Origin of the sequence: Sphingomonas sp., assembly GCF_019635455.1 — a bacterium.
In the GTDB taxonomy this organism is placed as follows: domain Bacteria; phylum Pseudomonadota; class Alphaproteobacteria; order Sphingomonadales; family Sphingomonadaceae; genus Sphingomonas.
Genome location: NZ_JAHBZJ010000010.1, coordinates 110,245 through 158,256 on the forward strand (window position 1 = coordinate 110,245; position 48,012 = coordinate 158,256).

The window sequence follows — 48,012 nt, forward strand, 5'->3', positions numbered from 1 at the left end:
GCGGTCCACATCTCCAATCTGCGGGCCAAGCTGGACCGGCCGTTCGCCTATTCGATGATCGAGGGTGCGAAGGGACTCGGCTACCGGCTCAATGCGGTCTAGCCTGTCGCACCGAACGAGCGAGAGGATGACGATGACCGCACAGCGCGTGACCATTGAGGTGGCGGAGGGGGTCGCCCGCGTACGACTCGATCGCGCCGACAAGCTGAATGCGCTCGATCCGGCGATGTTCAGCGGCATTGCCGACGCGATCGAGCAGCTGGCGGCGATGCCGGGGCTGCGCGCGGTGGTGCTCACGGGCGCGGGCCGTGCCTTCTGCGCCGGCCTCGACATGGCGAGCATGGCAGGCGGCGGAAGCGGTCTCGACCTTGGCGCGCGCAGCCATGGCGACGCCAACATCTTTCAGCAGGTCGCATGGGGCTGGCGCACGCTGCCGGTGCCGGTAATCGCCGCCGTCCATGGCCTGGCATTTGGCGGCGGGTTCCAGATCCTGTCCGGCGCGGACATCCGCATCGCCGCGCCGGGAACCCGCTTTTCGATCATGGAGATGAAGTGGGGGATCGTTCCCGACATGGCCGGGTTCGCGCTGTGGCGCACCACCGTGCGGGACGACGTGTTGCGCGAACTCACCTACACCGCCCGCGAATTCGACGCGGCGGAGGCAGCCGCGCTGGGCTTCGTCACGCGCATTGCCGAGGATCCGGAGGCCGACGCGATGGCGCTCGCGCGGTCGATCGCGGGCCGCAACCCCGATGCGATCCGCGCCGCCAAGCGGCTCGCCAATCTGGCCGCCGACGCCGATGGCGCGACGATCCTGCGCGCCGAAAGCGACGAGCAGGCGCGCCTCATGCGGTCACCCAATCAGGTCGAGGCGGTGATGGCCAACATGCAGAAGCGCGCGCCCGTCTTCGCCGACTGATCGCGGCGAAGCGGGTGCGCAATACGCGGGCGCGCCTATTCCCACCACCAGGGCAGGCGCGTTGCCGTACCGGTTTCCACCTCGTTCATCGTCTTCGAATCATAGAGATGTCCGCCCAGCATCACGCGCGAAATCTTGTCGCTGTTGCGGATGTCGGCGGTCGGATCGGCGTCGAGGATGACGAGATCGGCCAGCTTGCCGGCCTCCAGGCTGCCGACGTCCTTCGCATAGCCCAGCGAGCGCGCGGATTCGATCGTGCCGGCGGCAAGCGCCTGGATCGGGGTCATCCCCCCGCGAACGAAGGACCACAATTCCCAGTGCGGGCCGATCCCGGCCTGCTGCCCATGGGCGCCGATCGACACATGCCGCCCAGCCTTTGCGATCTTGATCGCCTCGCGCGCATTGTCGTCATCGACGAACTGGTCCTCCGGCGCGCGGGTGATCCGCATCGTTGCCGCGCGCAGCCGGGCGGGCGGGGTATGGACCAGCAGCGGATTCTTCCACACATCGGTCGCCTGGCGCCAATAGGGGTCACCGGCCAGCCCGCCATAGCTGACGACCAGCGTCGGGGTGTAGTTGGTATCCGACTGGCCGAACATCTCCACGACATCCTTGTAGAAGATATCGACCGGGATATTGTGTTCGAGCGTCGAGTTGCCGTCGGCGATGATGTTCATGTCCATCCCGAACAGCGACCCGCCCTCGGCCACGACCTCCATCCCCTCCGCGCGCGCGGCGGCGACCACCATTTGCCGTTGTTCGCGACGCGGCTGGTTGTAGTTCTTCACCGAATGCGCGCCCTGCGCCTTCAGGCGGCGGACATGCGCGAGGGCATCGTCATAACTGTCGATCTGTGCATAGACGTCGGCCGCCTTCGCCCCATAGATGACCTCTCCGGTCGAAAAGATGCGCGGGGCGAGGATCTTGCCCGCCTGCTGCATCTCGGACGCGACGAAGACATGCGCCGCCTGGCTGGACGGATCGTGCAGCGTGGTGGTGCCAAGCGCGAGGTTCTGGACCAGCGACCAATTTTGCTGCGGGACGAGTTCGTCGGTGCCGTAGGGGCCGTGCGCATGCGCATCGACCAGGCCGGGAATGATCGTCTTTCCGGTCACGTCGATCGTCTTCGTGCCGGCCGGCAACTGGATCGCGGCGGTCGGCGCGACCTGGACGATCCGGTCGCCTTCGATCAGGATCGTCGCGTTGTCGATGATGCCGCCATCGCCCGACGCCATGGTCACGACGCGCGCGCCGGTCAGCGCGACCCGGCCGGTCGCCTTCGCCGCCTTCACCTCCATCGCCATCGACGTGGTGCGCGGCGCGATCGCCGACTTCGCCCCGCCGGGGGCGGTCGCGAAAAAGGCGCTGCGATCCGCCGTCAGCAGCGTCGGGCCAAGGCTCCAGTGCAACCGCGATCCATCGCCCGACCAGTTGATATAGTCTCCGCCATCGGTGCTGACCTTGACCACCGGCAGCGCATCCGCGCGCGGCCCGACGCTCACCTGTTGCCCGCCGGGCATCAACGGCATGGCAAAGACCTGGTAATTCTGGCGGAACGCGACGCTCTTGCCGTCGGGTGAAACGATGAATTCACTGGCGAGATCGCCGGTCGCATGGACCCGCCGCTCGGCACCGTTGAGGTCGGTACTGACCAGCTGGAGCTTGTCGCCGCCATCGATCATGAAGATGCGGTCGTTCGACGCCCCGAACTGTGGCCGCGCCAGATCGCGCGCGACCAGCACCGGCGCGCCGCCCGTCGCCGCGACGCGATAGACGCCGGGATTTTCCGACCAGCCCGGATTGGTCAGGCCGCCGCCATCGCCCTTTTCGAACACGATGGTGCGCCCGTCGGGGGAAAATTGCGGGCGCGCATAATGGCCCGGCTGGCTGGTCACGTCGCGGCCCGCCCCGCCCGTGGCGGACACGGTGCGCAGCTTGCCCAGCCCGCGGTCGCTCCACTGCACATAGGCGATGGTGCGGCCGTCGCGCGACCAGGCGGGGAAGAGTTCGAGGCCCTCGCTCTCCGCCAGGCTGGTCAGGCGGCGTGCCGCGCCGCCGGCGGTCGGCTTGACCCACAATTTGCCCAGGCTTTCGAACACGACGCGTCCGCCATCGGGCGAGACTGCGGCAAAGCGCGGCATCTTCGTCGAAAAGCTGGCCGGCGCGACCGCGATCTGCGGGTGAGGCGCCATCGCGACCGCGCGTGTATCGGCCACGCGGAACGGGATCACCGTCGCATTCGCCCCGTCGGCATCGACGCGGCGGATCTTGCCGCCGGCCCAGAACACCACCGACTTGCTGTCGGGCGTCCAGTCCATATTGGGATAGACGCCGGTCACCGCCCAGGTTTCCTGCACGTCCTGATCGAGCGCGTCGTAAATCTTGCGCTCCTCGCCCGAGACCAGGTCCTTCACATAGAGTTTCGACCGTGCCGCCTCGCGCCGGACGAACGCGATCTTCCTGCCGTCCGGCGACGGGGTCGGACGCACCGAGCCGCCAAGCCCCGCCACCGCCGTCTCGGTCTCGCCGGTTTCGAGGTCGTAGCGTTCGATGTTGAACAGGTTGGTATTGGAATCCTGGGCATATTCGAAAATCGGCCCCGGGGTGATGTTGCGGGTAAAGAACACCGATTTGCCGTCCGCCGCGTAGATCGGCTCGCCCAGCTCCTTCTGGTGGCGTTCGCTGACCCGCTTGACCAGCTGCACCCCCGCACCGCCCGAGATGTGATAGAGCCAAACCTCCCCGGTCCCCAGCGACCGACCGGTGGTGAAATGCTTCTTGGCGACGATATACTGGCCGTCGGTCGACCAGCTTGGCTGGTTCATCAGCCGGAAGTCCTCCTTGGTCAGCTGACGCTTGTCGCTGCCATCGGCATTCATGATCCAGATATTGTCGCCGCCGCCGCGATCGGAGGTGAAGGCGATGCGCCGGCCGTCGGGGGAAAAGCGCGGCTGCACCTCCCAGGCCAGCCCCTCGGCGATGCGCGTCGGGGTGCCGCCGGCGATCGGCATGGTGTAGATGTCACCCAGCAGCGAAAAGGCGATCGTCCGCCCGTCCGGGCTGACATCGACGTCCATCCATGTGCCTTCGTCGGTGTCGATCCGCGCCTGTTTCAGCGTCGCGCCGGCGGGCGCGTTGACGTCCCATTTGGCCGGAGCGGGCGCTGGCGACGGGGCTGCCGGCTGCGCGGTGGCGGAGGGCTGGGCAATCGGCGGGGAGGCCGGCCTGGCGTCGGTCGCCTGATCCTCGGGTGCCTGCGTCTGCGCGACAGGCGGCGGATTTTGCTGCTGTGCCTGCGCCTGGCCCAGAACGAAAAGCGCGGCGAGGACGCCGGCGACCGAATGCTTCATGCGAAGAGGCTCCCTGCAACTCTGTTCTGCGACGAGTGGTAACGACCGAAACCGGCCCCGTCATCAGCGGCGAAGCAGGAATACCGCATGTTCGGCGCGGAAATTAGCCGCCGCCGCGCTGGTGCGCTGATCGCCCGAGAGGAACCACGCCGACTCGACGGTGATGCCCCGCGCCGCGACATAGGCACGAAAATCGTCGATCGTGACGTGGTGGATATTGGGGGTCTCATACCATGCCACCGGCAGCAGCCGCGTCACCGGCATCCGCCCGCCCCACAGCAGCGACAGCCGCACCCGCCAGTGTGCGAAATTGGGGAAGGAGACGAACGCGCGCTCACCGATCCGCAACAGCTGGTCGAGGACGAGGTGCGGGTACATCGTCGTCTGCAACGTCTGGCTGAGGATCGCATAGTCGAAGCTCGCGTCCGGATAATCGCGCAGATCGGTGTCCGCGTCCCCCTGGATCACCGAAAGGCCGCGCGAAACGGCGGTGGCGACATTGGCCGGGTCGATTTCCAGCCCGCGCGCATCGCATCGGCCGGTGTCACGCAGCACGGCCATCAGCGCGCCGTCGCCGCAACCGACGTCCAGCACCCGGCTGCCCGGTGCGACATTGGCGGCGATGATCGCGAGATCGGGGCGCAGGCTCATCGCGAATACACGCCCGGATCCTCACGGACCATCAGCCGATCGGGGTGAGGATAGGGTTTCCAGCCCAGGCTGGCATAGACGGGCTGCATGTCGCGGGTGAACAGCGCCCAGCGGCGCAGGCCCTGAAGGTCGGGATGTGCGTGCAGCGCGGTCAGCATCGCGCGGGCGACACCCCGGCCGCGATGCGCGGGGAGCACGAACACGTCCGCAAGATAGGCAAAGGTCGCGCGATCGGTGACGACGCGCGCGAACCCGATCTGTTCGTCGGCGCCGCGCTCATCCGGCGCATAGGCGCCGACGCACAGCGACCCGCGGATCGCCCGCTCGACCGTGTCGCGCGGAATGCCGACGGACCAGTAGGCGCCGGAGAGAAAGGCATGGATCAGATCGAGATCCAGCTCCTGCGCGTCGAACGAACATCTCATCGCGAGTCTCCCGCGCGCAGAAATCCATCGACCACGCGATTGAGTTCGGGCGCGTCGAGCAGGAACGCGTCATGCCCGAACGGCGAGGACAGCTCGACGAAGCTGACCGCCGCGCCCGCCGCGTTGAGCGCATGGACGATCGCGCGCGATTCGCGGGTGGGGTACAGCCAGTCGGTGTCGAAGCTGACAAGGCAGAAGCGTGTCGCCGTCCCGCGAAATGCCGCGGCGAGCGTGCCGTCATGTTCCTCGGCCAGATCGAAATAGTCCATCGCGCGGGTGATGTAGAGATAGGCGTTGGCGTCGAACCGATCGACGAAGCTCAATCCCTGATGCCGCAGATAGGATTCGACCTGGAAATCGGCGTCGAAGCCAAAGCTCTTTGCGTCGCGCGCCTGCAATCGCCGGCCGAACTTCTCGGTCAGCCCCGCCTCGGACAGATAGGTGATGTGCGCCGCCATGCGCGCGACCGCCAGTCCCGCAGCCGGCGGATCGCCGTCATAATAGGCGCCGCCGTTCCACCGCGGATCGGCCATCACCGCCTGTCGCCCGACCTCGTGAAAGGCGATATTCTGTGCCGAATGCCGCGCGGTCGAGGCGATGACCACCGCCGCCTCGACCCGATCGGGAAAGGTGGCGGGCCAGCTCAGCGCCTGCATGCCGCCCATCGATCCGCCGACCACCGCCTTGAGCCGTGCGACGCCCAGATGGTCGAGCAGCATCGCCTGGGCGCGGACCATGTCGCGAATGGTGATGACCGGAAACGCCATGCCCCATGGCGTGCCGGTGGCGGGATTGACCGTGGCCGGGCCGGAACTGCCCATGCAGCTGCCGAGCACGTTCGCGCAGATGATGAAGTGGCGATCGGGGTCGATCGGCCGGCCGGGACCCACCATCCGCGTCCACCAGCCCGGCTTGCCGGTAATGGGATGCGCCGACGCGACATGCTGGTCGCCGGTCAGCGCGTGACAGATCAGGATCGCATTGCCCGCGTCGTGCGCGAGCGTGCCATAGGTTTCATACGCGATCTCAACCGGGGACAGCAGCGCGCCGCCGTCGAGGCGCAACGGCCCCGGCAAGGTGACGCGGCGGCCTAGGCCAAGGCGCGGATCCTCCGACATGGCCGCGTGCGTATGCGCGCGGACCGATGCGTTCAAGCGGATTGCAGCGGGATCGTCCGTCCCAAAATCGCCTGCGCGGCCAGCCGGCCGGTCTGCGCGCCCCCGTTCATATAGCCGGGAAAGGCGTCGGAGAGGTGTTCGCCGGCAAAGATCACACGGCCAAGTGCCGGCGCGGACTGGGTAGCGGCGCCGTCCGCACCCTCGATCCACAGCAGCCGGCCGAACCGGGTCAGATGACCGGGTGGATAGCTGCCATAGGCACCCTGGATGAACGGATCGCGGTGCCACCGGGTCCGGCGGACGCCACGTCCGTCCCAGGCGCTCGCCATGTCGCCAAGCGCGCCATCGGTCTCGTCGGAATAACGCCGCGCGAGTTCGCCGGGCGATGCGGGATCATCGACCTCGTCGCCGCCCAGATACCAGGTCCAGACCGGATCGCCCGCCGCACCCGCGACGCTGCCGTCCCAGCCGCTCGCGCAGCTGCCGCCGGTCTGCCAGATCTCGCCCCCCGCGCCGATCCGCTCGCGCCAGCGCGGCTGGGCAGCGGCGGCCAGCACCTTTTCGTTCCGGCCAAGGTCCATGGCCGCGATGAAGCCGCGCCATGCCGGCGGCAGCGGGGTCGCGAAATCGATCCGGCGGGTGACCGGCGCCGGCACCGCGACGATCACCGTCGCCGCGCCGACGACACCGCCATCGGTAAAGCCCAGGCGCACGCCGCCGGGCGCACGCTCGACGCGGCGTAGCTGCCGCCCGCGATGGATCGCCCCGGCATGGCGCGCGACCATGGCCGCGATCAGCGCGCCGCTGCCGCCTTCGATCAGATAGCGTTCGTCCGATCCGCCCAGAATGTCGGCGCGCGCGCCATCGACGGTCGGCAGGTTGAAGACGAGCGACAGCGCAGAGGTGGCGTCCGGCTCCGCGCCATATTCGGTGCGCCCGGTCGTCTCCATCAGGCGGCGCACCCACGGCGCCGGCAGCAGGGCGGCGTGCCGGTCGAGATATTGCGCGATCGAGATCGAATCGAGTTCGATCAGCGCCGCGCGGTCGCGATCGATCCGGTCGGCATCGGCGCCGATCTGTGCCGCGATCGGGCGCAACGCGTCGGCCAGTTCGCGGTCGGCGATCACCCGCCCGTCGGCCAGGACGAGCGTGCGGTGTGCATCCCGCTTGCGATCAACCAGCGCGACGCCGAGCGCGCGGGTGAGGGCGTGCATGTCGTCATGGTCGGTATTGACCAGCTGCGCACCCATTTCGAACATCGTGCCATCGGATGCGCGCACGGTATGGATTCGTCCGCCGAGGCGCCGCTGCCCCTCGTAGAGCCGGGCATCGACGCCAGCCTCTCGCAGATAGTGAAGCGCCGTCAGCCCGGCGATGCCGCCGCCGATGATCGCCACGGGACCGGCCGGGGGCCGGGCCGGCGCGGCTGCGGGCATGGTGACGGCGACGCCGGTTGCGGCAAAGCCGCGCAGCAGCGCGCGACGGGTCGCGACCGGGCTCGCCGCATGCGGCTGCGCCTCGCCCGATTCGGCAAGGTTGCGTCGCCGCGCCGCCTCAAGCGCCCGCCACAGGAAATCACCGCCTCGCATGCTCTCGCCATCCATCCCTTCGCCTGCCGCTTTAGGGCCATGACCTTGCTATTGGGTAACCGTTCGGCGAAGGGGGGCGCCATGACCGGACCCTCCCCCAAGCCATGGATCATGGACATCGCCCCCTATGTGCCGGGCAAGTCGAAGACCGACGATGGCCGCAAGGCGATCAAGCTGTCGTCCAACGAAAACCCGCTCGGCACCTCGCCGGCGGCGCGCGCCGCCTTTGCCGGCGCGGCGGCGTGTCTGGAGCGCTATCCGGACGCCAGCGGCACCGAATTGCGCGAGGCGCTGGCGGCAAGGCACGGGCTGGACCCCGCGCGGATCATCTATGGCAACGGATCGGACGAGGTGCTGCACCTTGCCGCCGGGGCGTTCGCCGGTCCGGGGGACGAGGTCATCTACGTCAATTACGGATTTACCGTCTATCCGATCGCGACCAAGCGTGTGGGCGCGACGCCGGTGGTCGCGCCGGACCGGGATTATGCGACCGATGTCGATGCGATCCTGGCCAGCGTCACCGATCGGACGCGGATCGTGTTCGTCGCCAATCCCAACAATCCGACCGGAACGCATGCCAGCCGCGCGGAGATCGCGCGGTTGCATGCCGGATTGCGCGACGACATCCTGCTTGTGCTCGACCACGCCTATGCCGAATATATCGAGGGCGACGTCGATGACGGCGGCATGGAGCTGGCGAAATCGGCGCCCAATGTGCTCGTCACGCGCACCTTTTCGAAGATGTACGGGCTTGCCGCCGAACGGATCGGCTGGGGCTATGCGTCGGCGGCGATCATCGAGGCGATGCACCGCATCCGCCTGCCCTTTTCGATCACCATCGCCGGCACCGCCGCCGCGCTCGCCGCGCTGAAGGACGAGGCGTTCGTGGCCCATTGCCGGGCGGAAAACGCCAAATGGCGGCGCTGGTTCACGGACGAGATCGCAAAGCTCGGCAATGCGGGCCTGCGTGCCGTACCCAGCCAGGCGAATTTCGTGCTGGTGCTGTTCGAGGGCAGGCTGACCGGCGAGGCGGCGTATCACGGGCTGATGGACGCGGGCTATATCGTCCGCTGGCTGCCGGGCCAGGGCCTGCCCCATGGCCTGCGCATCACCATCGGCAGCGAGGCGGAGACGCGCGCCGTCGTCGATATCTTGCAGCGGCTGGTCGCGCAGGCGCGATGAAGCGGTTCGGGATCGTCGGGTTCGGCCGGTTCGGGCAGCTGGCAGCCCAACATCTGTGCGACCATTTCGATGTCGTGGTCCATGACCAGAGCGACATCGCCGCCGCCGCCGAAGGGATCGGGGTGCGCGCGGGAACGCTGGCCGATGTCGCGTCGTGCGACACGGTGATGCTCGCCGTCCCGGTACAGGCGATGGCGGAGACGATCGCGCTGATCGCGCCGATGATCCGTCCCGGCGCGCTGGTCCTGGATGTCGCGTCGGTCAAGATGCTGCCCGCGAAATGGCTGGCCGATGCGTTGCCGCAAAGCGTCGATATCGTCGCCACCCATCCCCTGTTCGGTCCGCAAAGCGCCCGCAACGGCCTGGCCGGACAGCCGCTCGTCCTCTGCCCCGTCCGCGGCGACGCGCATCATCGGGTCGCGGCGTTCGGACGCCGGCTGGGCCTCAAGGTCACGATCACCACGGCCGAGGAGCATGACCGGGAGATGGCCTATGTCCAGGCGCTGACCCATCTGATCGGCCGGGCGCTGGTCAATATCCGGATTCCAGACGAGGCGTTGAAGACCAACAGCTATCAGCATCTGCTGGAGCTGTGCGGACTGATCGGCGACGACAGCAAGGAGCTGTTCTTTGCGATCCAGACCATGAACCCCCATGCCGCCGACGTGACCCGCCGTTTCCTTGCAGAGGCGAACGACCTGCTGGGGGAGAGCCTGGCCGCGCGCTGAGCCTCAGCCGGGCGCGCCCTGCTCGAGCGCGTTGATGCCGGCATGTACCGCCGCCTCCGCCGCGCGCCGGTCCAGCCCGGGGGCGATCGGCGCGCCGAACCGAAAGGTGACGGTCCCCGCCCGCTTGTGTCCCTCGCGCGGCCAGACCTTTCCACTGTCGAGCGCGACCGGCACCACCGGCAGCCCGAGCGCGCGATACAGCCCCGCAAATCCCGAACGCAGGGGCGGCGCCTCGCCCGGCGCAACGCGCGTCCCCTCGGGAAAGATCAGCACCGATCGCCCCTCGCCCCGCGCCGCCGTTGCCTCGCGCATCATCTGCCGCAGCGCGGTTGCGGAGGCGGTGCGATCGACCACGATCACGCCATAGCGCCGCGCCGCCCAGCCCCAGACCGGAATCCGCGCCAGTTCGCGCTTCATCACGATCGCCGGCGCATCCAGCATCCGCGCCAGTGCCAGCGTTTCGTACATCGACTGGTGCTTGGCGGCGTACAGCGCCGGCCCCGCGGCATGCTGCCCTTCGATCCGCTGTCCGATCCCGGCGATATGGCGCGCCGACCACATCGCGAACCCCGCCCAGCCATTGGCATAGGCCCGCAACGCGCGGGTTCCGAACAGACCCGCGATCGGCGCACACAGCACGATCGGCACCGACAGGCCGTAAAAGATCGTTGCAAAGGCCAGGCTGCGCAGCCGGTCAGCCATCGCCGCCGCCGATCAGCAGCACGATCCGCCGCACCAGATATTTGTTATATTCGCGCAACAGCATCGAAAAGCGCGGATTGGTCCGCACTCCGTCCCCCCGGATTTCGACATCGGCGCCCAGTTCGTAGCGCAGCTCCAGCTTCGCGCGCGGCAGGTGCCAGTCGGCGGTGACCAGCCGAACCGACCTGAATCCGTGCCGGCGCACCCATTGCGCGGTTTCGTCGGCGTTGGAGCGGGTATCGACCGCGTCATGGCCCAGGTCGATGCAACAACGGAACAGGCGCGGCGATGCCTTGTACTCGACCGCCAGTTCGATCGGGCGCACGGTCGGATCGGTTCCGGTAATCAGCATCCGCTTCGCCGCCTTGCGGTCGATCAGATAGAGGCCGCGATCGATCCGCCCCGGCCCGCCGGTGGGAACCACGATCCCGTCGGTCTTTACCGAATCGTCGAGCGGCTTGCCGAGCGAAAGCATGAACAGCGCGAACCCCAGCGCCCAGCCAAGCGCCAGCACCGCGCCGACCCGAAGCAGGAACCGGGTCACAGCGTATGGCCCAAAGTGCGCAGCACGCCGCTACGCGCCGCGAACATCGCCATCAGCGCGAACAGCAGCGGCAGCGACCCGAGCATGATCCAGTCGGCCTGTCGCAAAGCGACCCCGGCGAGCAGTTCGGACCCCAGTACCGGCGCCTGCCGCCCCAGCAGCCACACGATCGCCAGCGCCGCCGCCGTGCCGATGACGCCGCCGATCAGCGTGTCGAGCGCGATGCGCCGCTGGAACAGGCGTGCGACCTGCCGGTCGGTCGAACCCAGCATGTGCAGGATGGCGATCGAATCGCGATGGTTGTCAAGGCCGGCACGGGCGGCCAGCAGCACGACCGCCGTGGTCGCGATCGCCATCAGCAGCACCAGCGCCGCGGCGAACCAGGCCAGCATGTTCAGGAAGCCGGCGACCGGCGACAGCCATTGCGCATGGCGATCGACCTGCGCCCCAGGAGACACCCCACGCGCCGCCGCGACGACGCGATCGACCAGCGCCGGTTCGCCCGACGCGAGATCGACGTCGATCATCGCCGGCATCGGCAGTTCGGAGTCATAGCCGGTATCGCCGAGCCAGGGGCGCAGCAGTTCGGCCAGCCGCGCGCGATCCACCTCCTCGACGCGGCGTACCCCCGGTAGCGCGCGCACCCGCCCGGTGATCGCGGTCACGGCGGCGTCGCGACGGGCGGTGTCCGCCTCGACCAGCTGGATCGTCAGCCGCCCGGCCAGTTCGCGGTCGAGCGAGCGGGTGGCGCCGGCCATGCCAAGCCCCAGCGCGGCGGCGAGCGTGGTGAGGAACAGCATGATCGTCATGATCCACAGCATCGAACGCGTGCGCCGGCTTTCGTCGAGCAGGCGGCGTTCGGGGCGGTCGCGATGCAGGGTGAGCTTCATGTATCGGCGCTGACCGGCGGAAAGCGCAGCGCGCCGGTGGGATCGTTGAGCCGCCCCCGCTCGATCCGCATCATGCGCGCGTTGGGGATCCGGTTGAGCAGGTGGAAGTCGTGCGTCGCGACGACCACCGTGGTGCCGAGCCGGTTGAGCGAATCGAACAAATGCAGCAGCCGTTCGGCCATGTCGGGATCGACGTTGCCGGTCGGTTCGTCGGCAACCAGCAGTTCGGGCCGGGTAATCACCGCGCGCGCGATCGCGATCCGCTGCTGCTCACCGCCCGACAGGGTCGGCGGCTTTGCCCGCCCGCGATCGTTGAGCCCGACCCAGGCCAGCATCTCGCGCACCGGCGCCTCGATCTCGTTCTCCGGCATGCCCGCGACGCGCAGCGGCAGCGCGATATTGTCATAGGCGGACAGGTGCGGGAGCAGGCGGAAATCCTGAAAGACGACGCCGATCCGTCGCCGGAATCCGGGCAGGCGCTTTCGCGGCAGCGCGCCGGCATCCTCACCGAACAGGCGGACGATTCCGCGTGTCGGCCGCTGGGCAAGGTACAGCAGCTTGAGCAGCGACGTCTTGCCCGCACCCGACGCGCCGGTGAGGAAATAAAAGGCGCCGGCCGCCAGCGTGAACGACAGGTCGCTCAGCGTCTCCGCCCCGGTGCCGTAGCGCAGGCCGACATTTTCGAACTGGACGATATTGGCCATGTGCGCCGGCCTGGCCGCTCCCGAAATCAACTGCCCCCGATTTCCCGAGCCATCGCACAGGCGCGGAGCAGGCTCAAGCATGGCGGCATGTACCGGCAACGGGGGGTTGCCATTCCGAGTCGGGAGGTGTTTAGATTCGGGATTGCCGCTTCTCATATGACCCGTTCGAACAAGTCGTGTCGCGATGATCCTCGAATGCCCCGAATGCCGGACGCGCTATCTTGTCCCCGACACCGCCATCGGCGCGGAGGGGCGGACGGTGCGTTGCGCCAGCTGCCGCCACAGCTGGCACCAGCTGCCCGAGGGGAAAGTCGCCCAGGCGGCGGCCGATGTCGTCCGGGCGGACGCCTATTCGGCACCGCGCCCAGCGGAACAGGACGGGCCGCGCGACTATGACCCGTTCGCCCACGAACCGCCGTTCAAGCCGCGCCGGAATCCGGAGAAGCGATGGACGGCGGCGGCATTCATCGCCGGCCTGTCGATGGCGGTCGGCGCGGTCGCCATCGTCTATTCCGGAGCGCCGGGCATCGCCGCGCAACTGGGCCTGCCGATCGGCAATGTGCAGACGCCGCTGGTCTTCACCGCGCAATCGGTGGAGCGCAAGCCCCGGCTCAACGGCGGCGAGCTGTTCGTCGTGAGCGGACAGGTGATGAACCCGACCAAGACGCGCCAGCGCGTGCCGAATATCCTGGCCGAGCTGCGCGACGGCAACAATTCGATCGTCTATAACTGGACGATCACTCCCGAACCCCGATTCCTGCCGCCGGGCGGGAGCCTCGATTTCAACAGCGGCAAGCTGGACGTGCCGCCGACCGGCAAGAGCATCCAGTTCAGCTTTTCGGGCGAAGCCGGCGAGTGACCAGATAGAGCCGCGCGCCGTTGAGCGCGGCCGCGGCGACCATTCCCGATCCCGACGCCCAGACCAGCCCCATCGCGCCCCAGCCGCCATGTACCAGCCACAGGCCAAGCGCGCCGGTGAGCAGGAAGAAGGCGAGGATTCCGTTCACCCCGGCCGCGACCTGGTCGCCAAGCGATCGCAGCGCATAGACCAGCACGACCTGAAGCCCGTCGAACAGGATGAACGGCGCCCACATCGCGAGCATCGTCGCGGCGATCCGATCGACCTGCGCGCTGGCCGGAAAGCCGCTGACGATCGCGCCCGGAGCAAAGGTCAGGGGGAGCGCGAGGATGCCGAGCACCACCAGGGCCAGGCAAGCGGCGATCGCCGCGCGCGGGCCGGCGGCCGCGGGTACGCCCTCGCCCACGGCGTTGCCGACCCGCACCCCCGCCGCCGAACCCAGGCCCAGCGCGAAGGCGAAGGTCACGTTATGGACCGAAAATACGATCTGAAACGCATGGGTGACATTCTCTCCCAGATGCGTCGATAGGGCGATCAGGATCGAAAAGCCCGCAAGTTCCAGTCCCGAAGCGACCGCCGGCACGAACCCGAAGGCGAGCAGCGCCCGGACGCCGCGCCACATCGCGGGCGTACCGAAATCGCGCCAGTCGCGGACCCCACGCTCCCGCGCGCGCGGCAAAGTGAGCGCCGCGAGGGTCATCGCCAGCGCGCCGACGACGGTCGCCGCCACCGTCGCCATCGCCGCGCCCGCAGCGCCCAGCGCCGGCGCGCCGAACTGCCCGGTCGCCAGGATCCAGGCCAGCACCGCGTTGAACGGCAGGATCGACAAGTTCACCACCATCACCCGGCGGGGACGGCTGACGCCTTCGAGAAAGAAGCTGGCGGCGACGACCACCAACTGGAACGGGTAGCCGAGCGCCATGATCCGCACGACATGTGCCGCATCGGGCGCGATTCGCGAATCGACGCCGACACCGCGCAGCATCGGCAACGCGAAGGCGAACAACACCCCGCCGCTGGCAAGGCCGAGAATCAGCCCACAGACCAGCCCCTGCCGCAGCACCGCGCCGGTGGCCGGCAGATCGCGTGCGCCGTCGGCGCGCGCGGCGAAGACGAGAATGCCGGTCAGCCAGCCCAGCGCGGCGACGATACCGATAAAGGTCAGCGTGCGGCTGGCGCCGAGCGCGGCCACCTCATGGGTCGAGACCAGCCCGACGACGATCACGTCGGTGACGTGCAGGATCGTCCAGTTGAGGCTGGTCAGCACCACCGGCCAGGCCAGAGCGAGGATGCGCCGCGTCTCGGCAGAGGTATCGGACGAGAGCCACATCGGGCGGCGGCCTTAGCGGGTTGGCGGCACGGTGCAAAGTTCGCCGAAACGCGGCTTGCGCGCCCCCCTCCCCTTTGCTAGGGGCCGCTGCCTTACCAGCCGCCGGGTCGCCGGCGGAAGAAATCAGTGCGGTCGTGGCGGAACTGGTAGACGCGCAACGTTGAGGTCGTTGTGGGCGAAAGCCCGTGGAAGTTCGAGTCTTCTCGACCGCACCATTTCTCGAAAATCCAGCGAAATTAACCCCTTAGGGGGAGCGCTTTGGCGTGACTGCGGAACCGGCTCGCTCCCCCACACGGCCACCCAACGCCAGTATCCTATGGGCGACGGGGTAGGGAGCGGGCTGGTGCCGCCCCAAGATCAGAACGGCACGTCGTCGTCGAGATCGTCGGGGAAGCCGCCACCGCCGCCGCCGCCGTTGCCGCCGCCACGGTTGCCACCGCCATAACCGCCGCCGCCGCGATTGCTCGACTGGCCGGCGAAATCGTCATTGCCGCCGCCCCAGTCGTCGCGACCGCCGCCGCCCATGCCGCCACCCTGGCCGCCGCCGGGACCATCGAGCATCACCAGCTTTGCGTCGAAGCCCTGCAACACCACTTCGGTCGAATAGCGGTCATTGCCCGACTGATCCTGCCATTTGCGGGTCTGGAGCTGACCCTCCAGATAGACTTTCGATCCCTTGCGCAGATAGCGTTCGGCGACGTTCGCCAACCCTTCCGAAAAGATCGCGACGCTGTGCCATTCGGTGCGCTCCTTGCGCTCGCCGTTGTTGCGGTCCTTCCAGCTTTCGCTGGTGGCGATGCGCAGGTTCACCACCTTGCCGCCGTTGGAAAAGGACCGGCTTTCGGGATCGCGCCCCAGATTGCCGACCAGAATGACCTTGTTGACGCTGCCCGCCATGAATACTCCGAGGTTTGATCGATAATGTCTTGCGCAAAGGGGTAGTCGCGATGGGCGAGGTCATCAACCTCAACAAGGCGCGCAAGGCGAAGGGGAAGGCCGCGGCGCGCGCAAAGGCTGTGGAGAACCGCGCGAAGTTCGGGCGAACCAGGGCGGAGAAGGCGCACGATGCCGCCGAACGGGCGCGCCGCGACCGCGCGGTGGACGACTCGAAGCGCGACTGACGCCGGGGCGCCAGGAACGCGCGCGCCGCGTCAGAGCCCCAGCGCGGTCGCAGTCCAGAAGGTGGCACCCGCAGCGACATAGGCGAGCGCGAACAGATAGCCGAGCATCACCAGCGGCCATTTCCAGCCATTGGTTTCGCGCCGGGCGACCGCGATGGTCGAGAGGCATTGCGGCGCGAACACGAACCAGACGAGGAAGGCGAGCGCGGTCGGCAGCGACCAGCGCGACGACAGCTGCGCACCCAGCGCCTGCGCACCCTGGTCCTCATCGGCGGCATCGATCGAATAGACGGTCTGAAGCGCCGACACCGCCACCTCGCGCGCGGCCATGGCGGGGATGACCGCCAGGCTCATCTCGTGATTGAAGCCGATCGGCCGCAGCACGACCTCAAGCCCCGTGGCGATGCGACCGGCGACCGAATATTCGCTCTGCTTCACACCGGCCGGCGCGACCGGATAGGAGGCAAGCAGCCACAGCGCGACGGTGACGCCCAAAATGATGGTGCCGGCGCGGCGCAGGAACACATAGGCGCGCTGCCACAGCCCGATTCCCACGTCGCGTAGCGAGGGTAGCTGGTAGCGCGGCATTTCCATCATGAAGCCGCCGCCGGCGCCGCGCGTGACCGTGCGCCGCAGCACGAACGCCGCCGCGATCGCCCCGGCGATGCCGAACAGATAGAGGCAGAGCAGCACCACCCCCTGAAGCCCGATCCCCGGCAGCACCTGGCGCGCGGGGATGAACGCGCCGATGATGACCGTATAGACCGGCAGGCGCGCCGAGCACGTCATCAGCGGCGCGATCAGGATCGTCGTCAGCCGTTCGCGCGGATCGTCGATCGACCGCGTCGCCATGATCCCCGGAATCGCACAGGCAAAGGATGAAAGCAGCGGAATGAAGGCGCGGCCCGACAGGCCGACACCCGCCATCAGCCGGTCCATCAGGAACGCCGCGCGCACCATATAGCCACTCGCTTCCAGCAGCAGGATGAACACGAACAGGATCAGGATCTGGGGCAGGAAGACGACGACCGATCCGACGCCGTTGATCACCCCTTCGACCAGCAGATCGCGCAGGAAACCGGTTGGCAGCGTGGCGGTGGCCCGACTTCCGAGCCAGGCCTGCGCGCCCTCGATCCAGCCGATCGGCGCTTCGGACCAGGCGAACACCGCCTGGAACATCACGAACAGGATCGCGAGGAGGATCAGCGGCCCGGCGACGGGGTGCAACACCACCGCATCGACCGCGCGGGTGAAGGCGCGACCGCGCGGCTGTTCAAGGATCGCGAGGCCCGCGATCCGCCGCGCCTCGCGCTGATAGGCGGTGATATCGGTCTGGATCCCGCGATCCGCCGACCCGGGATCGATCGCGGTTCCGGTCAGGGCAGTCGCGAGCACGACGCGCAGTTCGTCAAGGCCCCGGCGGCGCACCGCGACGGTGGCGACGACGGGAATGCCCAGTTCGGTGGCCAGCAGATCGGCATCGATCCGCAGCCCGTCACGCGTCGCCATGTCGATCATGTTGAGCGCCAGCACCATCGGCCGGCCAAGATCGCGCAGCTGAAGCACGAAGCGCAGATGGTTTTCGAGGTTGGATGCGTCGGCGACGACGATCAGCGCGTCGGGCAGCCGCTCCCCCGCCTGACGCCCCAGCACGACGTCGCGCGTCACCTGTTCGTCGGGACTGGAGGGATCGAGGCTGTAGGTGCCGGGCAGATCGACCAGCTCGACCGGGCGCCCGTCGTCCAGCGCGATGCGCCCGGCATGCCGCTCCACGGTGACGCCGGGATAGTTGCCGACCTTTTGCCGCGCGCCGGTCAGCGCGTTGAACAGCGCCGTCTTGCCGGCATTGGGATTGCCGACCAGCGCGACGAGCGGTTGGGGAGTCATGCCGGACGCGCGTTCATTCGGCCGGCGCCGCCACCCGGATCGCCTCGATCACATGGCGGCGCAGCGCGACCGTCATCCGGCCGATCCGCACCGCCGCGGGGCCGCCGAACCATCCGCCCGACTTCACCAGTTCGACCGCCACGCCCTCGTCCAGCCCGAATTCACGGAGCCGCCGCGCCTCAGCCGGGGTGAAGGCGTGCCAGTCGATCGAGGCGACGGTGGCGGGATGGTTGCGCGCCGAACGGGACAACGGAAGCGTCATAATGCGAGCGATTATCAATAGAAACCGATGAATGCCAGCCTAATCGCACATCCGGCCTGGCGAGCGATGAACATCCTGTCCCCCTTCGGATGAATTCGGGTATGCGCATCGCGTTTTCCGCGTGGTTGCGAGGTTGCAAAAGCCGCAGTGATCGCGCACCGCCGCTTTTCCTCTCATCAAGACGACGCGTCCATGACCGATATCAAATCCGCCGACCTCCGCGATGCCGCCCTGACCTCAAAGGCGTGGCCCTATGAGGAGGCGCGCAAGCTGCTCAAGCGATATCCGGACGGAAAGACGACGCCGGTGCTGTTCGAAACCGGCTATGGCCCGTCGGGGCTGCCGCATATCGGCACGTTCAACGAAGTGTTGCGCACGACGATGGTGCGCCACGCGCTCGAAACCATGTCGGACATGCCCACCCGCCTGATCGCGTTCAGCGACGATATGGACGGGCTGCGCAAGGTGCCGGACAATGTGCCGAATCAGGCGATGCTGGCCGAGCATCTGGGCAAGCCGCTGACGCGCATCCCCGATCCGTTCGGCAAATATGAGAGCTTCGCGCATCACAACAACGCGATGCTGCGCCAGTTTCTCGACCGGTTCGGGTTCGATTACGAGTTCGCGTCCTCGACCGACTATTATACCGGCGGCCGGTTCGACGATGCGCTGAAGAACGTGCTGCGGCACTATCGGGGCATCATGGACGTGATGCTGCCGACGCTGCGCGCGGAACGGCAGGCGACCTATTCCCCGGTGCTGCCGATCAGCCCGAAGAGCGGCATCGTGTTGCAGGTGCCGATCGAGGTACTGGACCCCGAAACCGGCATGATCGCCTTTATCGACGAGGGCGAGCGGATCGAACAATCGATCCTGTCCGGCAAGGCCAAGCTGCAATGGAAGGTCGACTGGGCGATGCGCTGGGTCGCGCTGGACGTCGATTACGAGATGGCGGGCAAGGACCTGATCGATTCGGTGATCCAGTCGAGCAAGATCGCGCGCGTGCTGGGCGGCCGCCCGCCCGAAGGATTCAACTACGAGATGTTCCTGGACGAGAAGGGCGAGAAAATCTCGAAGTCCAAGGGCAATGGTCTCTCGCTCGACCAATGGCTGACCTATGGTCCTGACGAGAGCCTGGCCTTCTACATCTATCGCGAGCCGAAAAAGGCGAAGGCGCTGCACATGGGCGTGATCCCGCGCGCGGTGGACGATTACTGGCAGTTCCGCGCCAACTATCCCGGCCAGCCGGTCGAGCAGAAGCTCGGCAACCCGGTGCATCACGTCCACAATGGCGACGTGCCGGACGAAACGCTGCCGGTGACGTTCGGGCTGTTGCTCAACCTGGTCGGGGTGATGGGCGAGGCGAGCAAGGAACAGGTTTGGGGCTATCTTGCCAATTACGTCCCCGACGCCACGCCGCAACGGCATCCCGCGCTCGACGCGCTGATCGGCTATGCGCTGGCCTATGGCCGCGACTTCATCGCGCCGACGCTGCGCCGCCGCGCGCCCCAGGGGGTCGAGGTGGCGGCGCTCGAACGGCTCGATGCGGTGCTGGCGGCGATGCCCGAGGGCGCATCGGCCGAGGACATCCAGAACGAGGTCTATGAGATCGGCAAGACCGGCGGGTTCGACAATCTGCGCGACTGGTTCAGGGCGCTCTACGAAACGCTGCTCGGCTCCGAACAGGGACCCCGCATGGGCAGCTTCATCGCGCTGTACGGAATCGCCAACAGCCGCAAACTGATCGCCGAGGCGCTGGCGCGGACGGAATAGGCGGCACGCCTATTCGGCGGCGGCCTCGGGCGCGAGCCAGCGCAGCCGCACGCCGCCGTCCGCGCCGGGACCGGAAGCGACCTGGGCCTTCACCCCCGCCTCGCCAAGCGTATCGACCACCGTCTGCGCGCCGGGACCCGCGACGCCAAGCGGCAGGTTGAGCCGCTGCGCCCCCCAGACCGCCGTGGCGATCGCCGCCATGTCCGGCTTGCCGTCATCGTCCAGCGCGACCGGCGGCGGCGCGACCGGCGGCGGCACCAGCACCACCGTCCAGTCGGTCGCAGTCGCCGCCACGCGCGATTCGAGCGCGCGATAGGCGGCAAGGCCCGCACCGGGCAACACCGCGGCGGTCACCACCGCGCGGCGGGCATCGCGGTCGAGCAGCACCGCATCGCTCTTTACCCCGGCGACGAGCGCCAGCTGTTCCGCCGTTCGCGAGGCGAGGCGGTCGGCGGCGGTGACCCGCGCCGATTGCGCCGCGGCGACCTGTGCCGCCTCCGCCTGCGCACCGGTGCCGACGCGCACCTGTTCGAGCTGAACGGTGATCGGGCGACCGAGCAGGCGGGTGAGCGTGGTGGTGGCGGCGCGTTCGGCACTCGCGCTGACCGAGGGGGTCATCACGGTCGCGCTGACGCGGATCGGGTCGCTCTGATAATCGACATCGATCTGGCTGAGTCGCGCGCTGCCCTCGAACTCGCTGGTCACGACCTCGCGAATCTGGAGCGAAGCGCGCGCTTCCCAGCCGATCTGGACAAGGACCAGCCCCAGCGGCACCGCGAACGCGACCAGCGTGACCGTGATCAGGATCGTCTGGAGCACGGTCTGCTGCGGCGAGAGGTGCGAGCCAAAGCCATAAAGCCGGGCGATCACCGCCGCGGCCACCGCGATCGTCATCAGGTTGGTGAGGAACAGCCACAGCGATCCGGCAAAGACCGTCCAGTTCCAGGTCGCAAGCCCAAAGCCGATCACCGCGATCGGCGGCATCAGCGCGGTGGCGATCGCCACGCCCACCACCGTTCCGGCGCGGCCACGGATCATCGCATAGGCGCCGGCGAGCGCGGAAAAGAGCGCGACCAGCAGGTCGAACAGATTGGGCCGCGTGCGCGCGGCGATTTCCGGCGTCACATTCTGGATCGGCGAGAGCAGGACGATCAGCGCGGTGAACAGGATCGCCAGCAGCACGCCCGAGACGAGCGCGATCGAGGCGGTGCGGATCTCTTCGGAATCGAGCGTCGCCAGCCCGAACCCCAGGCCGATGATCGGCCCCATCAGCGGCGAGATCAGCATCGCGCCGATCACCACCGCCGGCGAGGACAGCAGCAGGCCGAGCACCGCGATGCCCGCCGACATCAGCGTCATGAAGGCGTAGCGACCGGAAAAACCCGCCTCGTCCCGCACCTTTTCGACGACGGAAACATGATCGACGGTCGCGACGACGTGCGTGCGCCACCATTGGATGACCGGATTGTCATGGGCCGACAGCGTGATGCTCATCGACATCGCTCTAGGGGCCGCGTCCGATCCGGGCAATGGCCGTCGCGCGACCGGGTTATCGTCCCGCCGGGGGTTGCGCGGTCGGCGCGAGCGGCTAGGTCGGGACGGCAAAGGGAGACATGATGGCCAAGAAATCGACCCGGACCACGGTTTCGGCGCTCCGCGACTTCGTGCAGAGCGAGGCGGCGGGCGGAATCGTCCTGATCGTCGCAGCGGCGCTGGCGATGCTGGTCGCCAACCTGCCGGGCATTTCCGAAAGCTATTTCCACCTGCTGCATGCCGAGACCGGCCCGACGATCAGTTCGAAATACGGACCGATGACCGTGCATCTGTGGGTCAATGACGGGCTGATGGCGATCTTCTTCCTGTTCGTCGGGCTGGAGATCAAGCGCGAGTTCGTCGATGGCCGGCTGGCCAGCTGGGAGCATCGGCGCCTGCCGGTGGTGGCGGCGGCGGCAGGCATGGTGGGGCCGGCGGTCGTCTATCTCGCCATCACCGGCTTCAACGGTCCGCTGACCAATGGCTGGGCGATTCCGGCCGCGACCGACATCGCCTTTGCGATCGGCGTGCTGGCGCTGCTGGGCAGCCGCGCGCCGGCATCGCTCAAGCTGTTCCTGACCACGGTCGCGATCGTCGATGACATGGGTGCGGTGGCGATCATCGCGCTGGTCTATACCAAGGAGCTGGGATCGCTGGCGCTGGCGATGGGCGCGCTGGTGCTGGCGACGATGTATGTCCTCAACCGCAGCGGCGTGCGGCGGCTTTGGCCCTATCTGGGCCTGGGCCTGCTGCTCTGGTATTTCGTGTTTCTCTCCGGCGTCCATGCGACGATCGCCGGGGTGCTGACCGCGATGATGGTGCCGGTGACGAAGACGCCCGGCGCGCCCGATTCGGCCGAATCGCCGCTGCATGTGCTGGAACATGCGCTGGCCCCCTGGGTCGCGTATCTGATCGTGCCGCTGTTCGGCTTCGCCAATGCGGGGGTCAGCCTGAGCGGCATGTCGCCCGCCATCCTGCTCGCGCCGCTGCCGCTCGGCATCGCGGCGGGGCTGTTCGTGGGCAAGCAGGTCGGCATTTTCGGCAGCATCTGGGTGGCGCAACGTACCGGTTTCGCCAAGAAGCCGGGCGGAGCGAGCTGGACGCAGCTGTACGGCGTCGCGATCCTGGCCGGCATCGGCTTTACGATGAGCCTGTTCATCGGCGGCCTCGCCTTCCCCGGTAACGAAGCGCTGATCGATGAAGTGAAGATCGGCGTGCTGAGCGGATCGGTGCTGTCGGCAATGCTGGGCTTTCTGGTGCTCCGCTTCGCGGCCACGAAAAAGGCCCCGCCGCGTGCGGAACCGGTCGGCGTGGCGGGAGACGTGCCGCCCCCCGCCTGAACGGCGCTCGCGACCCGTCGGTGCTCCTGAAGAGGCCCGGGCAGGCCGCGTCCGCGCGACCCCGCCGCCGCTTCATCGCGACGGGCATTGCCTGTTGCCAGCCATCGACAGCGGCTGGGCGAACCGCGCGAGGGACGCGGTCGGCAGCGCCGCGATCCTGCGCCATCTGCGGACGATTCCGACGCCCGCATCGCCGAAACGAAAAAGGGCGGCGCCAAACCCGACGCCGCCCGATTTCGCCGATCGCGATGCGTTACAGTTTCTCGGTGAGTTCCGGCACGACCTTGAAGAGGTCGCCGACCAGGCCGATGTCGGCGACCTGGAAGATGGGGGCGTCCTCGTCCTTGTTGATCGCGATGATCGTCTTGCTGTCCTTCATGCCCGCCAGATGCTGGATCGCGCCGGAAATGCCGATCGCGATGTACACCTCGGGCGCGACGATCTTGCCGGTCTGGCCGACCTGATAGTCGTTGGGGACATAGCCCGCATCGACCGCCGCGCGGCTCGCGCCGACGCCCGCGCCCAGCTTGTCCGCCAGCGGCTCGATCAGCGCATGGAAGTTCTCGCTGTTTTGCAGCGCGCGGCCGCCCGAGACGATCACCTTGGCGCTGGTCAGCTCGGGCCGTTCGCTCTTGGCGATCTCTGCGCCGACAAAGCTTGACAGGCCCTTGTCGCCGCCGCCCGAAACGCTTTCGACGCTGGCCGAGCCGCCTTCGGCCGCCGCCTTGTCAAAGGCGGTGCCGCGCACCGTCAGCACCTTCTTCGCGTCGGACGAGGTGACCGTCGCGATCGCGTTGCCGGCATAGATCGGGCGCGTGAAGCGATCGCCATCGATCCCGATCACCTCGCTGACCTGCATGACGTCGAGCAGCGCGGCGACGCGCGGGGCGATGTTCTTGCCCGTCGTCGTGGCGGGCGCGACGAACGCGTCATAGCCGCTCATCAGGTCGGCGATCAGCGGCGCGACATTCTCCGCCAGCCCATGGCCGTAAGCGGGATCGTCGGCCAGCAGCACCTTCGATACGCCGGCGATCCTGGCCGCCGCATCCGCCGCGCCCTTCGCGTTCTCGCCCGCGACCAGCGCGACCACATCGCCCAGCTTGCCCGCCGCGGTGACCGCGGCGAGCGTCGCGTCCTTCACCGAGGCATTGTCGTGTTCGACCCAGACCAGCACGCTCATTTCGCAACTCCCAGTGCCTTCAGCTTGGCGACAAGCTCATCCACATCCGCAACCTTCACGCCGGCTGTCCGCTTGGCAGGCTCGGCAACGCTGACGACCGTCAGGCGCGGGGTCACATCGATGCCGTAATCGGCCGGCGTCTTTTGCGCGAGCGGCTTGCTCTTGGCCTTCATGATGTTGGGCAGCGAGGCGTAGCGCGGTTCGTTGAGGCGGAGATCGGTGGTGACGATCGCCGGCGTCTTGAGCTTCACCGTTTCAAGGCCGCCATCGACTTCGCGCGTCACCTCGACGCTGTCGCCCGACAGCTCGACCTTGCTGGCGAACGTACCCTGGCCCCAGCCGAGCAGCGCGCCGAGCATCTGGCCGGTCTGGTTGTTGTCGTCGTCGATCGCCTGCTTGCCCAGGATCACCAGCCCCGGCTCTTCCTCCTGCGCGACCTTGGCGAGCAATTTCGCAACGCCGAGCGGCTCGACCTTTTCCTCCGAAACGATCAGGATCGCGCGGTCGGCACCCATGGCAAGCGCGGTGCGCAGCGTTTCCTGCGCCTTCGCCTCACCGATCGAGACGACGACGATCTCACTCGCCACGCCCTTTTCCTTCAGGCGGATCGCCTCTTCCACGGCGATCTCGTCAAACGGGTTCATGCTCATCTTGACGTTCGCGAGGTCCACCCCCGTCCCGTCCGCCTTCACCCGTGGCTTCACATTATAGTCAAGCACCCGCTTGACCGGCACCAGCACTTTCATCGCTTCCTCCGCTCCATCGCGTCGTTTTGCAGTTTCGAGTCTGCGTTTCTCTAAGTCGTTTCCGGGCATTTTCGCAAGTCCGGTATGGCAAACACCGGCGCCGTAACGTCATGCCCGCAAACAAAAAGGGGGCCAGGACGCGAAACGCCCCGGCCCCCTTTCAATGGGGTTCGAATGCGCGACGATCAAGCAGCCTGCTTGACCTCCGCCACGATCTTGCGCGCGGCGTCACCCAGATCGTTCGCCGGCACGATCGCCAGACCCGAATTGGCGAGGATGGCCTTGCCCTCCTCGACATTGGTGCCTTCGAGGCGAACCACCAGCGGGACCGACAGGTTCACTTCCTTCGCGGCGGCGACGATGCCCTCCGCGATGATGTCGCACTTCATGATCCCGCCAAAGATGTTGACCAGAATGCCCTTCACCGCCGGGTCGGCAAGGATGATCTTGAACGCCGCGGTGACCTTTTCCTTCGACGCGCCGCCGCCGACGTCGAGGAAGTTGGCCGGGAACATGCCGTTCAATTTGATGATGTCCATCGTCGCCATGGCAAGACCGGCGCCGTTGACCATGCAGCCGATATCGCCGTCGAGCTTGATATAGGCGAGGTCGTACTTGCTCGCCTCCAGCTCGGCCGGATCCTCCTCGGTCTCGTCGCGCAGCTCGGCCAGGTCCTTGTGGCGGAACATCGCGTTGCCGTCGAAGCCGACCTTGGCGTCGAGGACGAGCAGATTGCCCTGTTCGGTCAGCGCCAGCGGATTGATCTCGATCTGCGCGGAGTCGGTGGCCAGGAACGCGTCGTAGAGCGACTTGGCGACCTTTGCCGCCTGCTTGCTCTGGTCGCCGGTCAGGCCCAGCGCGGCGGCGACGGTGCGCCCGTGATGCGGCATGAAGCCGGTCGCCGGATCGACATCGAAGGTGTGGATCTTTTCGGGGGTCGAATGGGCGACCTCCTCAATGTCCATCCCGCCCTCGGTCGAGACGACGAAGGCGACGCGACCGGTGGCGCGATCGACCAGCAGCGCGAGGTAGAATTCCTGCGCGATATCGGCGCCGTCCGTGATGTAGAGGCGATTGACCTGCTTGCCCGCCTCACCGGTCTGCACCGTGACCAGCGTGTTGCCCAGCATGTCGGTGGCGTGGGCGCGCACCTCGTCCAGGCTGAAGGCGAGGCGAACGCCGCCCTTCGCATCCGGACCCAGTTCCTTGAACTTGCCCTTGCCGCGCCCGCCGGCGTGGATCTGGGACTTCACGACGTAAAGCGGCCCGGGCAGCTTCTTTGCGGCCTCGACCGCCTCTTCGACGGTGAAGGCGGGAAAGCCGGCGGCGACCGGCGCGCCATATTTGGCGAGCAGTTCCTTGGCCTGATATTCGTGAATGTTCATGAAGCAGCCCTTTGCGTTGCAGCAAAATCCGCGCCGCTTAAGCACAGGGCCGCGCGGGAATCAAATCATGTGTGATTGGAATTGCGACGCAATCTCAATAACGCCTGGTCAGCGCGCGAGGCCCGTCGCGCACAGCGCCCCGGAACTCGACGTCACCGCCAGGATTTCCGGATCGCCCAGCGCCCGCACGCGATGCAGGAACCGGTCGAGCGATTCGGCCCCGCCCGCACGGGGAAGATCGGCGATGCGCATCAGCTGATTGAGGCTGAGGCGATCGACCATCCGTCCGGCCATGCACGCGGCGAGCGGGCGCGGCAGACCGGCATTGACCAGGCCGGCGCGCAGCCGCGCCTCCGGCACCGCACAGCCGGCGAGCAGGAGCATGACGAGAAGAGGTGCGCTTCGCATGCCGCGTCGCTATAGCGCCGCCATGCACCCCGCAATCGGTATCGCGCTGTTCGTCGGCACCGTCGCCTTCATGGAGGGCGTCGCCTATGTCGCCCATCGCTGGATCATGCACGGGCCGGGCTGGTTCCTGCACAAGAGCCATCATGTGCCGCGCACCGGCAATTGGGAATTGAACGACCTCTATGCCGTGATCTTCGCGGTGCCGTCCTTCGTGCTGCTGCTGGGCGGCGTGCAACTGGGCTGGTGGCCCGGATGTACCTGGATCGGCGCGGGCATCGCCGCCTATGGGGCGATCTATTTCGGGTTTCACGACGTGATCGTTCACCGGCGGGTGAACCACCGCTACATCCCGCGCTCCGCCTATATGAAGCGGATCGTCCAGGCGCACCGGCTGCATCATGCGGTGGAGACGAAACACGGCACCGTCAGCTTCGGCTTCCTGTGGGCGCCGGCGCCGGAGACGCTCAAGGCGCGGTTGAATGCCGGCGGCAATCAGGGGGTACGCGGCCCGCGCGGCGGGCGATGATCGCCGATCCGTTCTTCTATGCGCTGGCGGTGCCGGCGGTGGTGCTGCTGGGCCTGTCAAAGGGCGGGTTCGCCGGGATGGGCGCCCTGTCGCTGCCGATGATCGCCTTTGCGATCGATCCGGTGCGGGCGGCGGCGATCCTGCTGCCGATCCTGATCGTCCAGGATGTGGTGGGCGTATGGGCGTTCCGGCGATCGGTGGACGGCTATGTGCTCGGCTGGACGCTGGCGGGGGCGGTGATCGGCATCGCCATCGGCTATCTGTTCGCGGCAAGCGTGCCGGCGGCGCTGGTGCTGGCGGCGGTCGGCGCGATCTCGGTCCTGTTCGGCGCATTCCGGCTGTGGCGCGACCGGATGGGGCCGGCGGCGGCGTCCGATTCGCCGGGATGGATCGGCGCGCTGTTCGGCATCGCCTCGGGCTTCACCAGTCAGATCGCCCATGCCGGCCAGCCGCCGTGGCAGCTATGGGTGCTGCCGCGCCGGCTGTCGCGCGACATGCTGGTCGGCACGACAGCGGTGTATTTTGCGCTGGTGAACTGGATCAAGGTGCCGGCCTATCTGGCGCTCGGCCAGTTCACGCGCGAAAATCTGTTGACCGCCGGGGCGCTGATGCCGGTGGCGATCCTGTCGACCATGGCGGGGGTGTGGCTGGTCCGGCGGGTGTCGCCGGAGCGGTTCTACACCGCGATCTACTGGCTGATGATCGGGGTCGGCATCGTGCTGATCTGGAAAGCGGTGGCGTAGGGTCCGCTCATGCGGCGGCGCCGCCGCCGCGCCACGCGCTCAGTCGAACAAGCTCGACACCGAACTTTCGTCGGCGATGCGGCGAATCGCCTCGGCCAGCAGCGGCGCGATGGTGAGGTGGCGAATCCGCTGCGCCTGATCGACGATATTGTGGTTGCCGATCGAATCGGTGATGACCAGTTCCTTCAGCAAGGATCCGTCCACGCGCGCGACCGCGCCGCCCGACAGCACGCCATGGGTGCAATAGGCGACGACATCCTCCGCCCCCGCCTCCTTCAGCGCGGCGGCGGCGTTGCACAGCGTGCCGGCCGAATCGACGATATCGTCGATCAGCACGCAAAAGCGGCCGGATACGTCGCCGATGATGTTCATCACCTCCGATTCGCCGGCCCGTTCGCGACGTTTATCGACGATCGCCAGCGGGGCGTTGTCGAGGCGCTTGGCCAGCGCGCGCGCGCGCACCACGCCGCCGACATCGGGCGAGACGACCATCAGATTCTTGTCGGAGAAACGCGCCTTGATATCCTCGCTCATCACCGGGGCGGCGAAGAGATTGTCGGTCGGAATGTCGAAAAAGCCCTGGATCTGCCCGGCATGGAGATCGACGGACAGGACCCGGTCGGCCCCCGCCTTGGTGATGAGGTTGGCCACCAGCTTTGCCGAGATCGGCGTGCGCGGCCCGGGTTTGCGATCCTGGCGCGCATAGCCGAAATAGGGGAGGACGGCGGTGATCCGCTTGGCCGAGGCGCGCTTGCACGCATCGATGCAGATCAGCAGCTCCATCAGATTGTCGTTCGCCGGATAGCTGGTCGATTGCAGCAGGAACACATCCTCGCCCCGAACATTCTCGAGGATCTCGACGAAAATCTCTTCATCGGCGAAGCGGCGCACATTCGCCTGGGTCAGCGGGATTTCGAGATAGGAGGCGATCGCCTGGGCGAGCGGCAGATTCGAATTGCCGGCCATCAGTTTCATGTGACGTGCGCTCCCTGCTCCGCGGAAGCGTCCCCCTTAGGGACGGCATCGCCGTGGGGGAAGGGGGCGATTCGTTTACTTGCGGTGGAGCAGGGTGCGAGAAGAAGGTAACATTCGATTCAGGACAGCGTTGCTGTCCCATCTCGACTCGCGCTTTGAAAGATTATAACAGGGGCCTGAAATACTATTCCGTGCGTTCAGGTGACACGGAAGGCCCCTTTGACGCTGGAGAGAGCATGACCGCGGAACCGCCGCGCCCGAACCTGCCGCCGCTGCGGCTACATGTCCCCGAACCGAAGTTTCGGCCGGGCGACAGCGTCGATTTCGCCGATGTGACGGTGCCGCCCGCCGGGCTGCAACCGCGTCCGGACACCGCCGCCGATCCGGCCGGTTTCCAGGATCTGGCCTATACGCTGATCCGGGTGCTCGACGGCGACGATCGCGCGGTCGGGCCGTGGAACCCGCGGCTGGATCCGGACACGCTGCGCCGTATGCTCCGCGACATGGCGCTGACCCGCGCGTTCGACGAGCGGATGTTCCGCGCCCAGCGGCAGGGCAAGACCAGCTTCTACATGAAATGCACCGGCGAAGAGGCGGTGGCGATTCCCGCGACCCATGCGCTGGCGCAGGACGACATGTGCTTTCCCAGCTATCGCCAGCAGGGCATCCTGATCGCGCGCGGATACAGCCTGGTCCAGATGATGAACCAGATCTATTCGAACAGCGGCGACGCGTTGCAGGGCAAGCAGCTGCCGATCATGTATTCGTCGAAAGAGGACGGGTTCTTCTCGATCTCCGGCAATCTGGCGACCCAATATCCCCAGGCGGTGGGTTGGGCGATGGCGAGCGCCGCGAAGGGCGATACCCGCATCGCCGCGACATGGTGCGGCGAAGGATCGACGGCGGAGGGCGACTTCCACTCCGCGATGACGTTCGCGACCGTGTACAAGGCACCGGTCATCCTGAACGTGGTGAACAACCAATGGGCGATTTCGAGCTTTTCGGGCTTTGCCGGGGCCGAGGCGACGACCTTTGCCGCGCGCGCGCTGGGCTATGGCATGGCCGGGCTGCGCGTCGATGGCAATGACGCGCTGGCGGTCTATGCCGCGACGCAATGGGCGGCGGAGCGGGCGCGGACCAACCAGGGACCGACGCTGATCGAACATTTCACCTATCGTGCCGAGGGGCATTCAACCTCCGACGATCCCGGCGCCTATCGCAGCGCGGGTGAACCGAACGCATGGCCGCTGGGCGATCCCATCGCGCGGTTGAAGGCGCATCTGATCGCGATCGGCGAATGGGACGAGGCGCATCATGCCGAACAGGACCGGATGCTGGCCGAGCAGGTGAAGGCGGCCCAGAAGGAAGCGGAGAAGAACGGCATTCTGGGCCATGGCCTGCACCAGCCGCTCGATTCGCTGTTCGAGGGCGTGTTCGAGGAGATGCCGTGGCACCTGCGCGAACAGCGGCAGCAGATGCTGGACGAAGAGGAAGCGAGCGGACGGCCATGGGCGAGGAAGTGATGGACGCGCCGGCGCGCGACGCGGGCGAGACCGCGCGCATGAACATGATCCAGGCGATCAATTCGGCGCTGGACGTGATGATGGCGCGCGACGCCGATGTGGTCGTGATGGGCGAGGATGTCGGCTATTTCGGTGGGGTGTTCCGCGCGACCGCCGGCCTTCAGGCCAAATATGGCAAGACCCGCGTGTTCGATACGCCGATCACCGAATGCGGCATTATCGGGGTGGCGATCGGCATGGGCGCCTATGGCCTGCGCCCGGTGCCGGAAATCCAGTTCGCCGATTATATCTACCCCGCGCTCGACCAGCTGGTGAGCGAGGCGGCGCGGTTGCGCTACCGGTCGGCGGGGCAGTTCACCGCACCGTTGACGGTGCGTTCGCCGTTCGGCGGCGGCATTTTCGGCGGGCAGACGCACAGCCAGTCGCCCGAGGGTATCTTTACCCATGTGTCGGGCGTGAAGACGGTGATCCCATCGACGCCATATGACGCCAAGGGGCTGCTGATCGCGTCGATCGAGGACAATGACCCGGTCATCTTCTTCGAACCCAAGCGCATCTATAACGGGCCGTTCGACGGCTATTGGGACCGCCCGGCCAAGAACTGGTCTAGCCACCCGGGCGGCGAGGTGCCGACCGGCCATTACCGGATCGAACTGGGCAAGGCCGCGATCGTGCGCCCCGGTGAGGCGATCACGATCCTGGCCTATGGCACGATGGTGCATGTCGTGCGCGCGACGGTGGACGAGATGGGCATCGACGCCGAGATCATCGACCTGCGCACGCTGGTGCCGCTGGACATCGAAACGATCGAGCAATCGGTGCGCAAGACCGGCCGCTGCATGGTCGTGCATGAAGCGACACGGACCAGCGGCTTTGGCGCGGAGCTGGTCAGCCTGGTGCAGGAACGCTGTTTCTATCACCTGGAGGCGCCGGTCGAGCGCGTTACCGGCTTCGACACGCCCTATCCCCACAGCCTGGAATGGGCATATTTCCCCGGGCCGGTCCGCATCGGACAGGCGCTCAAGAAAATCCTGAAGGATTAAGGACCCGCTGATGGCACGCTTCACCTTCCGTCTCCCCGACATCGGCGAAGGCATCGCCGAGGCCGAGATCGTCGCCTGGCACGTGAAGGTCGGCGACCGGATCGAGGAGGATCAGCAGGTCGCGGACATGATGACCGACAAGGCGACGGTCGAAATGGAATCGCCGGTGTCGGGCGTCGTCGTCGAACTGGCCGGAGAGGTCGGCGATCAGGTGCCGATCGGATCGGCGCTGATGGTGGTCGAGACCGAAGACGAGGGCGAGGGCGAGGGCGAGACCGCCGGCGCCACCGACGAGGATGCCGCGCGCGCCGCAGCCGGCACGGACGCCGACGCCGGCCAGGCGATCCCGCCGCCGCCCGTCGCCGACGCGGCGGAGGCGCAGATCGAGGCGGAGACGCCGGGCGTGGACGAGGTGACCGAACCCTTGCCCGACGCGCCGGCCGCGACCGCCGGCGATGCGGGCGACCCCCCGGTCGCCGCGCCGCCGCCGCCCGCGAATCCGTCGCCTCAGGCAACCGGTGGTGGCGATGAAGAGGATAACGCGCCCGCGAAAATCCTCGCCTCCCCCGCCGTGCGCCAGCGCGCCAGAGACCTGGGCGTCGATCTGGGCGCGGTGAAGGCCGATGGCGACCGGGTGCGCCACGCCGATCTGGACGCATATCTGCGCTATGGGTCGGGCGAGGGTTATCACGCGCCGCACACCAGCCGCGCCCGCGAGGACGAGGCGGTGAAGGTGATCGGCATGCGTCGCCGCATCGCCGAGAACATGGCCGCGTCGAAGCGGGCGATCCCGCACTTCACCTATGTCGATGAAATCGATGTCACCGCGCTGGAGGCGATGCGCGGCGACCTGAACGCCAATCGCGGGCCGCGACCAAAGCTGACGATGCTGCCGTTCCTGATCGTCGCTATCTGCCGCACCCTGCCTCAATTCCCGATGCTGAACGCGCGCTATGACGACGAAGCGGGCGTGGTGACGCGGCACGGGCGCGTGCATCTGGGCATGGCGACGCAGACCGATGCGGGATTGATGGTCCCGGTGATCCGCGACGCGCAGGACATGAATGTGTGGCAACTGGCCACCGAGATCGGCCGGCTGGCCGAGGCCGCGCGCAGCGGCAAGGCACGGAGCGAGGAGCTGTCGGGATCGACGCTCACCATCACCTCGCTCGGCCCGCTGGGCGGGATCGCGACGACGCCGGTAATCAACCGGCCCGAAGTCGCGATCATCGGCCCGAACAAGATCGTCGAGCGCCCGGTCTTTCACGGCGACGACATCGTGCGGGCAAAGCTGATGAACCTGTCGATCAGCTGTGACCACCGCGTGGTCGATGGCTGGGACGCGGCAAGCTATGTCCAGGCGGTGAAGAAGCTGCTCGAAACGCCGGTACTGCTCTTCGCCGACTAGGGATCCGACCGCGGGCGCGGGCTGCGCTCAGCTGAGCGCCGCGCGCACCTTCTCACGACCGGCGACGCGCTTGTCATGCGCGCTCGTCTGAAGGCGTTGCAGCGCCTCTGCCGCGGCCTGGCGCTGCGCCGCGATCGCCTTGAACGCGGCGGCGTCGGCGGCGTTCGAAAAGCCGAAATAGCCGCCGTCATTGCGCCAGCTGCGCTTCGCCAGCAGCGCGCACTGGGCGCGGATCGCGCGGATCGTCTCGATCCGGTTGGCCAGCAGCGCGTCAACGTCGTCGGCGCCGACGATCGCGCCCGCGCCCTGTTTGACCGGAGCGCCGAATTCGGACGTGTCGATCGCCGTCATCACATCGGCGATCCGCGCCGCAGCGGCCCGGCTCTGCTCGCGGGCCAGCTTTTCCATGTCGCCGATCGCCCCGCAATCGGCGACCGCCTCCGGCGCCTGGCCGAGCGAATAGGGGCTGCCCAGCGCAGCGAGATTGAATCGCCCGAACGCCTGGGCATAGGCCGTTGCGTCGCGCTCGCCCTGCGCAAGGGCGGCGAAATAGGCGGCGGATACCGGCCCGCCATTCGCAGCGCCGCTGGGCAGCGAAACCGATCCGTCCTTTTCCACCTCAAGCTCCGCAAAGGTGCGGGCATCACCCGACGCACGCGCGGCGAAGATTCGCTCCGCCCCGATCGCTGCGAGCGCACCCGCCGCCGGCAACGCGACCAGCGCGCCGACGATCACCGGCCATTGCCGCGCGCGCAGCCCGACCGCCAGCACCGCAAGCCACAGCACCAGCCCTGCGCCGACTCCGGACAGCAGCGAGGTGGCGAAATCCTGCCGGCGCAACAGCGCCGAGGCGAACACCGATGCGAGCGCCAGCAGCAGACAGCCGAACAGTGCCACCAGCAGCGGCAGGCCCCAGATGCTCGTCCCGCGCGCGCCGTCCCGATCGAACTCGTCGTCCATGCCGATTTTCCCCTTCCACCCATCGCATTAGCATCGCGCGATGTTGCCTGCGAGCGCCGACGCGCGATACCGCACCGGGATGGATCATCATCTGCTCTTCTACGATCTTGCGCCGGACTATCTGGCGCGGCGCCCCGATTTCCGCGCCGCGCATCTCGACCTTGCCTGGGCCGCAGCCGATGCCGGCGAGCTGTTGCTGGGCGGGGCGGTGGGCGATCCGGCCGAATCGGCGCTGCTGCTGTTCACCAGCGGCACGGCGGCGGAGCGATTCGCGCGCGCGGACCCCTATGTGGCGAACGGCCTGGTCACCGGCTGGCGCGTGCGGCGATGGACGACCGTCGCCGGGGCGGGCGCGGCAACGCCGGTCCGCCCCTGACCTATTCCGGCCGGGCGCGCGCCTGCGGATAGGTGCCGAGCACCCGCATCGATTTGGTGTGGAAACGAAGCTCGTCGAGCGCGCGATCGACGGCCGGATCGCCGGGGCGGCCGACGATATCGGCATAGAATTCGGTCGCCGCGAAGCTGCCCCCGCGCTGATAGCTTTCGAGCTTGGTCATGTTGACCCCGTTCGTCGCGAACCCGCCCAGCGCCTTGTACAGCGCGGCGGGAATATTCTTCACCTCAAAGATGAAGGTCGTCATCCACGGGCCGTGGCCGACCAGCGCGCCGGCGGCACGGGCAAGGACGACGAAGCGCGTCATATTGTGGTCGGCATCGGCGACGTCATTGTCAAAGACCGTCAGGCCATAGAGCGGCGCGGCGCCCGGCGGCGCCAGCGCGGCGAGCGCAGGATCGCCCTGGGCCGCGACGACGGCGGCGGCGCCGGCAGTGTCAGGATAGGCGACAGGAGCGATGCCCTGTGCCTTCAGCCAGTGGCGGCACTGTCCCAGCGCCTGCGGATGGCTCATCGCCTGGCGGACGTCCGCGCGCGCGCCCGACCCCATCAGCGCGTAGCGGATCGGCAGAAAATGCTCGCCGGTGATGACCAGCCCCGATTCGGGGAGCAGGAAATGGATGTCGGCGACGCGGCCGTGCAGCGAATTTTCGATCGGGATCATCGCGCAATCGGCACGCCCGTCGCGCACCGCATCGATCGCATCCTCGAAACTGAAACAGGGGAGCGGCAGGCCGGCGGGAAAGGATTCCATCACCGCGATATGCGAATTTGCACCCGGCGCGCCCTGAAACGCGACCGCGCGTTCGGGTTCGGCGCGGGCGGCGTCGGTCATCCGCGCCACGATCGGGCGCGCGGGCGCGGCAAAACTATCCATCGGCGCGCGCGCTTAACGGTCGCGACCGGCTGCTGCAACCCTGGGTTGCGGTGCGCAAAAGGCCACACTAAAGAACCCGGCCAAGAACAACACGGGGCAGAACGGGCGCGCAATGGACAATCGCATGAACACGATCGCAGGCTGGGTCCTGTTCGGCTGCGCCGCAGCGCTGGGCCTGTCGATCGCCAGCGGCATGATCTATCACAGCGAAGCCCCTGAAAAGGCTGGATATCCGGTCGAAAGCGCCGACGGCGCAGAGGGCGCGGGCGGCGCGGCCAAGGTCGAACCGATCGCCAACCGGCTGGCCGCCGCCGACGTGACCAAGGGTCAGGCGTCGTTCGCGAAGTGCGCCGCCTGCCATTCGATCAACCAGGGCGGCGCGAACGGCGTCGGCCCGAACCTGTACGGCGTGGTCGGAGAGGAACTGGCCGCCGCGAAGCACGGTTTCCCCTTCTCCGACGCGCTCAAGTCGAAGGGCGGCAAGTGGACGTTCGACGCGCTCGACGCGTGGCTGACCAGCCCGCGCAAGTTCGCCGACGGCACCAAGATGACCTTTGCCGGCCTGTCCGACCCGCAGGAGCGCGCCAACGTCATCGCCTATCTGAACGCACAGGGATCGAACCTGCCCTTCCCGCCGCCCGAAGCGGCGCCGGCGGCAGGGGCCGAAGGCGGCGACAACGCGACCGCACCCGATCTGGCCAACGGTGCGACCCCGGCTTCGGGCGCGCCGTCGGTCGATCCGGCCGCCGCGGTCGAGGCCGCAAAGAAGGAGTAATCGCGAAGGGGGTCAGGCCCCCTCGCGCTCCTCATAGAATTTCTGGACGATTTCCCAGCCCTCTTCCGCCGTTTCGCAGAAGTGGAAGAGGTTGAGGTCGCGCGGCGAAATCACGCCTTCCTCGCACAGCGCCTCGAAATTGACGACGCGGTTCCAGAACTCCTTGCCGTAAAAGAGCACCGGTATCGGGGCGATCTTGCCGGTCTGGATAAGCGTCAGCAGTTCGAACGATTCGTCGAACGTGCCGAACCCGCCCGGAAACACCGCAACCGCACGGGCGCGCAGCAGGAAATGCATCTTGCGGAGCGCGAAATAATGGAACTGGAAGCTGAGCGAGGGCGTGACATATTCGTTGGGCGCCTGTTCGTGCGGCAGCACGATGTTCAGCCCCACGGTTTCGCACCCATTTTCCACCGCGCCGCGATTCGCGGCCTCCATGATCGATGGCCCGCCCCCCGAGCAGACGACGAAGTGGCGATCGCCATTCTCGTCGCGCGGGTGGCAGCTCGCCAGCGCCGCCAGTTCCCTGGCGACGTCATAATATTTCGACTTCTCGATCAATCGCTGGGCGATGCGCCGTGACTGGTCGTCGGTGGCCAGGTCGAGCAGCGCCTGGGCCTTGGAAGGTTCGGGGATACGCGCCGAGCCGTAGATCACGAACATCGACGCGATCTTCGCCTCGTCCATCAACAGCTGGGGCTTGAGCAGTTCAAGCTGGAAGCGGACCGGTCGCAGATCCTCGCGCAACAGGAAATCCATGTCCTGAAAGGCGAGGCGATAGGCGGGATGTTCGGTTTGCGGGGTCGAGATCGCCGTTGCGGCGGTTTCGGCATCCTGGCGCGCCCGGGCGAAAACGCGCGACGGGACTTTCCGGTTCGGATCGTTCATCGCCGAGCCTTATGTGCGGCGGCGGCGAAGCGCAAGATCAGCGGCAGAACGGGCCGCGCCCCATGTCGAGATGCAGGTGATTGCGATGCGCGGCATTGTAATCGGGGCTGAGCACCGTCGCGAATCGCCGGCACGCCGATTTATGGACGACACGCAGAAATTCGCGCTCGCGCGGGTCGGACGAGTTCCAGCCGCGCTCGATCGTCACGCGCCGTCCGTCGGCGAATAGAAAGGCCGCGACGTCCACCGCATTGCCCAGTCCATGTTCCGAAATCCGCGCGGCCGACGCCGCGCTGCCGCCGATGATGCCGCGACAGGCATAGGTGCCATAGGTTTCCACGCGCACCAGCTCGCTTCCCAGGATTTCCCGCGCGGCGGGTGCGGCGCCGTTGCGCAGCCACGCGACGAAGGTGCGCGCGAGCGGGCAGCGCATCCCTTTCAGCCCCGAAACCGGAACCCCGATATCGATCAGCTGAACCGCGCCGACCACCATGCACCCCCCGCCATAGTCGCGATCAGGCAGCGGGCTGAACCGCACATTCTGACGCGACAGGTCGGCATAGCATTGCTGCGTTTCCCGGCTGGTCGGCAGGTTCAGCGTCACCGGTCCGCGCGGATCGGGCCGCACCGGCCCGGCACGCGGCGTGATGCGGTCGTCGCCACCGCCGCCGCCGCCGAACAGGCAGCCCGCAAGCAACAGCGGAAGACACAGGGCCGGGACGACACGCCAAAACATGCCGGAAATTCTAACCCGGACTGGTTAAGCGCGGCTTATTCGAACACGTCCGCATCGTTGAGATGCGCCTGCTGCGCCGACAGCCGCGCGATCAGGCGCGTCAGGACCAGCACCAGCGGCACGTCGAACACAAAGGTGGCGATATCGATCCACGCCGACAGTTCCAGCCCCTCGACCGTCTGCATCCGCATCGAAATCTGGAACGACAGATTGCCGGCGATGCTCGACGCCAGCCACAGTCCCCACCAGGCGCGCAACAGGCCCGGCACCGGTTCGGCTTCCGGATCGTCGGGCGAGAAGCTCGCCTGCCAGATCTCGCGCATCGCCTCGAACGGCTTGATCAGGTTGGCGAAGGGAACGAAATACCAGCCGACCGCCCAGCCCGGGCTGATCGTCATCGCGTCGCTGCGCGCATGTGCATTGGCGCTGACCCGGTATGTCCAGCGCGCGACCATCACGATGGTGACGATGAAGACGGCGATCATCGCCAACCCGGTCACGCCGGCGATCGAATCGGCCAGCACCGGCCACCCGTCGGGATCGTTGCCCGCCGCAAGCCGATCGGCGTCGGAAACAACCCAGATCAGCAGCGCCTGCGACGCGGTGAACGCCGCATCGGCCAGCAGCCACACCCACAGCAGCACGATCGCCGCCCGTGCGCGGCCGGCCGGATCGATCACCCCCATATCGCCGTCTCCCTCACCCCGAATCCGCGCAGATTGGACGCGAAGCGCAGGGCTGTCGAGCGGAATGGCTTGACTTCGCCACGCGCGTCTTTAGGGCCGCCGGCGGGCCACGCGGTCCCAACGCCGCGCGTGCTCTCTGCAAGGAGAGACTAAATGACTGATACCCCCGCCGCCCCGGCAACGAAGCCGGCGCGCCCGTATTTCTCTTCCGGTCCCTGCGCCAAGCCGCCGGGCTGGTCCCCCGAAAAACTCGATTCGCAAAGCCTGGGCCGGTCGCACCGGTCAAAGATCGGCAAGGTGCGCCTCGCTTATTGCATCGATCTGATGCGCGAGATGCTGCGCCTGCCCGACACCCATCGCATCGGCATCGTGCCGGGATCGGATACGGGTGCCTTTGAAATGGCGATGTGGACGATGCTGGGCGCGCGCGGCGTGACGACGCTGGCCTGGGAAAGCTTTGGTGAAGGTTGGGTCACCGATGCGGTCAAGCAGCTGAAGCTCGATCCCGCGGTGATCCGCGCCGATTACGGTCAGCTGCCCGATCTGGCGCAGGTCGATTGGAGCACCGACGTGCTGTTCACCTGGAACGGCACGACCAGCGGCGTTCGCGTCCCCGATGGCGACTGGATCCCGGCGAACCGCGAGGGACTCGCCTTCGCCGATGCGACGAGCGCGGTCTTCGCCTACGACCTGCCATGGGACAAGATCGACGTCGCGACCTTCAGCTGGCAGAAGGTGCTGGGTGGCGAGGGCGCGCACGGCGTGCTGATCCTGGGTCCCCGCGCGGTCGAACGGCTGGAAAACTATACCCCGGCCTGGCCGCTGCCGAAGCTGTTCCGCCTGACCAAAGGCGGCAAGCTGGTCGAGGGCGTGTTCAAGGGCGAGACGATCAACACGCCGTCCATGCTGGCGGTGGAGGACGCGATCTTCGCGCTCGAATGGGCGAAATCGCTGGGCGGCGCGGCAGGCCTCATCGCCCGCAGCGATGCCAACGCCGCCGCGCTCGACCGGATCGTCGCCGAGCGCGACTGGCTCGGCCATCTCGCCGCCGACGAAGCCTCGCGGTCGAAGACCAGCGTGTGCCTGACCGTCGCCGGCGCGGACGAGGCGTTCATCAAGAAGATGGCCTCGCTGCTCGAGAAGGAAGAGGCCGCGTTCGACGTCGCCGGCTATCGCGATGCGCCGCCGGGACTGCGCATCTGGTGCGGGGCGACGGTTGACACCGCCGATATCGAGGCGCTCGGGCCGTGGCTCGACTGGGCCTATGCGTCGGCGAAGGCGGCCGCCTGATCTGCATCTCTCCCGCACAGGCGGGGACCCATTCCTCCCGGCTCGGCGCGCGTTGGCGACCTGAGCCGGGTCCCCGCTTTTGCGGGCAAGACGAAGGATATTGAAATGCCCAAGGTACTGATCAGCGACAAGATGGACCCCAAGGCCGCGCAGGTCTTTCGCGAGCGCGGGGTCGAGGTGGACGAGATCACCGGCAAGACGCCCGAGGAGCTGAAGGCGATCATCGGCGACTATGACGGCCTCGCCATCCGCAGTTCGACCAAGGCGACGAAGGAGATCATCGACGCCGCGACGAAGCTGAAGGTGATCGGCCGCGCCGGCATCGGCGTCGATAATGTCGATATCCCCTATGCCAGCGGCAAGGGCGTGGTGGTGATGAACACCCCGTTCGGCAATTCGATCACCACTGCCGAACATGCCATCGCGCTGATGTTCGCGCTTGCCCGCCAGCTGCCCGAAGCGAACGCGCAGACCCAGGCGGGAACCTGGCCCAAGAACGGGTTCATGGGGGTCGAGGTGACCGGCAAGACGCTGGGCCTGATCGGCGCGGGCAATATCGGCTCGATCGTCGCCGACCGCGCGCTGGGCCTGCGGATGAAGGTGATCGCGTTCGACCCGTTCCTCAGCCCCGAGCGCGCGGTGGAGCTGGGCGTCGAGAAGGTCGAGCTGGACCAGCTGCTGGCGCGCGCCGACTTCATCACGCTGCACACGCCGCTGACCGATCAGACGCGCAACATCCTGTCCCGCGAGAACCTGCTCAAGACCAAGAAGGGCGTGCGCATCATCAACTGCGCGCGCGGCGGGCTGATCGACGAGGCGGCGCTCAAGGAGCTGCTCGACAGCGGTCATGTCGCGGGCGCGGCGCTCGACGTGTTCGTCACCGAACCGGCGAAGGAACATCCGCTGTTCGGCACCCCGAACTTCGTCGCGACGCCTCACCTCGGCGCATCGACCAGCGAGGCGCAGGTCAATGTCGCGATCCAGGTCGCCGAACAGATGGCCGATTTCCTGGTCAATGGCGGCGTGACGAACGCGCTCAACATGCCGAGCCTGACCGCCGAGGAAGCGCCCCGGGTCAAGCCGTATATGGAGCTGGCGGAGAAGCTGGGCAGCCTGGTCGGCCAGCTGGCACATGGCAATCTCGATCGCATCTCGATCCATAGCGAGGGGGCAGCATCGGAGGTCAACCAGAAGCCGATCGTCAGCGCGGTGCTCGCCGGCTTCCTGCGCGTCCATTCCGATACGGTAAACATGGTCAACGCCCCCTATCTGGCGCGGGAGCGCGGGATCGAGGTGCGCGAGATCAAGACCGAGAAGGAAGGTGATTATCACACGCTGGTGCGCGTGTCGGTAAAGACCGATGCGGGCGAGCGTTCGGTCGCCGGTACGCTGTTCGGCAACAAGGCGCCGCGCCTGGTCGAGCTGTTCGGGATCAAGGTCGAGGCCGATCTGGCCGGCCACATGCTCTATGTCGTCAATGAGGACGCGCCGGGCTTTATCGGCCGGATCGGCAGCGCGCTGGGCGATGCCGGGGTCAATATCGGCACCTTCCACCTGGGCCGGCGCGACGCCGGCGGCGAGGCGGTGTTGCTGCTGTCGGTCGATGAGGCGGTGACTCCCGAGCTGATCGCGACGGTACGCGCGCTGCCCGGGGTGAAGACCGCGATGGCACTGCGGTTCTAGAACCGGAACGTCACCCGGACTTGTTCCGGGGTCCACAGTGCGGCAAGCGACCCGCACGAACATTCGGGCATGGGCGCCCGAGGCGTTGTGGATCCCGGCATCCGGCCGGGGTGACGAAGGGCTGAGCGATGAACGGACTGCTTCCCGAAGGTTTCCACGATCGCCTGCCGCCGCACGCCGACGCGGCGGCGGCGCTGGAGGCGCGGGTGCTCGATGTCGCGCGCCTCTATGGCTATGAGCGTGTCGATCCGCCGCTGGCGGAGTTCGAGGCGTCGCTGGGCGCACGGCTGAAGGCGGCGAGCGCGAAGGACGCGGTGCGGTTTACCGATCCGGTGTCGCGCGCGACGCTGGCGATCCGGCCGGATATCACCGCCCAGATCGGCCGGATCGCGGCGACGCGCATGGCGCATCATCCGCGGCCGGTGCGCCTGTCCTATGCCGGACCGGTGCTCAAGCTGCGCGCAAGCGAACTGCGCCCGGAACGCGCGATGCGCCAGATCGGCTGCGAGCTGATCGGGCGCGACGGCGTGGCGGCGGCGTGCGAGATCGTGACCGTGGCGGTCGCCGCACTGGAGGCGGCGGGCGTCCCGGGCCTGGCGCTCGACTTCACGCTTCCCGATCTGGTCGAGCAGCTGGCGCCGGGCATGAACGGCGATCGGCTGGCCGCGCTGCGTGAACGGCTCGATGCGAAGGACGCGGCCGGGGTGGCGGCGATCGATCCGGCCTTCCTGCCGCTGATCGAGGCGGCGGGGCCGTTCGATGCCGCCGTGGAGCGGTTGCGCGCGCACGATGCGAAGGGCGCGCTGACGAGCCGGCTCGACGGGCTGGCCGAGGTGGCGCGGGCCGTGGCCGGCCGCGTCGCGCTGACGCTCGACCCGACCGAGCGGCACGGCTTCGAATATCAGAGCTGGATCGGCTTTTCGCTGTTCGCGCGCGGGGTGCGCGGCGAAATCGGGCGCGGCGGCAGCTATTCGGTGATCGGCGCGCGCGGCGACGAGCCGGCGGTCGGCTTTTCGCTCTATGCCGACCCGATCCTCGATGCGGGGCTGGCGACCGGCGACCGCCGGCGATTGTTCCTGCCGATCGGCACCGATCCGGCGATCGCCGGCCGATTGCGCGCGCAGGGCTGGGTCGCGGTCGCCGCGCTGGACGCCGACGACAGCGCCGGCGCACAGCTATGCACCCATATCCTGCGCGACGGCGAACCGGTCGCAATATAGCCCCCGGCGCGGCGGGACCCTAATCCACCAGCGCGTCGATCGCCTGTGCCATATCGATATCGCGGCCCGAGAGGCCGCCGGCGTCGTGCGTGGTCAGCAGGATTTCGACCCGGTTCCACACATTCGACCATTCGGGATGGTGATCCGCCTTTTCCGCGAGCAGCGCGACCTGTGTCATGAAGGCGAACGCCTGGCTGAAATCATCGAAGGTGAAGCTGCGCGTGATCGCGTCGCGGCGCGCGTCATAGTCCCATTCGCTCAGCCCATCGAGCGCGTCCTCGCGCTCCGCCTCGCTCAGTTGTTCGACCATCCTTCCCCTCCTCTTCCTGCTGCGGCATAGCGCAGGGCGATGACGGACAAAACAGAGACGTTCGCGCCGGCCGCCGATGCGATCGAGGCGCTCGCCCGTGCCGCGCTCGCGCGGATTCCCGCGCCGTTCGCGGACTATCTGCCCGACATCGTCCTGATCGTCGAGGAGTTCGCCGATGCCGCCACGTTGCGCGAGATGGGGATGGAGGACCCGTTCGAGCTGACCGGCCTCTATTCGGGTCGCCCGGTCGGCGAGAAGGAGGGGTTCGCGCCGGGCGAGATTCCGCAGCCGGACACGATCCACCTGTATCGCCGCCCGCTGCTCGACGAATGGGTGGAAACCGGGGTGAGCCTGGAGGCGCTGATCACCCATGTCGTGGTACATGAGGTGGGGCATCATTTCGGGCTGAGCGACGACGACATGCACGCGCTGGAAGACGGGGTCGCGTGAGCGGTGCGGCGATCCGGCTGGAGGACGTCGCCTGCATGCGTGGCGGACGTACGCTGTTCGCGGGGCTGGACCTGACGCTGGAAGCCGGCGGGGGGGCGTTGATCACCGGACCCAATGGCGCGGGCAAGTCCAGCCTGATCCGCATCGTCGCGGGGCTGCTCGACGCCAGCGCGGGGCGGGTCACGGTGACCGGTGCGCGCGCATTGCTGGCGGAGGCGGCGGGACTGGACCCGGAATTGCCGGTGAGCGAGGCGCTGCGCTTCTGGGCCGCGCTGGACGGGCGGCGCGACGCGGTGGCCGGCGCGCTGGATGCGGTGGGCCTGGCGGATCTGGCGCCGGTGCCGGTGCGGATGCTCTCGACCGGTCAGCGCAAGCGGGTCGGCATCGCCCGCGTGGTGGCGAGCGGGGCGCCGATCTGGCTGCTCGACGAGCCGGCAAACGGGCTGGACCATGGCGCGATCGGCATGCTGGGCGGCCTGATCGCGGCGCATCGCGCGGCCGGCGGCATCGCGCTGGTCGCGACCCATCTGCCGATCCGGATGCAGGGCGCACGGGAGATCGTGATCGGGGGTGGGGCGTGAGCCGAGCGACTCATCCCCGGCCCGTTCTCCTGCGAAAGCAGGAGCCCAGGGTCACGCACCACCTTCCTCGGTGTCACTGGACCCCTGCTTTCGCAGGGGAACAACCGGATCATCTCACATGAGGGGGTTCGGCGCACTCGTCACCCGCGAGCTTCGCCGGGCCTGGGCGGCTGGCGGCCTGACCCTGCCGATCGCCTTCTTCCTGCTGGTCGCGATCCTGTTTCCGTTCGCGGTCGGGCCGGAGCCGAACCTGCTCGCCCGGATCGGCGGCGGGGTGATCTGGGCGGCGGCGCTGCTCGCCGCGCTGTTGCCGGTCGAGCGGCTGGTCGCGCCCGACATGGAAAGCGGCGTGATCGATCAGCTGGCGGTGCGCGGCTGGGGCGATTCGAGTGTCGCCGCGGCGAAGATCGTGGGGCATTGGCTGGGCTTTGCGCCGACCCTGTTGATCGCGGTGGTCGTGGCGAGCGGGTTGCTGGGTCTGTCGCTGGAACAGGCGCTGGCGGCGGGGTTGAGTTTGCTGATCGGCACGCCGGGACTGGCGGCGCTGGGGGTTGCGACCGCCGCGCTGACCGCCGGGCTGCGCGGCGCGGGCGCGGTGGCGGGGCTGGTGATGCTGCCCTTCGCGGTGCCGCTGCTGATCTTTGGCGCGGGGGCGATGGGGAATGATCCGGGCGCGGTGAAGCTGCTGGGCGCGGTGAGCCTGTTGCTGGTGGCCGGCTGCCCGTTCGTGGCGGGGGCGGCGATGCGGATGGGGCGGGGGTAGGAGCCACGAACTCTACACGATCCAGCAGCCGTTGCCGACTTTCTCGCCGCTTGGTAGCCTCCAAGAATGAAAGAAGCTGTAGAACGCATAATTGACGTCCTGAACCAGCCGCTCTCTAACGATGAACGTGCGGCGGGATGGACCCAAAGCAAAAAGGCCGGGTACATACCCGTGTTCGAGAAGCTACTTGAGCAGATCAGCCGCAGAGAACCGGTGCCATATTTCGGAATTGCACGCAGCCTTGATGCCTACGGCCTTAGCACCGGTAACCTATGCGAAATGATGTACAGCGTTGCCAACGAGACTAACGATAAACTTCGATAGGTAGGCAATCCTGCGAGATTGCGGTGCTTAGCGACTCCACCGCGCAAAGATCGCGGTTGGCAGCACCAGTCCCCTAGCCTCCTCGCGCACGCCGAGTTCGCCGCATTCGACTTTGCCGCCGAGGTCCGCGAAATGCTGGTTGAGGAGTTCGCCGATGGCGAGGGCGGACATGCGGATCGCGTAGACGGTGAGGAACAGGAAGCGCGAATCGGCGTCGAGCAACTGGCGACAATCGGCGATCAGGCCGGGAAGGTCGCGTTCGAGTTGCCACACCTCGCCGGTCGGGCCGCGCCCATATTTGGGGGGATCGAGCAGGATGCCGTCATAGCGGCGACCGCGACGCACCTCACGCGCAACGAACTTGGCCGCGTCGTCGATGATCCAGCGCACCGGCTTGTCGGTCATGTTCGACAGCGCGGCATTGCCCCTGGCCGCCTCGACCGATTTCTTGCTGGCATCGACATGCACCATCTGCGCGCCGGATGCCGCCATCGCCAGCGTGCCGACGCCGGTATAGCCGAACAGGTTCATGACAGTCGGCGCGTCGACCCCGGCGACCTGTTCGCGCATCCAGCTCCATACCGGCGCCATGTCCGGAAAGAAGCCGAGATGGCGGAAGGGCGTCGTCTGGGCGGTGAACTTCGCCTCGTTCCACGCCAGCGGCCAGCCTTCGCGCGGGACCGGTTTGGTGAACGTCCAGCGGCCCCCTCCTTCCTCGTCCGATCCCGGTACGAACTCGCCATGGGCGTCCCAGTCGCCCGATGCGGGCGCCCACATCGCCTGCGGTTCCGGGCGGATGAAGCGATAGGCGCCATAGCGTTCGAACTTGCGGCCATCGCCACTGTCGATCAGGCCATAATCGGCCCAGGGTTCGCCGGTCAGGGTAATCAGGTCCATGTCCCCGCCTTAGCGCGGCGTCGCGCGTTCCGCGATATAGCCCGTCACCGCGTCGAACGTCGCGGGCAGGACCGCATAGCGTTCCTCGCGGTCGAACAAATCCCCCACACGCGGCGGCAGCGTGGGGCGGATCCCCGTCGATCGTTCCACCGCATCGCCGAATTTCGCGGGATGCGCGGTCGCCAGCGTGACGATCGGTACGTCGGCGGGGACATCGGCGCGGCGCGCGGCGGCCAGGCCGATCGCGGTGTGCGGATCGAGAATCTCGCCGGCATGCGAACAGGCCCAGGCCATCGCCTGTGCCATGTCGCCCGCTTCGATCCGGTCGCTGGCGAACAATTGGGCCGCGCCCTGCTGCTGCGCGTTGGTGAGGCGCATCGCGCGCGTCGATTCGAATCCGCGCATCTGATCCGCCAGCGCCACGCCATCGCGACCGGCGAGGTCGAACAGCAACCGTTCGAAATTCGAACTGACCTGAATGTCCATGCTGGGCGCTGCGGTCGGTGTGACGGTGCCGGCCGAATAATCCCCGCTGGACAGCGCGCGGTGGAGGATGTCGTTGACGTTGGTGGCGACGATGAGCCGCGCCACCGGCAGCCCCATCCGTGCGGCGACATAGCCGGCGAAGACGTCGCCGAAATTGCCGGTCGGCACGCTGAACGCCACCGGCCGTTCCGGCGCGCCAAGGCGCACGGCGGCGTAGAAATAATAGACCACCTGCGCCATCAGCCGCGCCCAGTTGATCGAATTGACCGCCGTCACCTTGAAGCGGGATGAAAAGGCGGCGTCGCCGAAACTGGCCTTCACCAGCGCCTGTGCGTCGTCGAAACTGCCCTCGATCGCGATATTGTGGACGTTGGGGGCGAGCACGGTCGTCATCTGCCGGCGCTGCACCTCGGACACGCGGCCCTTGGGGTGGAGCATGAAGATGTCGACCTTGGCGCGGCCGGCCAGCGCGTCGATCGCGGCCGAGCCGGTGTCGCCGCTGGTCGCGCCGATCACGGTCAGGTGGGTGTCGCGCTTCGCCAGGAAGCGCTCGAACAGCAGGCCGAGCAGCTGGAGCGCGACGTCCTTGAAGGCGAGGGTGGGTCCGTGGAACAGCTCCATCAGCCACTGCCGATGGTCGAGCTGCTTGAGCGGCACCACCGCGGCATGGGCGAAGCGGCCATAGGCGGCCTCGCACAGCTCCTTCAGCTCGGCATCGTCGAGCGCGCCGGCGACGAACGACTTCATCACCGCGACGGCGGTGTCGACATAGGACAGGCCGCGCAGCGCCGCGATCTCGGCGGTCGAGAAGACCGGCCATTGTTCGGGCACATAGAGGCCGCCGTCCGCCGCGAGTCCCGCGAGCGTGACGTCTTCGAATCCGAGGCGCGGGGCCGAGCCCCTGGTGCTGACATACTGCATGACCGGCGGCCCTTAGCGGGCGAGGCCCGACGCGGCAAGAAAATCAGCCTCCGAAATGCGCGCCGCCCCCGCCCGACCGGCGTCAGGAAGGAAGCGGCAGCCCGGCTACGGCGGGACTCGGCGCGACGGCCCGGGGCCGTTCGCGTTCGTGCCGGGGCAGCGCGTCGATCGTGTCGAACCAGCCGATCCGGCTCTCGCGCCAGATATGGAAGGCGGGCGGCAGCCAGGTCGGATCGTCGAGCGTCGCCATGGTGACGTCGATCAGCCCGGGCGTGCGATCGACCCGCATGGCGAGCGAGCTGCCGCAGTCGCGGCAGAACCAGCGCTCGCCGATCTCCGACGATCGGTAGCGGACCGGATCGCCCGCCTCGACATGGAAATCGACCAGCGGCACCGAGGCGAAGGCCATCACCGGCGCGCCGCCGAAGCGCTGGCACATGCGGCAATGGCAATAGCCGGGATCGAACGGCGCGCTCGCCAGCCGATAGCGGATTCGTCCGCACAGGCAGCCGCCCGTCCGCGAAGCGTCGCCGGCCGTCATCGGTCGCCGCCGTGATGATCGGGATGAGCCTTGTCCATCATTCCTCTCCCATGGGACCGGAAGCGAACGAGCTTTCCCCGCGCAAGGCTCCGCCGGCTGATGCGAGCGGTTGGAATTTCCCGATGGGCGCCGATAGGAAGGGAGCATGAGCAACCGGCCCGAAGGATGCGCGATGACGCCCGCCGATCTCACCCGACGTTTCGAGGCGGCGTGGAACGCGCACGACATGGACGCGTTCGGCCGGCTGTTCCACGCCGATGCGACCTTCGTGAACCGCTTCGGCACCTATTGGCGCGGCGTCGAGCAGATCGTCGCCGGCCATGCGGGCATCCACGCGTCGGTCTACAGCGATTCGACCCTGGAGATCGACGCGCCCGACGTCGATC

At 67.6% G+C, this 48,012-nt stretch carries 51 protein-coding genes and 1 tRNA gene (1 of these 52 only partly in view); 24 read left to right on the forward strand and 28 right to left on the reverse strand.

What is annotated here, in order from left to right:
- Together KF783_RS12885 and KF783_RS12890 are read left to right on the forward strand one after the other, a co-directional pair.
- Positions 1-102, forward strand: the final stretch of a protein-coding gene (locus KF783_RS12885; protein WP_294080042.1) for a winged helix-turn-helix domain-containing protein. Its footprint begins 123 nt before the window's first position; the window shows 102 of its 225 coding nt (coding positions 124-225); its start codon lies beyond the left edge, outside the window; it ends in the stop codon at positions 100-102.
- Positions 103-127: 25 nt separating this feature from the next.
- Entirely contained in the window at positions 128-919 is a 792-nt protein-coding gene (locus tag KF783_RS12890; protein WP_294079952.1) for a crotonase/enoyl-CoA hydratase family protein, read from the forward strand.
- A 35-nt stretch (positions 920-954) separates the two neighbouring features.
- On the opposite strand, the gene KF783_RS12895 is transcribed toward KF783_RS12890, so the two are convergent.
- From KF783_RS12895 to KF783_RS12915, 5 genes are all read right to left on the reverse strand, one after another.
- Entirely contained in the window at positions 955-4,269 is a 3,315-nt protein-coding gene (locus KF783_RS12895) for an amidohydrolase family protein (RefSeq protein ID WP_294079953.1), read from the reverse strand.
- 63 nt (positions 4,270-4,332) lie between these two features.
- Positions 4,333-4,920, reverse strand: a complete 588-nt coding sequence (gene metW, locus KF783_RS12900; protein ID WP_294079954.1) for a methionine biosynthesis protein MetW — start codon at positions 4,918-4,920, stop codon at positions 4,333-4,335.
- Complete coding sequence (locus tag KF783_RS12905; RefSeq protein WP_294079955.1) at positions 4,917-5,345, reverse strand: GNAT family N-acetyltransferase; 429 nt, start codon at positions 5,343-5,345, stop codon at positions 4,917-4,919. Before KF783_RS12905 ends, metW begins: the two co-directional genes overlap by 4 nt.
- The gene (locus KF783_RS12910; RefSeq protein WP_294079956.1) at positions 5,342-6,463 is read right to left on the reverse strand and encodes a homoserine O-acetyltransferase; all 1,122 of its coding nucleotides are present in this window, start codon (positions 6,461-6,463) and stop codon (positions 5,342-5,344) included. The genes KF783_RS12905 and KF783_RS12910 overlap by 4 nt, the downstream gene beginning before the upstream one ends.
- A 32-nt stretch (positions 6,464-6,495) precedes the next feature.
- On the reverse strand, positions 6,496-8,052 hold the full coding sequence (locus KF783_RS12915; RefSeq protein WP_294079957.1) for an NAD(P)/FAD-dependent oxidoreductase: 1,557 nt from the start codon (positions 8,050-8,052) through the stop codon (positions 6,496-6,498).
- An 81-nt stretch (positions 8,053-8,133) separates the two neighbouring features.
- Here KF783_RS12915 and hisC point away from each other — a divergent pair, with 81 nt between their 5' ends.
- Both hisC and KF783_RS12925 read left to right on the forward strand, forming a co-directional pair.
- Entirely contained in the window at positions 8,134-9,234 is a 1,101-nt protein-coding gene (gene hisC / locus KF783_RS12920) for a histidinol-phosphate transaminase (RefSeq protein WP_294079958.1), read from the forward strand.
- Positions 9,231-9,962, forward strand: coding sequence for a prephenate dehydrogenase/arogenate dehydrogenase family protein (locus KF783_RS12925; RefSeq protein WP_294079959.1), 732 nt, complete (start codon positions 9,231-9,233; stop codon positions 9,960-9,962). The genes hisC and KF783_RS12925 overlap by 4 nt, the downstream gene beginning before the upstream one ends.
- A 3-nt stretch (positions 9,963-9,965) precedes the next feature.
- Here KF783_RS12925 and KF783_RS12930 read toward each other — a convergent pair whose 3' ends face one another.
- The 4 genes from KF783_RS12930 to ftsE all read right to left on the reverse strand — a co-directional run bounded on the left by KF783_RS12930 (position 9,966) and on the right by ftsE (position 12,802).
- Complete coding sequence (locus KF783_RS12930; protein WP_294079960.1) at positions 9,966-10,664, reverse strand: lysophospholipid acyltransferase family protein; 699 nt, start codon at positions 10,662-10,664, stop codon at positions 9,966-9,968.
- The gene (locus KF783_RS12935) at positions 10,657-11,139 is read right to left on the reverse strand and encodes a YdcF family protein (protein WP_294080043.1); all 483 of its coding nucleotides are present in this window, start codon (positions 11,137-11,139) and stop codon (positions 10,657-10,659) included. The genes KF783_RS12930 and KF783_RS12935 overlap by 8 nt, the downstream gene beginning before the upstream one ends.
- A 65-nt stretch (positions 11,140-11,204) precedes the next feature.
- Positions 11,205-12,098, reverse strand: coding sequence for an FtsX-like permease family protein (locus KF783_RS12940; protein ID WP_294079961.1), 894 nt, complete (start codon positions 12,096-12,098; stop codon positions 11,205-11,207).
- Positions 12,095-12,802, reverse strand: a complete 708-nt coding sequence (gene ftsE / locus KF783_RS12945; protein WP_294079962.1) for a cell division ATP-binding protein FtsE — start codon at positions 12,800-12,802, stop codon at positions 12,095-12,097. Before ftsE ends, KF783_RS12940 begins: the two co-directional genes overlap by 4 nt.
- Before the next feature lie 184 nt (positions 12,803-12,986).
- On the opposite strand from ftsE, the gene KF783_RS12950 reads away from it, so the two are divergent.
- Positions 12,987-13,661, forward strand: a complete 675-nt coding sequence (locus tag KF783_RS12950; protein ID WP_294079963.1) for a zinc-ribbon domain-containing protein — start codon at positions 12,987-12,989, stop codon at positions 13,659-13,661.
- On the opposite strand, the gene KF783_RS12955 is transcribed toward KF783_RS12950, so the two are convergent.
- Entirely contained in the window at positions 13,633-14,991 is a 1,359-nt protein-coding gene (locus KF783_RS12955) for an MATE family efflux transporter (protein ID WP_294079964.1), read from the reverse strand. The genes KF783_RS12950 and KF783_RS12955 overlap by 29 nt on opposite strands.
- Positions 14,992-15,119: 128 nt before the next feature.
- Between KF783_RS12955 and KF783_RS12960 the strand changes: the two genes are divergently transcribed.
- Positions 15,120-15,206: transfer RNA gene (locus tag KF783_RS12960), tRNA-Leu, on the forward strand.
- Between the two features lie 142 nt (positions 15,207-15,348).
- On the opposite strand, the gene ssb is transcribed toward KF783_RS12960, so the two are convergent.
- Positions 15,349-15,888 (reverse strand): single-stranded DNA-binding protein, encoded by a 540-nt coding sequence (gene ssb, locus KF783_RS12965; RefSeq protein WP_294079965.1) that lies wholly within the window; start codon positions 15,886-15,888, stop codon positions 15,349-15,351.
- 50 nt (positions 15,889-15,938) lie between these two features.
- Here ssb and KF783_RS12970 point away from each other — a divergent pair, with 50 nt between their 5' ends.
- Positions 15,939-16,112 (forward strand): DUF4169 family protein, encoded by a 174-nt coding sequence (locus KF783_RS12970; RefSeq protein ID WP_294079966.1) that lies wholly within the window; start codon positions 15,939-15,941, stop codon positions 16,110-16,112.
- A 30-nt stretch (positions 16,113-16,142) separates the two neighbouring features.
- Here the strand turns inward: KF783_RS12970 and KF783_RS12975 are convergent, their stop codons facing one another.
- Both KF783_RS12975 and KF783_RS12980 read right to left on the reverse strand, forming a co-directional pair.
- The gene (locus tag KF783_RS12975; RefSeq protein WP_294079967.1) at positions 16,143-17,999 is read right to left on the reverse strand and encodes a ferrous iron transporter B; all 1,857 of its coding nucleotides are present in this window, start codon (positions 17,997-17,999) and stop codon (positions 16,143-16,145) included.
- Positions 18,000-18,012: 13 nt separating this feature from the next.
- Positions 18,013-18,261 carry a FeoA family protein gene (locus KF783_RS12980; RefSeq protein WP_294079968.1) on the reverse strand — a complete coding sequence of 83 codons (249 nt, stop codon included), beginning with the start codon at positions 18,259-18,261 and terminating at the stop codon, positions 18,013-18,015.
- 192 nt (positions 18,262-18,453) lie between these two features.
- On the opposite strand from KF783_RS12980, the gene KF783_RS12985 reads away from it, so the two are divergent.
- Positions 18,454-20,034 (forward strand): lysine--tRNA ligase, encoded by a 1,581-nt coding sequence (locus tag KF783_RS12985; protein ID WP_294079969.1) that lies wholly within the window; start codon positions 18,454-18,456, stop codon positions 20,032-20,034.
- 9 nt (positions 20,035-20,043) lie between these two features.
- Here KF783_RS12985 and KF783_RS12990 read toward each other — a convergent pair whose 3' ends face one another.
- On the reverse strand, positions 20,044-21,528 hold the full coding sequence (locus tag KF783_RS12990; protein WP_294079971.1) for a DUF389 domain-containing protein: 1,485 nt from the start codon (positions 21,526-21,528) through the stop codon (positions 20,044-20,046).
- A gap of 122 nt (positions 21,529-21,650) precedes the next feature.
- Here KF783_RS12990 and nhaA point away from each other — a divergent pair, with 122 nt between their 5' ends.
- Complete coding sequence (nhaA, locus tag KF783_RS12995; RefSeq protein ID WP_294079973.1) at positions 21,651-22,907, forward strand: Na+/H+ antiporter NhaA; 1,257 nt, start codon at positions 21,651-21,653, stop codon at positions 22,905-22,907.
- A gap of 253 nt (positions 22,908-23,160) precedes the next feature.
- On the opposite strand, the gene KF783_RS13000 is transcribed toward nhaA, so the two are convergent.
- The 4 genes from KF783_RS13000 to KF783_RS13015 form a co-directional block, all read right to left on the reverse strand.
- Entirely contained in the window at positions 23,161-24,087 is a 927-nt protein-coding gene (locus KF783_RS13000) for an electron transfer flavoprotein subunit alpha/FixB family protein (protein WP_294079975.1), read from the reverse strand.
- The gene (locus KF783_RS13005; protein ID WP_294079977.1) at positions 24,084-24,833 is read right to left on the reverse strand and encodes an electron transfer flavoprotein subunit beta/FixA family protein; all 750 of its coding nucleotides are present in this window, start codon (positions 24,831-24,833) and stop codon (positions 24,084-24,086) included. The genes KF783_RS13000 and KF783_RS13005 overlap by 4 nt, the downstream gene beginning before the upstream one ends.
- A 185-nt stretch (positions 24,834-25,018) precedes the next feature.
- Positions 25,019-26,218 carry an ADP-forming succinate--CoA ligase subunit beta gene (sucC, locus tag KF783_RS13010; RefSeq protein WP_294079979.1) on the reverse strand — a complete coding sequence of 400 codons (1,200 nt, stop codon included), beginning with the start codon at positions 26,216-26,218 and terminating at the stop codon, positions 25,019-25,021.
- A gap of 108 nt (positions 26,219-26,326) precedes the next feature.
- Positions 26,327-26,626, reverse strand: coding sequence for a hypothetical protein (locus KF783_RS13015; protein ID WP_294079981.1), 300 nt, complete (start codon positions 26,624-26,626; stop codon positions 26,327-26,329).
- Between the two features lie 22 nt (positions 26,627-26,648).
- Here KF783_RS13015 and KF783_RS13020 point away from each other — a divergent pair, with 22 nt between their 5' ends.
- Both KF783_RS13020 and KF783_RS13025 read left to right on the forward strand, forming a co-directional pair.
- The gene (locus KF783_RS13020; RefSeq protein ID WP_294080045.1) at positions 26,649-27,152 is read left to right on the forward strand and encodes a sterol desaturase family protein; all 504 of its coding nucleotides are present in this window, start codon (positions 26,649-26,651) and stop codon (positions 27,150-27,152) included.
- Positions 27,149-27,895, forward strand: coding sequence for a sulfite exporter TauE/SafE family protein (locus tag KF783_RS13025; RefSeq protein ID WP_294079983.1), 747 nt, complete (start codon positions 27,149-27,151; stop codon positions 27,893-27,895). Before KF783_RS13020 ends, KF783_RS13025 begins: the two co-directional genes overlap by 4 nt.
- A 39-nt stretch (positions 27,896-27,934) precedes the next feature.
- On the opposite strand, the gene KF783_RS13030 is transcribed toward KF783_RS13025, so the two are convergent.
- A complete protein-coding gene (locus tag KF783_RS13030) occupies positions 27,935-28,870 on the reverse strand; it encodes a ribose-phosphate pyrophosphokinase (RefSeq protein ID WP_294079985.1) in 936 nt (311 codons plus the stop codon).
- Between the two features lie 236 nt (positions 28,871-29,106).
- On the opposite strand from KF783_RS13030, the gene KF783_RS13035 reads away from it, so the two are divergent.
- The 3 genes from KF783_RS13035 to KF783_RS13045 are packed head-to-tail and all read left to right on the forward strand — an operon-like array spanning position 29,107 to position 32,844.
- Positions 29,107-30,393, forward strand: a complete 1,287-nt coding sequence (locus KF783_RS13035; RefSeq protein ID WP_294079987.1) for a thiamine pyrophosphate-dependent enzyme — start codon at positions 29,107-29,109, stop codon at positions 30,391-30,393.
- 38 nt (positions 30,394-30,431) lie between these two features.
- Complete coding sequence (locus KF783_RS13040; RefSeq protein WP_294080047.1) at positions 30,432-31,436, forward strand: alpha-ketoacid dehydrogenase subunit beta; 1,005 nt, start codon at positions 30,432-30,434, stop codon at positions 31,434-31,436.
- Positions 31,437-31,446: 10 nt separating this feature from the next.
- Positions 31,447-32,844: a dihydrolipoamide acetyltransferase family protein gene (locus KF783_RS13045; RefSeq protein WP_294079990.1), complete on the forward strand. Its 1,398-nt coding sequence runs from the start codon at positions 31,447-31,449 to the stop codon at positions 32,842-32,844.
- Between the two features lie 27 nt (positions 32,845-32,871).
- On the opposite strand, the gene KF783_RS13050 is transcribed toward KF783_RS13045, so the two are convergent.
- Complete coding sequence (locus KF783_RS13050) at positions 32,872-33,804, reverse strand: hypothetical protein (RefSeq protein WP_294079992.1); 933 nt, start codon at positions 33,802-33,804, stop codon at positions 32,872-32,874.
- A gap of 40 nt (positions 33,805-33,844) precedes the next feature.
- On the opposite strand from KF783_RS13050, the gene KF783_RS13055 reads away from it, so the two are divergent.
- The gene (locus tag KF783_RS13055) at positions 33,845-34,180 is read left to right on the forward strand and encodes a YciI-like protein (RefSeq protein WP_294079994.1); all 336 of its coding nucleotides are present in this window, start codon (positions 33,845-33,847) and stop codon (positions 34,178-34,180) included.
- A gap of 1 nt (position 34,181) precedes the next feature.
- Here KF783_RS13055 and KF783_RS13060 read toward each other — a convergent pair whose 3' ends face one another.
- Complete coding sequence (locus KF783_RS13060; protein ID WP_294079996.1) at positions 34,182-35,075, reverse strand: prephenate dehydratase; 894 nt, start codon at positions 35,073-35,075, stop codon at positions 34,182-34,184.
- Positions 35,076-35,187: 112 nt separating this feature from the next.
- On the opposite strand from KF783_RS13060, the gene KF783_RS13065 reads away from it, so the two are divergent.
- Positions 35,188-35,850 carry a cytochrome c family protein gene (locus KF783_RS13065; RefSeq protein ID WP_294079998.1) on the forward strand — a complete coding sequence of 221 codons (663 nt, stop codon included), beginning with the start codon at positions 35,188-35,190 and terminating at the stop codon, positions 35,848-35,850.
- Positions 35,851-35,862: 12 nt separating this feature from the next.
- Here KF783_RS13065 and KF783_RS13070 read toward each other — a convergent pair whose 3' ends face one another.
- The 3 genes from KF783_RS13070 to KF783_RS13080 are packed head-to-tail and all read right to left on the reverse strand — an operon-like array spanning position 35,863 to position 38,160.
- A complete protein-coding gene (locus KF783_RS13070; RefSeq protein WP_294080000.1) occupies positions 35,863-36,738 on the reverse strand; it encodes an LOG family protein in 876 nt (291 codons plus the stop codon).
- 37 nt (positions 36,739-36,775) lie between these two features.
- Positions 36,776-37,474 carry an extensin family protein gene (locus tag KF783_RS13075; RefSeq protein ID WP_294080002.1) on the reverse strand — a complete coding sequence of 233 codons (699 nt, stop codon included), beginning with the start codon at positions 37,472-37,474 and terminating at the stop codon, positions 36,776-36,778.
- Positions 37,475-37,509: 35 nt separating this feature from the next.
- A complete protein-coding gene (locus KF783_RS13080; protein WP_294080004.1) occupies positions 37,510-38,160 on the reverse strand; it encodes a DUF4328 domain-containing protein in 651 nt (216 codons plus the stop codon).
- Between the two features lie 153 nt (positions 38,161-38,313).
- Between KF783_RS13080 and KF783_RS13085 the strand changes: the two genes are divergently transcribed.
- From KF783_RS13085 to KF783_RS13095, 3 genes are all read left to right on the forward strand, one after another.
- Complete coding sequence (locus KF783_RS13085; RefSeq protein WP_294080006.1) at positions 38,314-39,450, forward strand: phosphoserine transaminase; 1,137 nt, start codon at positions 38,314-38,316, stop codon at positions 39,448-39,450.
- A gap of 105 nt (positions 39,451-39,555) precedes the next feature.
- Positions 39,556-41,133, forward strand: coding sequence for a phosphoglycerate dehydrogenase (serA, locus tag KF783_RS13090; protein ID WP_294080008.1), 1,578 nt, complete (start codon positions 39,556-39,558; stop codon positions 41,131-41,133).
- Between the two features lie 128 nt (positions 41,134-41,261).
- Positions 41,262-42,353 carry an ATP phosphoribosyltransferase regulatory subunit gene (locus KF783_RS13095; protein WP_294080010.1) on the forward strand — a complete coding sequence of 364 codons (1,092 nt, stop codon included), beginning with the start codon at positions 41,262-41,264 and terminating at the stop codon, positions 42,351-42,353.
- 19 nt (positions 42,354-42,372) lie between these two features.
- Here the strand turns inward: KF783_RS13095 and KF783_RS13100 are convergent, their stop codons facing one another.
- Complete coding sequence (locus tag KF783_RS13100) at positions 42,373-42,663, reverse strand: 4a-hydroxytetrahydrobiopterin dehydratase (RefSeq protein WP_294080012.1); 291 nt, start codon at positions 42,661-42,663, stop codon at positions 42,373-42,375.
- A 39-nt stretch (positions 42,664-42,702) separates the two neighbouring features.
- On the opposite strand from KF783_RS13100, the gene KF783_RS13105 reads away from it, so the two are divergent.
- The 4 genes from KF783_RS13105 to KF783_RS13120 all read left to right on the forward strand — a co-directional run bounded on the left by KF783_RS13105 (position 42,703) and on the right by KF783_RS13120 (position 44,781).
- The gene (locus KF783_RS13105) at positions 42,703-43,113 is read left to right on the forward strand and encodes a metallopeptidase family protein (protein ID WP_294080014.1); all 411 of its coding nucleotides are present in this window, start codon (positions 42,703-42,705) and stop codon (positions 43,111-43,113) included.
- Entirely contained in the window at positions 43,110-43,694 is a 585-nt protein-coding gene (gene ccmA, locus KF783_RS13110; RefSeq protein WP_294080016.1) for a heme ABC exporter ATP-binding protein CcmA, read from the forward strand. Before KF783_RS13105 ends, ccmA begins: the two co-directional genes overlap by 4 nt.
- Positions 43,695-43,812: 118 nt before the next feature.
- Entirely contained in the window at positions 43,813-44,457 is a 645-nt protein-coding gene (locus tag KF783_RS13115) for a heme exporter protein CcmB (protein ID WP_294080018.1), read from the forward strand.
- Positions 44,458-44,523: 66 nt separating this feature from the next.
- A complete protein-coding gene (locus KF783_RS13120) occupies positions 44,524-44,781 on the forward strand; it encodes a hypothetical protein (RefSeq protein ID WP_294080020.1) in 258 nt (85 codons plus the stop codon).
- Positions 44,782-44,808: 27 nt separating this feature from the next.
- Here KF783_RS13120 and KF783_RS13125 read toward each other — a convergent pair whose 3' ends face one another.
- The 3 genes from KF783_RS13125 to KF783_RS13135 form a co-directional block, all read right to left on the reverse strand.
- Positions 44,809-45,678, reverse strand: coding sequence for a class I SAM-dependent methyltransferase (locus KF783_RS13125; protein WP_294080022.1), 870 nt, complete (start codon positions 45,676-45,678; stop codon positions 44,809-44,811).
- A gap of 9 nt (positions 45,679-45,687) precedes the next feature.
- Entirely contained in the window at positions 45,688-47,085 is a 1,398-nt protein-coding gene (gene thrC / locus KF783_RS13130; protein WP_294080024.1) for a threonine synthase, read from the reverse strand.
- An 82-nt stretch (positions 47,086-47,167) separates the two neighbouring features.
- Positions 47,168-47,626 carry a GFA family protein gene (locus tag KF783_RS13135; RefSeq protein WP_294080026.1) on the reverse strand — a complete coding sequence of 153 codons (459 nt, stop codon included), beginning with the start codon at positions 47,624-47,626 and terminating at the stop codon, positions 47,168-47,170.
- A gap of 145 nt (positions 47,627-47,771) precedes the next feature.
- Here KF783_RS13135 and KF783_RS13140 point away from each other — a divergent pair.
- Positions 47,772-48,012, forward strand: a 241-nt coding sequence (locus KF783_RS13140) for an SgcJ/EcaC family oxidoreductase (RefSeq protein WP_294080027.1), incomplete at its 3' end; no start/stop codon positions are given.

What these genes read in the sequence shown, in the direction of transcription:
- ftsE (WP_294079962.1), bottom strand. Translation starts at nt 12,802, where the DNA reads ATGGCCAATATCGTCCAGTTCGAAAATGTCGGCCTGCGCTACGGCACC.
- KF783_RS13070 (WP_294080000.1), bottom strand. Translation starts at nt 36,738, where the DNA reads ATGAACGATCCGAACCGGAAAGTCCCGTCGCGCGTTTTCGCCCGGGCG.
- KF783_RS12955 (WP_294079964.1), bottom strand. Translation starts at nt 14,991, where the DNA reads ATGTGGCTCTCGTCCGATACCTCTGCCGAGACGCGGCGCATCCTCGCT.
- KF783_RS12915 (WP_294079957.1), bottom strand. Translation starts at nt 8,052, where the DNA reads ATGCGAGGCGGTGATTTCCTGTGGCGGGCGCTTGAGGCGGCGCGGCGA.
- KF783_RS12975 (WP_294079967.1), bottom strand. Translation starts at nt 17,999, where the DNA reads ATGACTCCCCAACCGCTCGTCGCGCTGGTCGGCAATCCCAATGCCGGC.
- KF783_RS13030 (WP_294079985.1), bottom strand. Translation starts at nt 28,870, where the DNA reads ATGAAACTGATGGCCGGCAATTCGAATCTGCCGCTCGCCCAGGCGATC.
- KF783_RS13050 (WP_294079992.1), bottom strand. Translation starts at nt 33,804, where the DNA reads ATGGACGACGAGTTCGATCGGGACGGCGCGCGCGGGACGAGCATCTGG.
- KF783_RS12905 (WP_294079955.1), bottom strand. Translation starts at nt 5,345, where the DNA reads ATGAGATGTTCGTTCGACGCGCAGGAGCTGGATCTCGATCTGATCCAT.
- KF783_RS13040 (WP_294080047.1), top strand. Translation starts at nt 30,432, where the DNA reads ATGAACATGATCCAGGCGATCAATTCGGCGCTGGACGTGATGATGGCG.
- KF783_RS13095 (WP_294080010.1), top strand. Translation starts at nt 41,262, where the DNA reads ATGAACGGACTGCTTCCCGAAGGTTTCCACGATCGCCTGCCGCCGCAC.
- KF783_RS12890 (WP_294079952.1), top strand. Translation starts at nt 128, where the DNA reads ATGACGATGACCGCACAGCGCGTGACCATTGAGGTGGCGGAGGGGGTC.
- thrC (WP_294080024.1), bottom strand. Translation starts at nt 47,085, where the DNA reads ATGCAGTATGTCAGCACCAGGGGCTCGGCCCCGCGCCTCGGATTCGAA.
- KF783_RS13120 (WP_294080020.1), top strand. Translation starts at nt 44,524, where the DNA reads ATGAAAGAAGCTGTAGAACGCATAATTGACGTCCTGAACCAGCCGCTC.
- KF783_RS12895 (WP_294079953.1), bottom strand. Translation starts at nt 4,269, where the DNA reads ATGAAGCATTCGGTCGCCGGCGTCCTCGCCGCGCTTTTCGTTCTGGGC.
- hisC (WP_294079958.1), top strand. Translation starts at nt 8,134, where the DNA reads ATGACCGGACCCTCCCCCAAGCCATGGATCATGGACATCGCCCCCTAT.
- KF783_RS12980 (WP_294079968.1), bottom strand. Translation starts at nt 18,261, where the DNA reads ATGACGCTTCCGTTGTCCCGTTCGGCGCGCAACCATCCCGCCACCGTC.
- KF783_RS13065 (WP_294079998.1), top strand. Translation starts at nt 35,188, where the DNA reads ATGGACAATCGCATGAACACGATCGCAGGCTGGGTCCTGTTCGGCTGC.
- KF783_RS13100 (WP_294080012.1), bottom strand. Translation starts at nt 42,663, where the DNA reads ATGGTCGAACAACTGAGCGAGGCGGAGCGCGAGGACGCGCTCGATGGG.
- KF783_RS13020 (WP_294080045.1), top strand. Translation starts at nt 26,649, where the DNA reads ATGCACCCCGCAATCGGTATCGCGCTGTTCGTCGGCACCGTCGCCTTC.
- KF783_RS13105 (WP_294080014.1), top strand. Translation starts at nt 42,703, where the DNA reads ATGACGGACAAAACAGAGACGTTCGCGCCGGCCGCCGATGCGATCGAG.
- KF783_RS12985 (WP_294079969.1), top strand. Translation starts at nt 18,454, where the DNA reads ATGACCGATATCAAATCCGCCGACCTCCGCGATGCCGCCCTGACCTCA.
- KF783_RS12990 (WP_294079971.1), bottom strand. Translation starts at nt 21,528, where the DNA reads ATGAGCATCACGCTGTCGGCCCATGACAATCCGGTCATCCAATGGTGG.
- KF783_RS13115 (WP_294080018.1), top strand. Translation starts at nt 43,813, where the DNA reads ATGAGGGGGTTCGGCGCACTCGTCACCCGCGAGCTTCGCCGGGCCTGG.
- KF783_RS13005 (WP_294079977.1), bottom strand. Translation starts at nt 24,833, where the DNA reads ATGAAAGTGCTGGTGCCGGTCAAGCGGGTGCTTGACTATAATGTGAAG.
- KF783_RS12940 (WP_294079961.1), bottom strand. Translation starts at nt 12,098, where the DNA reads ATGAAGCTCACCCTGCATCGCGACCGCCCCGAACGCCGCCTGCTCGAC.
- KF783_RS13015 (WP_294079981.1), bottom strand. Translation starts at nt 26,626, where the DNA reads ATGCGAAGCGCACCTCTTCTCGTCATGCTCCTGCTCGCCGGCTGTGCG.
- KF783_RS13035 (WP_294079987.1), top strand. Translation starts at nt 29,107, where the DNA reads ATGACCGCGGAACCGCCGCGCCCGAACCTGCCGCCGCTGCGGCTACAT.
- KF783_RS13025 (WP_294079983.1), top strand. Translation starts at nt 27,149, where the DNA reads ATGATCGCCGATCCGTTCTTCTATGCGCTGGCGGTGCCGGCGGTGGTG.
- KF783_RS13080 (WP_294080004.1), bottom strand. Translation starts at nt 38,160, where the DNA reads ATGGGGGTGATCGATCCGGCCGGCCGCGCACGGGCGGCGATCGTGCTG.
- KF783_RS13125 (WP_294080022.1), bottom strand. Translation starts at nt 45,678, where the DNA reads ATGGACCTGATTACCCTGACCGGCGAACCCTGGGCCGATTATGGCCTG.
- nhaA (WP_294079973.1), top strand. Translation starts at nt 21,651, where the DNA reads ATGGCCAAGAAATCGACCCGGACCACGGTTTCGGCGCTCCGCGACTTC.
- KF783_RS12925 (WP_294079959.1), top strand. Translation starts at nt 9,231, where the DNA reads ATGAAGCGGTTCGGGATCGTCGGGTTCGGCCGGTTCGGGCAGCTGGCA.
- sucC (WP_294079979.1), bottom strand. Translation starts at nt 26,218, where the DNA reads ATGAACATTCACGAATATCAGGCCAAGGAACTGCTCGCCAAATATGGC.
- KF783_RS12970 (WP_294079966.1), top strand. Translation starts at nt 15,939, where the DNA reads ATGGGCGAGGTCATCAACCTCAACAAGGCGCGCAAGGCGAAGGGGAAG.
- KF783_RS12930 (WP_294079960.1), bottom strand. Translation starts at nt 10,664, where the DNA reads ATGGCTGACCGGCTGCGCAGCCTGGCCTTTGCAACGATCTTTTACGGC.
- KF783_RS13045 (WP_294079990.1), top strand. Translation starts at nt 31,447, where the DNA reads ATGGCACGCTTCACCTTCCGTCTCCCCGACATCGGCGAAGGCATCGCC.
- KF783_RS13055 (WP_294079994.1), top strand. Translation starts at nt 33,845, where the DNA reads ATGTTGCCTGCGAGCGCCGACGCGCGATACCGCACCGGGATGGATCAT.
- KF783_RS12950 (WP_294079963.1), top strand. Translation starts at nt 12,987, where the DNA reads ATGATCCTCGAATGCCCCGAATGCCGGACGCGCTATCTTGTCCCCGAC.
- serA (WP_294080008.1), top strand. Translation starts at nt 39,556, where the DNA reads ATGCCCAAGGTACTGATCAGCGACAAGATGGACCCCAAGGCCGCGCAG.
- KF783_RS13085 (WP_294080006.1), top strand. Translation starts at nt 38,314, where the DNA reads ATGACTGATACCCCCGCCGCCCCGGCAACGAAGCCGGCGCGCCCGTAT.
- KF783_RS13135 (WP_294080026.1), bottom strand. Translation starts at nt 47,626, where the DNA reads ATGACGGCCGGCGACGCTTCGCGGACGGGCGGCTGCCTGTGCGGACGA.
- KF783_RS12935 (WP_294080043.1), bottom strand. Translation starts at nt 11,139, where the DNA reads ATGCTTTCGCTCGGCAAGCCGCTCGACGATTCGGTAAAGACCGACGGG.
- KF783_RS13000 (WP_294079975.1), bottom strand. Translation starts at nt 24,087, where the DNA reads ATGAGCGTGCTGGTCTGGGTCGAACACGACAATGCCTCGGTGAAGGAC.
- KF783_RS12910 (WP_294079956.1), bottom strand. Translation starts at nt 6,463, where the DNA reads ATGTCGGAGGATCCGCGCCTTGGCCTAGGCCGCCGCGTCACCTTGCCG.
- ssb (WP_294079965.1), bottom strand. Translation starts at nt 15,888, where the DNA reads ATGGCGGGCAGCGTCAACAAGGTCATTCTGGTCGGCAATCTGGGGCGC.
- KF783_RS13060 (WP_294079996.1), bottom strand. Translation starts at nt 35,075, where the DNA reads ATGGATAGTTTTGCCGCGCCCGCGCGCCCGATCGTGGCGCGGATGACC.
- KF783_RS13075 (WP_294080002.1), bottom strand. Translation starts at nt 37,474, where the DNA reads ATGTTTTGGCGTGTCGTCCCGGCCCTGTGTCTTCCGCTGTTGCTTGCG.
- metW (WP_294079954.1), bottom strand. Translation starts at nt 4,920, where the DNA reads ATGAGCCTGCGCCCCGATCTCGCGATCATCGCCGCCAATGTCGCACCG.